Annotated in this window: 58 protein-coding genes (1 of these 58 running past the window's edge); 11 read left to right on the forward strand and 47 right to left on the reverse strand. The window is 58.1% G+C overall.

The genetic code is table 11. The features are described 5' to 3' along the window. From FN806_RS05655 to FN806_RS05800, 32 genes are all read right to left on the reverse strand, one after another. A protein-coding gene (locus FN806_RS05655) for a biotin--[acetyl-CoA-carboxylase] ligase (protein WP_142634868.1) crosses the window boundary here: on the reverse strand, window positions 1–748 show its 5' portion. It extends 2 nt beyond the left edge of the window; 748 of the gene's 750 nt are visible here — the first part of the coding sequence; the start codon lies at window positions 746–748; the stop codon is cut by the window's left edge — 1 of its three bases falls inside, at window position 1. A gap of 36 nt (window positions 749–784) precedes the next feature. Continuing rightward, window positions 785–2,227, reverse strand: a complete 1,443-nt coding sequence (nuoN, locus tag FN806_RS05660; RefSeq protein WP_142634870.1) for an NADH-quinone oxidoreductase subunit NuoN — start codon at window positions 2,225–2,227, stop codon at window positions 785–787. Window positions 2,228–2,242: 15 nt separating this feature from the next. Beyond that, window positions 2,243–3,787 (reverse strand): NADH-quinone oxidoreductase subunit M, encoded by a 1,545-nt coding sequence (locus FN806_RS05665; RefSeq protein WP_142634872.1) that lies wholly within the window; start codon window positions 3,785–3,787, stop codon window positions 2,243–2,245. Beyond that, the gene (gene nuoL / locus FN806_RS05670; protein ID WP_142634874.1) at window positions 3,787–5,937 is read right to left on the reverse strand and encodes an NADH-quinone oxidoreductase subunit L; all 2,151 of its coding nucleotides are present in this window, start codon (window positions 5,935–5,937) and stop codon (window positions 3,787–3,789) included. The genes FN806_RS05665 and nuoL overlap by 1 nt, the downstream gene beginning before the upstream one ends. Window positions 5,938–5,943: 6 nt before the next feature. Further along, entirely contained in the window at window positions 5,944–6,249 is a 306-nt protein-coding gene (gene nuoK, locus FN806_RS05675; protein ID WP_050602759.1) for an NADH-quinone oxidoreductase subunit NuoK, read from the reverse strand. Then, on the reverse strand, window positions 6,246–6,779 hold the full coding sequence (locus tag FN806_RS05680; protein ID WP_142634876.1) for a hypothetical protein: 534 nt from the start codon (window positions 6,777–6,779) through the stop codon (window positions 6,246–6,248). Before FN806_RS05680 ends, nuoK begins: the two co-directional genes overlap by 4 nt. Window positions 6,780–6,877: 98 nt before the next feature. Further along, on the reverse strand, window positions 6,878–7,480 hold the full coding sequence (locus FN806_RS05685; RefSeq protein ID WP_039534292.1) for an NADH-quinone oxidoreductase subunit J: 603 nt from the start codon (window positions 7,478–7,480) through the stop codon (window positions 6,878–6,880). After that, window positions 7,477–7,887: a carboxymuconolactone decarboxylase family protein gene (locus FN806_RS05690; RefSeq protein WP_142634878.1), complete on the reverse strand. Its 411-nt coding sequence runs from the start codon at window positions 7,885–7,887 to the stop codon at window positions 7,477–7,479. The genes FN806_RS05685 and FN806_RS05690 overlap by 4 nt, the downstream gene beginning before the upstream one ends. After that, complete coding sequence (gene nuoI, locus FN806_RS05695; RefSeq protein ID WP_037307839.1) at window positions 7,884–8,378, reverse strand: NADH-quinone oxidoreductase subunit NuoI; 495 nt, start codon at window positions 8,376–8,378, stop codon at window positions 7,884–7,886. The genes FN806_RS05690 and nuoI overlap by 4 nt, the downstream gene beginning before the upstream one ends. A gap of 1 nt (window position 8,379) precedes the next feature. Then, the gene (gene nuoH / locus FN806_RS05700) at window positions 8,380–9,417 is read right to left on the reverse strand and encodes an NADH-quinone oxidoreductase subunit NuoH (protein ID WP_142634879.1); all 1,038 of its coding nucleotides are present in this window, start codon (window positions 9,415–9,417) and stop codon (window positions 8,380–8,382) included. Between the two features lie 204 nt (window positions 9,418–9,621). Further along, window positions 9,622–11,643 carry an NADH-quinone oxidoreductase subunit NuoG gene (nuoG, locus tag FN806_RS05705; protein ID WP_142634881.1) on the reverse strand — a complete coding sequence of 674 codons (2,022 nt, stop codon included), beginning with the start codon at window positions 11,641–11,643 and terminating at the stop codon, window positions 9,622–9,624. Between the two features lie 8 nt (window positions 11,644–11,651). Then, the gene (locus FN806_RS05710) at window positions 11,652–12,077 is read right to left on the reverse strand and encodes a DUF5333 family protein (RefSeq protein WP_142634883.1); all 426 of its coding nucleotides are present in this window, start codon (window positions 12,075–12,077) and stop codon (window positions 11,652–11,654) included. Between the two features lie 20 nt (window positions 12,078–12,097). Continuing rightward, window positions 12,098–12,604, reverse strand: coding sequence for a DUF5333 domain-containing protein (locus FN806_RS05715; protein ID WP_246097151.1), 507 nt, complete (start codon window positions 12,602–12,604; stop codon window positions 12,098–12,100). Beyond that, complete coding sequence (locus FN806_RS05720; RefSeq protein WP_142634885.1) at window positions 12,601–12,984, reverse strand: hypothetical protein; 384 nt, start codon at window positions 12,982–12,984, stop codon at window positions 12,601–12,603. Before FN806_RS05720 ends, FN806_RS05715 begins: the two co-directional genes overlap by 4 nt. Beyond that, window positions 12,984–13,400: an MAPEG family protein gene (locus FN806_RS05725; RefSeq protein ID WP_142634887.1), complete on the reverse strand. Its 417-nt coding sequence runs from the start codon at window positions 13,398–13,400 to the stop codon at window positions 12,984–12,986. Before FN806_RS05725 ends, FN806_RS05720 begins: the two co-directional genes overlap by 1 nt. Window positions 13,401–13,405: 5 nt before the next feature. Further along, window positions 13,406–14,704: an NADH-quinone oxidoreductase subunit NuoF gene (gene nuoF / locus FN806_RS05730; RefSeq protein ID WP_142635179.1), complete on the reverse strand. Its 1,299-nt coding sequence runs from the start codon at window positions 14,702–14,704 to the stop codon at window positions 13,406–13,408. Between the two features lie 12 nt (window positions 14,705–14,716). Then, window positions 14,717–14,938: a DUF5337 domain-containing protein gene (locus tag FN806_RS05735; protein ID WP_142634889.1), complete on the reverse strand. Its 222-nt coding sequence runs from the start codon at window positions 14,936–14,938 to the stop codon at window positions 14,717–14,719. Window positions 14,939–14,970: 32 nt separating this feature from the next. Then, window positions 14,971–16,071 (reverse strand): NADH-quinone oxidoreductase subunit NuoE, encoded by a 1,101-nt coding sequence (gene nuoE / locus FN806_RS05740; RefSeq protein WP_142634891.1) that lies wholly within the window; start codon window positions 16,069–16,071, stop codon window positions 14,971–14,973. After that, window positions 16,061–16,513, reverse strand: coding sequence for a hypothetical protein (locus FN806_RS05745; protein ID WP_142634892.1), 453 nt, complete (start codon window positions 16,511–16,513; stop codon window positions 16,061–16,063). Before FN806_RS05745 ends, nuoE begins: the two co-directional genes overlap by 11 nt. Continuing rightward, window positions 16,510–17,733 (reverse strand): NADH-quinone oxidoreductase subunit D, encoded by a 1,224-nt coding sequence (locus FN806_RS05750; RefSeq protein WP_185956626.1) that lies wholly within the window; start codon window positions 17,731–17,733, stop codon window positions 16,510–16,512. The genes FN806_RS05745 and FN806_RS05750 overlap by 4 nt, the downstream gene beginning before the upstream one ends. Next, window positions 17,733–17,864, reverse strand: coding sequence for a hypothetical protein (locus FN806_RS20730; RefSeq protein ID WP_271950199.1), 132 nt, complete (start codon window positions 17,862–17,864; stop codon window positions 17,733–17,735). The genes FN806_RS05750 and FN806_RS20730 overlap by 1 nt, the downstream gene beginning before the upstream one ends. A 1-nt stretch (window position 17,865) precedes the next feature. Next, window positions 17,866–18,039: a hypothetical protein gene (locus tag FN806_RS20410; RefSeq protein ID WP_170433422.1), complete on the reverse strand. Its 174-nt coding sequence runs from the start codon at window positions 18,037–18,039 to the stop codon at window positions 17,866–17,868. Then, window positions 18,039–18,644: an NADH-quinone oxidoreductase subunit C gene (locus FN806_RS05755; protein ID WP_142634897.1), complete on the reverse strand. Its 606-nt coding sequence runs from the start codon at window positions 18,642–18,644 to the stop codon at window positions 18,039–18,041. Before FN806_RS05755 ends, FN806_RS20410 begins: the two co-directional genes overlap by 1 nt. A gap of 10 nt (window positions 18,645–18,654) precedes the next feature. Continuing rightward, on the reverse strand, window positions 18,655–19,188 hold the full coding sequence (locus FN806_RS05760) for a NuoB/complex I 20 kDa subunit family protein (protein ID WP_037307875.1): 534 nt from the start codon (window positions 19,186–19,188) through the stop codon (window positions 18,655–18,657). Continuing rightward, window positions 19,179–19,544: an NADH-quinone oxidoreductase subunit A gene (locus FN806_RS05765; protein WP_142634899.1), complete on the reverse strand. Its 366-nt coding sequence runs from the start codon at window positions 19,542–19,544 to the stop codon at window positions 19,179–19,181. Before FN806_RS05765 ends, FN806_RS05760 begins: the two co-directional genes overlap by 10 nt. Before the next feature lie 182 nt (window positions 19,545–19,726). Further along, window positions 19,727–20,509 (reverse strand): crotonase/enoyl-CoA hydratase family protein, encoded by a 783-nt coding sequence (locus FN806_RS05770; RefSeq protein ID WP_142634901.1) that lies wholly within the window; start codon window positions 20,507–20,509, stop codon window positions 19,727–19,729. A gap of 3 nt (window positions 20,510–20,512) precedes the next feature. Beyond that, window positions 20,513–21,367, reverse strand: coding sequence for a hydroxymethylglutaryl-CoA lyase (locus FN806_RS05775; RefSeq protein WP_142634903.1), 855 nt, complete (start codon window positions 21,365–21,367; stop codon window positions 20,513–20,515). Window positions 21,368–21,431: 64 nt separating this feature from the next. After that, window positions 21,432–23,363, reverse strand: a complete 1,932-nt coding sequence (locus FN806_RS05780; RefSeq protein ID WP_142634905.1) for an acetyl/propionyl/methylcrotonyl-CoA carboxylase subunit alpha — start codon at window positions 23,361–23,363, stop codon at window positions 21,432–21,434. 3 nt (window positions 23,364–23,366) lie between these two features. Further along, window positions 23,367–23,792: an ASCH domain-containing protein gene (locus FN806_RS05785; protein ID WP_142634907.1), complete on the reverse strand. Its 426-nt coding sequence runs from the start codon at window positions 23,790–23,792 to the stop codon at window positions 23,367–23,369. Window position 23,793: 1 nt separating this feature from the next. Then, window positions 23,794–25,398 (reverse strand): carboxyl transferase domain-containing protein, encoded by a 1,605-nt coding sequence (locus FN806_RS05790; RefSeq protein ID WP_142634909.1) that lies wholly within the window; start codon window positions 25,396–25,398, stop codon window positions 23,794–23,796. Then, window positions 25,395–25,907, reverse strand: coding sequence for a hypothetical protein (locus FN806_RS05795; protein WP_142634912.1), 513 nt, complete (start codon window positions 25,905–25,907; stop codon window positions 25,395–25,397). The genes FN806_RS05790 and FN806_RS05795 overlap by 4 nt, the downstream gene beginning before the upstream one ends. A 5-nt stretch (window positions 25,908–25,912) precedes the next feature. Beyond that, window positions 25,913–27,439, reverse strand: a complete 1,527-nt coding sequence (locus FN806_RS05800) for an AMP-binding protein (RefSeq protein WP_142634914.1) — start codon at window positions 27,437–27,439, stop codon at window positions 25,913–25,915. Between the two features lie 136 nt (window positions 27,440–27,575). On the opposite strand from FN806_RS05800, the gene FN806_RS05805 reads away from it, so the two are divergent. Then, window positions 27,576–28,181 carry an OmpW/AlkL family protein gene (locus FN806_RS05805; RefSeq protein ID WP_142635181.1) on the forward strand — a complete coding sequence of 202 codons (606 nt, stop codon included), beginning with the start codon at window positions 27,576–27,578 and terminating at the stop codon, window positions 28,179–28,181. A gap of 52 nt (window positions 28,182–28,233) precedes the next feature. Here FN806_RS05805 and FN806_RS05810 read toward each other — a convergent pair whose 3' ends face one another. Continuing rightward, the gene (locus tag FN806_RS05810) at window positions 28,234–29,397 is read right to left on the reverse strand and encodes an isovaleryl-CoA dehydrogenase (RefSeq protein WP_142634916.1); all 1,164 of its coding nucleotides are present in this window, start codon (window positions 29,395–29,397) and stop codon (window positions 28,234–28,236) included. Between the two features lie 176 nt (window positions 29,398–29,573). Between FN806_RS05810 and FN806_RS05815 the strand changes: the two genes are divergently transcribed. Next, the gene (locus tag FN806_RS05815; protein ID WP_142634917.1) at window positions 29,574–30,644 is read left to right on the forward strand and encodes a Hint domain-containing protein; all 1,071 of its coding nucleotides are present in this window, start codon (window positions 29,574–29,576) and stop codon (window positions 30,642–30,644) included. On the opposite strand, the gene FN806_RS05820 is transcribed toward FN806_RS05815, so the two are convergent. Together FN806_RS05820 and FN806_RS05825 are read right to left on the reverse strand one after the other, a co-directional pair. Beyond that, on the reverse strand, window positions 30,645–31,835 hold the full coding sequence (locus FN806_RS05820) for a DegT/DnrJ/EryC1/StrS family aminotransferase (protein ID WP_142634919.1): 1,191 nt from the start codon (window positions 31,833–31,835) through the stop codon (window positions 30,645–30,647). 40 nt (window positions 31,836–31,875) lie between these two features. Beyond that, window positions 31,876–32,547, reverse strand: a complete 672-nt coding sequence (locus FN806_RS05825; RefSeq protein ID WP_142634920.1) for an HAD-IA family hydrolase — start codon at window positions 32,545–32,547, stop codon at window positions 31,876–31,878. A gap of 134 nt (window positions 32,548–32,681) precedes the next feature. Between FN806_RS05825 and glmU the strand changes: the two genes are divergently transcribed. From glmU to FN806_RS05845, 4 genes are read left to right on the forward strand one after another with little or no spacing between them, the layout of a single operon-like run. Further along, window positions 32,682–34,034, forward strand: a complete 1,353-nt coding sequence (gene glmU, locus FN806_RS05830; RefSeq protein WP_142634922.1) for a bifunctional UDP-N-acetylglucosamine diphosphorylase/glucosamine-1-phosphate N-acetyltransferase GlmU — start codon at window positions 32,682–32,684, stop codon at window positions 34,032–34,034. A 3-nt stretch (window positions 34,035–34,037) separates the two neighbouring features. Next, complete coding sequence (gene glmS, locus FN806_RS05835; protein ID WP_142634924.1) at window positions 34,038–35,858, forward strand: glutamine--fructose-6-phosphate transaminase (isomerizing); 1,821 nt, start codon at window positions 34,038–34,040, stop codon at window positions 35,856–35,858. A 3-nt stretch (window positions 35,859–35,861) separates the two neighbouring features. Next, on the forward strand, window positions 35,862–36,407 hold the full coding sequence (locus tag FN806_RS05840; RefSeq protein WP_142634926.1) for a pyridoxamine 5'-phosphate oxidase family protein: 546 nt from the start codon (window positions 35,862–35,864) through the stop codon (window positions 36,405–36,407). Continuing rightward, window positions 36,404–37,093, forward strand: a complete 690-nt coding sequence (locus FN806_RS05845) for a DNA alkylation repair protein (protein WP_142634928.1) — start codon at window positions 36,404–36,406, stop codon at window positions 37,091–37,093. The genes FN806_RS05840 and FN806_RS05845 overlap by 4 nt, the downstream gene beginning before the upstream one ends. Here FN806_RS05845 and FN806_RS05850 read toward each other — a convergent pair. After that, entirely contained in the window at window positions 37,081–37,497 is a 417-nt protein-coding gene (locus FN806_RS05850; protein WP_142634930.1) for a hypothetical protein, read from the reverse strand. The genes FN806_RS05845 and FN806_RS05850 overlap by 13 nt on opposite strands. Before the next feature lie 90 nt (window positions 37,498–37,587). Between FN806_RS05850 and moaA the strand changes: the two genes are divergently transcribed. Together moaA and FN806_RS05860 are read left to right on the forward strand one after the other, a co-directional pair. Further along, window positions 37,588–38,595, forward strand: coding sequence for a GTP 3',8-cyclase MoaA (moaA, locus tag FN806_RS05855; RefSeq protein ID WP_142634932.1), 1,008 nt, complete (start codon window positions 37,588–37,590; stop codon window positions 38,593–38,595). Between the two features lies 1 nt (window position 38,596). Continuing rightward, entirely contained in the window at window positions 38,597–39,907 is a 1,311-nt protein-coding gene (locus FN806_RS05860) for a 3-deoxy-D-manno-octulosonic acid transferase (RefSeq protein WP_142634935.1), read from the forward strand. Window positions 39,908–39,935: 28 nt separating this feature from the next. Here FN806_RS05860 and FN806_RS05865 read toward each other — a convergent pair whose 3' ends face one another. The 7 genes from FN806_RS05865 to FN806_RS05895 all read right to left on the reverse strand — a co-directional run bounded on the left by FN806_RS05865 (window position 39,936) and on the right by FN806_RS05895 (window position 47,855). Further along, the gene (locus FN806_RS05865) at window positions 39,936–41,099 is read right to left on the reverse strand and encodes a M20 aminoacylase family protein (protein WP_142634937.1); all 1,164 of its coding nucleotides are present in this window, start codon (window positions 41,097–41,099) and stop codon (window positions 39,936–39,938) included. A 15-nt stretch (window positions 41,100–41,114) separates the two neighbouring features. After that, the gene (locus FN806_RS05870) at window positions 41,115–42,263 is read right to left on the reverse strand and encodes an MFS transporter (RefSeq protein ID WP_142634939.1); all 1,149 of its coding nucleotides are present in this window, start codon (window positions 42,261–42,263) and stop codon (window positions 41,115–41,117) included. Window positions 42,264–42,331: 68 nt separating this feature from the next. Then, entirely contained in the window at window positions 42,332–43,609 is a 1,278-nt protein-coding gene (locus FN806_RS05875) for a DUF3422 family protein (protein ID WP_142634941.1), read from the reverse strand. A 108-nt stretch (window positions 43,610–43,717) separates the two neighbouring features. Next, window positions 43,718–44,074 carry a VOC family protein gene (locus FN806_RS05880; protein ID WP_142634943.1) on the reverse strand — a complete coding sequence of 119 codons (357 nt, stop codon included), beginning with the start codon at window positions 44,072–44,074 and terminating at the stop codon, window positions 43,718–43,720. A gap of 160 nt (window positions 44,075–44,234) precedes the next feature. Continuing rightward, the gene (locus tag FN806_RS05885) at window positions 44,235–45,689 is read right to left on the reverse strand and encodes an NAD(P)(+) transhydrogenase (Re/Si-specific) subunit beta (RefSeq protein WP_142634944.1); all 1,455 of its coding nucleotides are present in this window, start codon (window positions 45,687–45,689) and stop codon (window positions 44,235–44,237) included. 13 nt (window positions 45,690–45,702) lie between these two features. Beyond that, the gene (locus FN806_RS05890) at window positions 45,703–47,274 is read right to left on the reverse strand and encodes a Re/Si-specific NAD(P)(+) transhydrogenase subunit alpha (RefSeq protein ID WP_142634946.1); all 1,572 of its coding nucleotides are present in this window, start codon (window positions 47,272–47,274) and stop codon (window positions 45,703–45,705) included. Window positions 47,275–47,402: 128 nt separating this feature from the next. After that, window positions 47,403–47,855 (reverse strand): methyltransferase family protein, encoded by a 453-nt coding sequence (locus FN806_RS05895; protein WP_142634949.1) that lies wholly within the window; start codon window positions 47,853–47,855, stop codon window positions 47,403–47,405. Between the two features lie 183 nt (window positions 47,856–48,038). On the opposite strand from FN806_RS05895, the gene kynU reads away from it, so the two are divergent. Beyond that, window positions 48,039–49,232, forward strand: coding sequence for a kynureninase (gene kynU / locus FN806_RS05900; RefSeq protein ID WP_142634951.1), 1,194 nt, complete (start codon window positions 48,039–48,041; stop codon window positions 49,230–49,232). Here the strand turns inward: kynU and FN806_RS05905 are convergent. After that, a complete protein-coding gene (locus FN806_RS05905) occupies window positions 49,225–49,791 on the reverse strand; it encodes a TetR/AcrR family transcriptional regulator (RefSeq protein WP_246097152.1) in 567 nt (188 codons plus the stop codon). The genes kynU and FN806_RS05905 overlap by 8 nt on opposite strands. Before the next feature lie 114 nt (window positions 49,792–49,905). Between FN806_RS05905 and FN806_RS05910 the strand changes: the two genes are divergently transcribed. Both FN806_RS05910 and FN806_RS05915 read left to right on the forward strand, forming a co-directional pair. After that, window positions 49,906–50,370: a (2Fe-2S)-binding protein gene (locus FN806_RS05910; protein ID WP_142634955.1), complete on the forward strand. Its 465-nt coding sequence runs from the start codon at window positions 49,906–49,908 to the stop codon at window positions 50,368–50,370. 3 nt (window positions 50,371–50,373) lie between these two features. Continuing rightward, window positions 50,374–52,614 carry a xanthine dehydrogenase family protein molybdopterin-binding subunit gene (locus FN806_RS05915; protein ID WP_142634957.1) on the forward strand — a complete coding sequence of 747 codons (2,241 nt, stop codon included), beginning with the start codon at window positions 50,374–50,376 and terminating at the stop codon, window positions 52,612–52,614. 42 nt (window positions 52,615–52,656) lie between these two features. Here FN806_RS05915 and FN806_RS05920 read toward each other — a convergent pair whose 3' ends face one another. From FN806_RS05920 to FN806_RS05930, 3 genes are all read right to left on the reverse strand, one after another. Further along, window positions 52,657–53,436 (reverse strand): gamma-glutamyl-gamma-aminobutyrate hydrolase family protein, encoded by a 780-nt coding sequence (locus tag FN806_RS05920; protein ID WP_142634959.1) that lies wholly within the window; start codon window positions 53,434–53,436, stop codon window positions 52,657–52,659. A gap of 220 nt (window positions 53,437–53,656) precedes the next feature. Further along, window positions 53,657–54,082, reverse strand: a complete 426-nt coding sequence (locus FN806_RS05925) for a GlcG/HbpS family heme-binding protein (protein ID WP_142635183.1) — start codon at window positions 54,080–54,082, stop codon at window positions 53,657–53,659. 25 nt (window positions 54,083–54,107) lie between these two features. Next, window positions 54,108–56,240, reverse strand: a complete 2,133-nt coding sequence (locus tag FN806_RS05930) for a malate synthase G (protein ID WP_142634960.1) — start codon at window positions 56,238–56,240, stop codon at window positions 54,108–54,110. Window positions 56,241–56,426: the final 186 nt, after the last annotated feature.

Below are 56,426 nucleotides of genomic sequence, written 5' to 3' on the forward strand. Positions count from 1 at the left end.
AGAAAAATACGTCTGCCGCAGGTATGCTGACGCGGCCCTTCGCGGTGTTTAGGACAAGGTTACCCCGTGCGTCCACCGTTTCGAAGGTCCCGACGGTCTCAGTGGTGACAGTACGCGCGGTGATGACCTCACCCAGCTTAGCTGCGCGGGACAACCAAGCAGAGCGGATGGGTTCGAACCCGTAGGTTACAAACTGGGCCTCGAAACGCGCATAGGCCGATGCAAGCTCGGTCAAAAAGTCTTCGGTGGTGACATCTGCCCCTGTCTCGGACAACAGCGAAACCGGCCTTAGCGCACCTGGTTCGACTTTATCTGCAGCCGGTGCCTGCGCGAGATTGACGCCGATGCCGATTGCCAAATGCGAGACGTCCCGCCCCTGCCCGGTACTTTCCAGCAGTATCCCCGCAAGCTTGCCACCGTTCAGCAACACATCATTGGGCCATTTTAGCGACAAACCCGATATGCGCCCGGTAACCGCCACACATGCATCAAACAGGGCCAAGGCGGCGACAAAACTGCGCAGAGCGGCCTGTTCCGGGCGTCCTGCGGGCCGCATCAGCAGCGTTGCGGCAAGATTTCCCTCGGGGTTTGTCCAGACCCGTCCGCGCCGACCGCGCGCCTGTGTCTGGCGGTGCGCCAGGATCCAGACCGGACCCTGAGCCATCGGCGCGATCCGGGCGGCTTCGTTCAGAGTGCTATCGACCTCTTGCAATACATGCAGGCCATATCCATCCGGCCAATCGCTCATGTCACAAGAACAATAGGCCGCGGGCAATGGTCGAAATCAGTTAACAAGCGTCGCCGCTGCAGCTGCCGCTGCGCCCTCAATCCCAAACTGATAGAATACGCCAACCAACATCAATGCAGCTGACCCCATCAGAGCAACCCATAGAACCGGAGACGAATTTGCGTCGATCGGGTCGTCATTCTCGGCACCGAAATACATATAGTATACGATCCGTAGGTAATAGAATGCACCGATCACCGAGGCGATGGCAGACATGATAACCAGACCGGTCAGGCCAGCCTCAATACCCGCTTGCCAGACGCCGAATTTCGCAAAGAACCCAAGCATCGGTGGAACACCGGCAAGGCTGAACATCAGGATCAGCACGGCCAGAGCCTTACCCGGATCGCGTTTGGAATACTGGCGCAAGGCGTCAATGTCGGTAACAGGTTTACCGTCCCGTTCCATCATCAGGATAAAGGCGAAAGTTCCGACATTCATGGTCACGTAAATCGCCAGATACATCAGCATCGCCTTGATACCCAGCTCGGTCCCAGCCGCCAGTCCGATCAGCGCATACCCCATATGGGCAATCGACGAAAACGCCATCAGCCGTTTAATGTCGCGTTGTCCGATGGCAGCCACGGCCCCCAACAGCATAGACAGAACAGACAAGAGTACGATCACCTGCTGCCAGTCCTTCACGACACCTCCAAATGCGTCGTGCAACACGCGGGCAAACAGGGCCATGGCGGCCACTTTGGGCGCCGTGGCGAAGAAGGCAGTGACTGGTGTGGGCGATCCTTCATAGACATCCGGCGTCCACATGTGGAACGGAACAGCCGAAACCTTGAACGCGAGCCCCGAGATCAGGAAGATCAACCCGAACAGCAACCCGAGGGTCACATCGCCGTGGTGAGCTGTTTGAATGATGCCCGAGAACAGCGTGGTACCCGTAAAGCCGTAGACAAGCGAAGCCCCATACAGCAGCAAGCCCGAGCTAAGCGCGCCCAGAACGAAATATTTCAGGCCAGCCTCGGTGGATTTGGCGCTGTCACGACGCAGCGCAGCCACAACGTAAAGTGCCAGCGACTGCAGCTCGAGCCCCATATACAGAGACATCAGGTCACCCGCGCTGACCATCATCATCATGCCGACAGCGGCAAGCGCCACCAGCAAAGGGTATTCGAAACGCAACAACCCGCGGCGGGTCATATAGTCCTGGCTCATCATCAAAACGGCTGCGGCAGATAGCAGGATCGCCACTTTGGCAAAGCGCGCGAATCCGTCATCAACGAACATGCCGTTAAACGCGATGTTCGTTCCGTCGCCATTGGTGGCGATCCAGAACGCCAGCAGCGCCATCAGCCCTGCTGTCACCCAGACCAATGTCGGCGCAAGCCCGTCCTTGGTGGTGTAAACAGCCGCAAGCAATGCCGCCATCGCATATAGTGCCAGAACGATCTCTGGCAGGATAATTGTCAGATCAGCCTGGATCATGTCTCCAAAGCCTCCTTAATGCGAGGCGGCTGTCTGGGTCGCGGTCTCAGCCGCGGCCAGAGCCGTATCATAGTTCGAAATCAGCGCGGCAGTCGAGTTGCCAATCACATCTGTTACCAGCGATGGATACACACCCAGCAGGATCGTCATGACGATCAGGGGGGCAAATATCAACCGCTCGCGCGAGCTCATATCAGTCATCGCCTTGAGGCTTTCTTTGATAAGATCCCCAAATACGACTCGACGATACAGCCACAAAGCATATCCCGCCGAGAAGATAACACCAGTCGCGGCCACAGCAGTCACCCAGGTATTGACCTGGAATGCGCCCATCAGGGTCAGGAACTCTCCGATGAACCCACTGGTGCCCGGCAGGCCAACATTGGCCATGGTGAACAGCATGAAGACCAGCGCGTAGGCAGGCATCCTGATTACCAGACCGCCATAGGCCTCGATATCGCGGGTGTGCATCCGGTCATAGATCACGCCGACACACAGGAAGAGCGCCGCCGAGATGAACCCGTGGCTGAGCATCTGGAAGATGGCTCCATCGACACCCTGCTGGTTTGCCGCAAAGATGCCCATGGTGACAAATCCCATATGCGCGACCGAGGAATAAGCAATCAGCTTTTTCATGTCCTCCTGCACCAGTGCAACCAGCGATGTGTAAACCACAGCGATGGCCGACATCCACAGCACCAGATCGGTCATCACCGCCGACCCCACCGGGAACATCGGCAGGCTGAACCGCAGGAAGCCATAGCCACCCATCTTCAGCAGGATCGCCGCCAGCACGACCGACCCTGCGGTCGGCGCCTGCACGTGTGCATCCGGCAGCCAGGTGTGGACCGGCCACATCGGCATCTTCACCGCAAATGAGGCAAAGAACGCCAGGAACATCAGCGTCTGCATACCGCCTACGATATGGATGCCCAGAACGGTAAAGCTGTCGGACGAGAAATGATGCGCCATCAGCGCTTCGATATCCGTCGTGCCTGCATCCGCATACATCGCAACCATAGCCACCAGCATCAGCACAGAGCCAAGGAACGTGTAGAGGAAGAACTTGAAGCTGGCATAGATGCGCTCTTTACCACCCCAGATGCCGATGATCAGGAACATCGGGATCAGACCCGCTTCGAAGAACAGGTAGAACAGCACCAGGTCCAGCGCCATGAACACGCCAAGCATCAGCGTTTCCAGCAGCAGGAAAGCAATCATGTATTCCTTGACGCGGTCTGTCACATTCCAGCTGGCCAGAATTGTCAGCGGCATAATGAAAGTGGTCAGCAACACGAACAGGACGCTGATGCCATCCACACCCATCTTGTATTTCAGACCCATCAGCCACTGGCCCTCTTCCACCATCTGGAAGCCGGTGTTTTCAGGATCAAAGCCAGTATAGATGCCAACCGAGACCAGGAAGGTCACCGTCGTCGCAACCATGGCCACCCATTTGGCATTGCGTTGCGCGGCTGCGTCGTCGCCCTGCAGAAACAGCGCCAGTATGGCGGCCGCCGCTGCGGGGATGAAGGTGACGATCGAGAGGATATTGTCCATTAGTGTGCGCCTCCGCCGATCGACATCCAGGTGACCAGGGCAGCAATTCCCAGGACCATCCAGAAGGCATAGGTAAATATGTAACCAGTCTGCGCCTTGCCTGCGAGGCGGGTGAAGAATGGCACGATGCCCATCGCTACCCCGTTCAGGAAACCGTCAATCGTGTTGCCGTCGCCGCGTTTCCACAGGAACCGCCCAAGTGCCAAGAAAGGTTTGACGAAGATCGCGTCATAGATCTCATCAAAGTACCATTTGTTCAGCAGGAACAGATAAAGCGGACGCTGGTTTGCTGCCAAGCGCGCGGGCAACGTCGTATTCACGATATAAAACCAATAGGCCACGATGAAACCAAGCAGCATCGCAACGAAGGGTGAGACCTTGACCCATTTCGGAACAGCATGCGCATCGTCCAGCACATGATTGTCCGGTGCGATGTAGAGCGCGCCTTCTCCGGGCGTCCCAACAAAGGCATAATGGTGATCGCCGCCCTGCGCGTCCTTCTCACCATGGCTGTCCTCCGCGTGACCGGCATCCGCATGCGTATCGTCGCCGTGATCATCTTCGGCATGGGTATCGTCCCCATGCGCGCCCTCTGCCGCGTGGCCATCCACCGAAGCCTCTGCAACCGGAATGCCATAGAACTGGCCGACCTTGTCGGTGTGGCCAAAAAAGTTGCCATACCAGATCATCCCGGCGAAAACCGCACCCAGCGACAGAACGCCCAGCGGAACCAGCATGACCAACGGGCTTTCATGCGCATGGTCATGCGTGTGCTTGTCCCCGCGCGGCTCGCCATAGAAGGTCAGGAAAATCAGACGCCAGCTGTAGAATGACGTAAATACCGCCGCAATCACCAGCATCCAGAACGCATAACCCGTTCCGCCGGCAAAGGCGCTTTCGATGATTGCATCTTTGGACAGGAACCCGGCAAACCCGATATGGGTCAACGGAATGCCAACACCCGTAATGGCCAGCGTCCCGATCATCATCGCCCAGAACGTATAAGGGATCTTCTTCCGCAATCCGCCATACTCGGTCATCTCTTGCTCGTGATGCATCGCGTGGATCACGGAACCAGCGCCAAGGAACAGCAGCGCCTTGAAGAACGCGTGCGTCAACAGGTGGAACATGGCAGCCGAGTACATACCAACGCCCGCGGCGACGAACATGTAACCCAGCTGCGAGCAGGTCGAATAAGCGATGACGCGTTTGATATCGGTCTGCACCAAACCCACGGTCGCGGCAAAGAACGCCGTCGACGCACCAAGGAAGGTGATGAACCCGGTCGCACCCGGCGCGAACTCCATCAGCGGAGACATGCGGCAGATCAGGAATACACCCGCAGTCACCATGGTCGCGGCGTGGATCAGGGCTGATACAGGCGTCGGACCTTCCATCGCGTCCGGCAACCAGGTGTGCAGGAACAACTGTGCCGATTTGCCCATGGCACCGATGAACAGCAGAACGCAGATCACTTCGATCGCGGTCCATTCACCCCACAGGAAGTGCAGCTTCTCTTCGGCCAATGCCGGGGCAGAGGCGAAGATGTCCGAGAAATTGATGCTGTCGGTCAGCAGGAATAGCGCAAAGATGCCAAGCGCAAAGCCAAAGTCCCCAACCCGGTTGACGATAAACGCCTTCATCGCCGCCGCATTGGCGCTTGGCTTGCGGTAATAGAACCCGATCAGCAGATAGGACGCGACGCCCACACCTTCCCAGCCAAAGAACATCTGAACCAGATTGTCCGCCGTCACTAGCATCAGCATGGCAAAGGTAAAGAAGGACAGATAGGCAAAGAAGCGTGGCTTATAGCTTTCGCCTTCGCGCCATTGCGGATCGTGATCCATGTAGCCAAAGGAATACAGGTGCACCAGCGCCGAGACGGTCGTCACCACGATCAACATAATCGCGGTCAGCCGGTCCAGACGAATGGCCCAGCTTGTCGACAATGATCCGCTCTCGATCCAGCGCATGATCTCGATCTGCTGGGTGTGGCCGTCGAACGTCAGGAAGACGATCCACGACAACAGACAGGCCAGAAACAACAGACCCGTGGCGGTCCACATGGCGGCTTTCTCGCCAATGAATTTCCAGCCGAACCCGCAGAGCAGCGCGCCCACCAGCGGGGCAAAGAGGATGGTGGTTTCCATGTGCCCTTACCCCTTCATCATATTGACATCTTCAACCGCGATCGAGCCGCGGTTGCGGAAGAAACAGACCAGAATGGCCAGCCCGATCGCGGCCTCGGCCGCCGCCACGGTCAGCACGAACAGCGTAAACACCTGCCCGACCAGATCGCCCAGGAAGCTGGAGAACGCCACAAGGTTGATATTCACCGCCAGCAGCATCAGTTCGATGCTCATCAGCAGGATGATGACGTTCTTGCGGTTCAGGAAGAGACCGAAGATGCCGATGACGAACAGCGTCGCCGCGACCGTAAGATAGTGTTCAAGTCCGATCATAGCTTCGCTCCTGGCGAGTCGGGGTAGTAAAGTTTGCAGCCGCAAAAAGCGTCTATCGAATCGTTGCCCAAACGGTATTTGTAGAATTCCTCGAATTCGCTTTCGTCGTATGAACGAAGTCCAATCTCCGACGCTTGGGCGCGCAAATCACTAACGTTGTCAATTTCAGAAAGCTCTAGCGGGCCTTCGGGCGCTAGATGGTGTCCAATTAGGCTTGGCGTATATCCCGCAATGTGAGCTTGACCTTCTTCCGGATAAGGTCCTTTCCCAAGCAGGATGGCAGCCTGCACATTCTGGCAATCGGTGATCACCAAGTTGGTTTCAGGATTACAAGCATCCAGACTGTGGACCGTTTGCACCAGCAAGCCTGATTTGATCTTGTTAACTGGTGTACCAAAATAATTATCGTATTCGCCAGCAAAGGCAAAACTGCAGTACTGCCCACGGGCAACCGGAAATATGCCCTCACCACCTTCTTGGTCGCGGATCTTTTCGAGGACATCCCAATGATACTCTGTACCCGTATCCATCAGGACTCCCGCCATAGAGGCTGACGAACAAGCGTAGGAAGCACCGCTTGACGCAACCCAAGCGAAACAGATCGCTAGGATATGCTTCGTTACTTTTTTCACAACCCCTGCCCCGGTTTCACGTCTTTCAGTTCCATCGCCTTGGCCGGGTCGCGCATCATCTGGCCGATGATGTCCTGACGCTTGATGTCCTGACGGTGGCGCAGGGTCAGCACGATGGCTCCGATCATGGCCACCAGCAGGATCAGGCCCGCAAGCTGGAACAGAAGGAAGTATTGATCGTAAAGAATAACGCCCAGCGCCTCGGTGTTGTGGCGGTCCGCCGGGACCGGCTGAGCCAGATTGGCCGCAGCACCTTGCGCGCTGTCCCAAGCCCCAAAGGCCATGACAAACTGCATCAGGATGACCAGACCGATCAGCAAGGCCAGCGGCATATAGCGTGCCATCTCGGCCTTGAGCTCAGCAAAATCCACGTCCAGCATCATCACGACGAACAGGAACAGAACCGCGACCGCGCCGACATAGACGATGATCAGCAGCATCGCCACGAACTCAGCCCCCAGCAGCACAAACAATCCTGCCGCGGACAGGAAGGACAGGATCAACCACAGCACGGAATGCACCGGCTGGCGGCTGATCACCGTGAACAGCCCGCCGGTGATGGCGCTGATGGCGAACAGATAGAAGGCAAAGACGGTCATTGATCCTCATCCTCGTTATCGCCCATGACCTCTTGCGCCAATTCCAGCGCGCGGGTCATGGCCGGGATGCCGGCAAAGACCGACATCTGACCGATCGTTTCCACGATCTCTTGTTTCTTGGCACCGGCTTCCACAGCGTGGCGCACGGTCTGACGCACCGCCGCATCCGCCTGCGCGCCCTGACAGGTCAGCCCGGCCAGTGTCAGCAACAGGCGGGTCTTGGCATCCAACCCGTCTTTGTTGACGGTGTTGCCGAACATCATCTCCATGACTTCTTTCGGCATGGTCGGCCATAGAGTTTCGAACCCTTTGGGCGAGAAGCTCTCCATCGCAGGGTTCATCGCCTTGGCCATGTCCTGCGCCTGCTTCATCATCAGCTCAAACGGATTTGTCGGGGCGTCAGTCATCGGTACGGCGCGTCCATTTCCAGATTGCGGGCGATCTCGGCTTCCCAGCGCTCGCCGTTGTCGAGCAGTTTTTCCTTGTCGTAGAACAACTCTTCGCGGGTTTCCGTGGCGAATTCGAAATTCGGACCTTCGACGATGGCATCGACCGGGCAGGCCTCTTGGCAGAAACCGCAATAGATGCACTTGGTCATGTCGATGTCATAGCGCGTGGTACGGCGGCTGCCATCTTCGCGCGGTTCGGCGTCGATTGTAATGGCCTGTGCAGGGCAGATCGCCTCGCAGAGTTTGCAGGCAATACAGCGTTCTTCACCGTTGGGGTAACGACGCAGGGCGTGTTCACCGCGAAAACGCGGAGACAGAGGACCCTTTTCATGCGGGTAGTTCAGGGTGGCCTTCGGTGCGAAGAAGTACTTCAGTCCCAGCTTCATGCCGACCCAGAAGTCCTGTAGCAGGAAGTACTTGGCGGCGCGGGTGTAGTCGATTTGGGTCATGTCAGCCTCCTACGCTCCAGCGGGCGAATGCACCCCAGAACCAGTCGAATTTCGCCGCAAAGGCCACGAAGACTACCCAAGCCAGCGAGAAGGGCAGGAAGACTTTCCAACCCAGCCGCATCAGCTGGTCATAGCGGTAGCGCGGCGTGATCGCCTTGACCATTGCGAAGAGGAAGAAGAAGAACGCCATCTTAGCGACCATCCACAACACGCCGTCGGGCAGGCCCGGGATCGGGGACAGCCAGCCGCCGAAAAACAGCAGCGTGGTCAGCGCGCACATCAGGAAAATGGCGATATATTCGCCAGCCATGAACAACAGGAAAGGCGTGGCCGAGTATTCGACCTGATAGCCCGCGACCAGTTCGGATTCCGCCTCTGGCAGGTCAAACGGTGGGCGGTTGGTTTCGGCCAGCGCCGAGATGAAAAACAGGAAGACCATTGGGAAATGCGGCAACCAGTACCAGCTGAAGAACCCAAAGCGCCCGTCTTGCGCATGCACGATGTCACCGAAGTTCATCGACCCGGTCGACAGGATCACACCGATGATGATCAGACCAATCGAGACCTCGTAGGAAATCATCTGAGCGGCAGAGCGCAATGAGCCAAGGAAAGGGTACTTTGAGTTCGACGCCCACCCCCCCATGATCACGCCATAAACCTCCAACGAGGACACGGCGAAGACATACAGGATGGCGACATTTATATCCGACAGCACCCAGCCGTCGTTGAACGGAATCACGGCCCAGGCGATCATCGCCAGAACAAATGAGGTCAACGGCGCGAGGATAAAGACGGTGCGGTCTGCACCCGCTGGGATAACCACCTCTTTAACAACATATTTCAGCGCGTCGGCCACCGATTGCAGCAGGCCATAGACGCCCACCACGTTGGGGCCACGGCGCATCTGAACCGCCGCCCAGATCTTCCGGTCTCCATAGACAAGGAACAACAGCGAGATCATCACAAAGGCCACAACGGCAAGCACTTGTGCCAGAATGATGAGGGCTATTCCGCCTGGGGTGTTAAAGAATTCAGCCATTGGTCCTCACACCGTGGGTATTCCGTTTTCCGCACGAAATGCTAAGGCCATGTGCCTGCGTAAAGTGCGTCTGGGTCGGCGCGTTGGTGTAAACAGCATCTGCAGCCTCTACGCCACCCTTTTTATTCCGTTTCATAGGCAAAACAGGGGCGAGCCCCTGTCCGACCAGCACAGGGTCGAAATGCGATATGACAGAGTTTCGGTTCATTCCGCCGCGATCTTTTCGCCTTTGCGTGCCTGCGTCTGCGCCGATAGCTCAGCCATCAACTGCGAGGCCCGTGCAATCGGGTTGCTCAGGTAGAAGTCCTTGACGGTGTGACGGAAGCTCGCCTTGCCCAGAGGGCCGAGCTTCAGCGCCTGAACCTCGTTTTCGATCACCTCGTCGATACGGGCCAGATGCGGCACCGCCTCGATCAGCGCGGTGCGTAGTTGCGCCAGCGAGTCATAAGGCAGCGTCGCACCCAGTTCGGCAGACAAAGCGCGCAGGATCGCCCAGTTTTCCTTAGCCTCACCTGGTGCAAACCCGGCACGCATCGCCAGTTGCGGGCGGCCTTCGGTGTTCACGAACAGGCCGTTTTCCTCGGTATAGGCTGCGCCCGGCAGGATCACGTCGGCGCGGTGCGCACCTCGATCGCCATGGCTGCCCTGATAGATGACAAAGGCGCCGTCGCCGATTTCAACTTCATCGGCACCGAGATTATAGATCACATCCGCCGCGCTGATTGTATCCATGCCACCTTCGTTGGTGGCATCGACATCCATAGAACCAACACGTGAGGCGGCTGTGTGCAGGACAATCAAACCGCTTTCGGTATTCGCCGCAATGGTTTGCGCAGCGCCCAAAACCGCAGCGCCATCCGCTTCCTGCAATGCACCCTGACCAATGATGACCAACGAGCGTTTGCCCTTGACCTCATCATCTCCGCCCATATCCACCACCTGCTGCAATGCCGCACGATCATCGCCGACATGGTGGTAGTCATAGGTCAGATCGACTGCCGGGCCGACCACAGCAATCTCAGCCCCATGCGCCCAGGCTTTGCGAATGCGCGCGTTCAGCACCGGCGCCTCATCGCGCGGGTTGGTTCCGATCAGCAGAATGCGCTCGGCGCAGTCGATATCTTCGATCGCGGCGGTCCCGGCATAGGCCGCGCGGTTGCCCGTTGGCAACTTGGCGCCATCGGTACGACATTCGACAACCCCGCCCTGCCCTTCAATCATCTGCTTCAGAGCAAACGTAGCCTCGACCGGGGCCAAGTCGCCCACGATACCGGCGGGCTTTTCAGCCCCTTTCAACGCCTCGGCCGCTTTGGTCAACGCCTCGGGCCACGTCGCCGGGCGCAGCTTACCGTTTTCACGCAAGTATGGCTTGTCCAGCCGCTGACGACGCAGGCCGTCCCACACAAACCGCGTCTTATCACTGATCCATTCTTCGTTCACGCCATCATGATTGCGCGGCAAAAAGCGCATGACTTCGCGCCCTTTGGTATCCACACGAATGTTCGAACCCAATGCATCCATCACGTCGATGCTTTCGGTCTTGGTCAGTTCCCAAGGGCGCGCGGTGAAAGCATAGGGTTTCGAGGTCAGCGCCCCGACGGGGCACAAGTCGATGATATTACCTTGCAGATTCGAATCTAGCGTCTGGTTCAGATATGACGTGATCTCGGCGTCTTCGCCCCGCCCGGTTTGACCCATCTGAGTGATCCCGGCCACTTCGGTTGTAAAGCGCACGCAGCGGGTGCAACTGATGCAGCGGGTCATCGCGGTACCAACCAGCGGACCCAGATCCAGATCATCGACCGCGCGCTTGGCTTCCTTAAACCGCGTGCCCGACATGCCATATGCCATCGCCTGATCCTGCAGATCGCACTCGCCACCCTGATCGCAGATCGGGCAATCCAGTGGATGGTTGATCAGCAAGAACTCCATCACTCCTTCGCGGGCCTTCTTGACCATGGGCGAGTTGGTTTTGACCACCGGTGCCTGCCCTTCCGGCCCTGGACGAAGATCGCGCACCTGCATGGCACAAGAGGCCGCAGGTTTGGGCGGCCCCCCAACAACTTCGACCAGACACATCCGGCAGTTCCCGGCAATCGACAGACGCTCGTGATAGCAAAAGCGCGGCACTTCGACCCCGGCCTGTTCGCAGGCCTGAATCAGGGTCATCGCACCATCGACTTCGATTTCCTGTCCGTCGATGTTAACTTTGCGGAGGTCAGACATGATTTAAACTACCCTTTCAGGAATGTGCCGATAGCAGATTTTTTGGCGATTTCGCTTCGCCCTGCCGAGCACATCGTATCTGGAACGCCAATCACGATGCCGTTTCCTTGGATATAACGAATAGCGTCGTCCTGTATCCGCTTCCGCGGCAAATTTCTTTCGAGATAGACAAAATCACTTTCCCGATACCCCTTGGCTTCTAGGTCGTCAGCTACCGTTTTCATGCTTTGCCTGATCTGCGAACGATTGAGCGACAAATTCGGACAACCGCCTGCAATCTGCTCTGCCATAGCGTTGGCAAAGGCCACATCATAGAGGCTCTGCGGAACCTGTGTACGAAACTGAGCGCGAGATGTGTCAGCGTCCAAAGCTTGGCTGGATGTTGACTCGCATCCAGCTAAGACCAAAAGCAAAACACCAGCAAAGCCCATCATCAAAGCTCTGAAACCCATACTCAATTCGCCCTCAAATACACGCCGATGGCGCTGTTTCTTTCAATTTCCGCACGCCCAAGCGAACAGAAAGAATTCGGCCGGCCATACGACACGCCATTTTGGGCCAGATAGGCCTCGCCCTTGGCGCGCATTCGGTCTTTTTCTGCATCCGAATCGACATAGGAGCGGATTTCACTGTCGGAATAGCCCAACTGGTTCGCCTTCGACCGCAAGCCCCACATCACACCAATCGCCTTCATACGCCGCCCGCTGATGGAGGGGCAGTATTCCGAAATTTCGTTCGCGATAGCGATGTAATAGAGTTCGTTGTCGATCTCTTTGACTTCACGCAAGGGAGGTTTAGCCAAAGCAACCGCAGGCAGTGTCAGCGCCGTTGCAACGGCAAGCATTTTGATACCAGACATGACAAATCCTTTCGTCTTGGAAAGACCAAGACGACGGAGGCCAGCATTGCTATGCAATAGCAATGGGCCTGTCACGGCGTGATATGCAAAAACCCGCTTCATGGACGGCGGCAGCTCCCGGCAAAGGTTAGTCTGTCATCGTTGATCTGAAGGTTTTGTGGTTCGGTATCCGGCCCGACCTTCCAGTCGATCCTGGAGGATCCGAAATTCGCGATGCAAAACTTGGTGCCCTCATAACGGCCGGCCTCGCGTGCACCATCCAATGAGGCAGATACTCCTTTGATCACAACGGTGAAATCCGAAGGAGACGCTTTTTTGTTGATGTGCTTTGCTTTGGCTCTGAACGACTTGCCATCGAATAGAATACGATCTTCCGAAGGCTTAATCAGCCCGCAGGCCGAAACCGCCACCAGCAGTAAAACTGCGCCGATGAGGGAAACATTCTTGGTTCTGGTCACAAGATCAACAGTTCGTTCAATCATTAAAACGCCGCCACCAATGCCATGATCCCCATCACGAACATGCAAAGCCAGGCAACCACGTAAAGAACCGAGCGCAAGCCAGAGTTCGGCTTACCCAGTCCACGCAGATGAACAAACAGCATTGCCAGACGCGAAACCAGTGCCACCGAGGCGAGCAAGTTTACCCAAAACGGGCTGACCCCCAACAAAATTGCCGCGATCGTCACCGCCGCAAAAGCAGGAAGCGTTTCAGTGCCGTTCAGATAGGCACGGTTCAACCGATAGGCCCTGTCTGAATAATCTTGCTCGGGCGTGGCGCCTGGCGCCAGCCCCTTACCCTGTTTGGCCATTGCCGAAAATGGGGCTAGGAACAGGACGACGAGGGTGAAGATCATCACCGATGCAAGTGCATGGCCATAGTCCGAGAATACTTCCATTTGAATCACTCCGCTGCCATCGCACCCGTGCGGCCCGATTTCTGGGCCTTGATGCGGTCTTCGATTTCTTCCCGGAAATTGCGGATCAGGCCCTGGATTGGCCAGGCTGCCGCATCACCGAGGGCACAGATCGTGTGGCCTTCGACCTGTTTGGTCACGTCAAACAGCATGTCGATCTCTTCCAACTCGGCCTCACCGCGCACAAGGCGGTCCATGACGCGCATCATCCATCCGGTGCCTTCGCGACACGGCGTGCACTGACCGCAGCTTTCATGTTTGTAAAACTTCGACAATCGCCAGATCGCTTTGATTATATCGGTGGATTTATCCATCACGATCACGGCAGCCGTACCCAGGCCCGAGCCCAGATCGTTGCGCAGGTGGTCAAAGTCCATGATCGCGTCGCGCATATTCTCACCGCGCACACAGGGCACCGACGAACCACCCGGAATAACCGCCAGCAAATTGTCCCAGCCGCCGCGAATGCCGCCGCAATGGGTTTCGATCAGCTGTTCAAACGGAATCGACATCGCCTCTTCAACGACGCAAGGATTGTTCACATGGCCCGAGATCGCAAACAGCTTGGTGCCCGCGTTGTTCTGACGGCCAAAGCCTGCGAACCAGTCGGCCCCGCGACGCAAGATCGTCGGCACTACCGCAATGGATTCCACATTGTTCACCGTGGTTGGGCACCCATACAAACCTGCGCCCGCCGGGAACGGCGGCTTCATCCGCGGCATGCCCTTTTTGCCCTCAAGGCTTTCGATCAGGGCAGTTTCTTCACCACAGATATAGGCGCCCGCCCCGTGATGCAGGAACAGATCGAAGTCCCAGCCTGACCCAGCGGCGTTCTTGCCCAACAAACCGGCGTCATAGGCTTCGTCAATCGCGGCCTGCAGCGCCTCACGCTCGCGGATGTATTCACCGCGCAGGTAGATATAGCAAGTATGCGCATTCATCGCGAAAGAGGCGATCAGGCAGCCTTCGATAAGCGTATGCGGATCGTGGCGCATGATTTCACGGTCTTTGCAGGTGCCAGGCTCGGATTCATCCGCATTTACCACCAGATAGGACGGGCGACCGTCACTTTCCTTGGGCATGAAGGACCACTTCAGACCGGTTGGAAAACCCGCGCCGCCCCGGCCGCGCAGCCCTGAATCCTTCATCGTCTGGATGATCCAGTCGCGCCCGTTGCCGATCAGGCCAGCGGTGCCGTCCCAATGCCCCCGGGCCTGTGCACCGCGCAATGTACGCTCATGCATCCCGTAGATGTTGGTAAAGATCCTGTCCTGATCCTTCAGCATCATGTGTTACCTTCAGCTGTCCTGACGCATGCGCCAGAGTTGAAAAATGTTGACGCCCGCATAGATGAACCCGGCCAGCGCGGCAAAATCAAACAGCAGCGCATAGCGTCCCGGCAGTTCCATCGCAGGGCCAATGAACATGGTCATGGCAAGCCAGACCAGCATGGTCACGGCGATGACCACTCCGATATGTCGACCCTTGCGGGCCATGGCCTGTTCCTTGTCCTTGTCCATCTTGTCCTAAATGCCCAGAGCGGGCACACATCCTAGTCTTCGTATGTACCGTCGTCCTTGGCCCGCTTGGCGAACTCGGTTTCTTCACCCGCCGCCAGCTTGGTGGCCTGATCAATCCAGCCGTCTCTCTCGATCCGGCCTTTGAACTTCAGCCGCGCATCAACCCAGGCAACCTGCTCAGGCGTCCATTTGGCGATCTGATCATAATGATAGAAGCCCAGCTCGTTCAGCGTCTTCTCAAGCTTAGGCCCGACACCTTTAAGCAGCTTCAGATCGTCCGACTTGCCGTCCCGCGCATCCGAAAGCGTGTCGGGCTGGTCTTCTTTGACCGCCTTCGCTTCAGCCGCTTGTTTCACCGCAGGTTTGGCAGGTGCGGGGGCCTTGGGAGGATTCGGAGCAGCCTTGGTCGCCGCCGCCTTGCCATCGTTGCCCAGCCATGGCGTCAGGATCGGAACCTCGGTCCCGTCGATGCGCTTGACGGTATCCCCCAGATCAGTCGCCAACTGAACGCTGGCGTTATACTGGGTTCGGCCGCTGTCATACTCTGTCAGGCTGGTCAGTCCCTTCAAGGGCTCTGCCGCATAGCGCCCGTTCTGAGGGCCCGGTGTCGGCACCTTGCCAGCGGCCAGATCGTCGATGATCTTGCCAAAACCCTCGGCGGTCAGGTCTTCGTAATAGTCCTTGCCGATCTGCGCCATTGGCGCGTTGGTGCAAGAGCCAAGGCATTCGACCTCTTCCCAGCTCAGCTTGCCATCGGCGGACAAAGCATGCGGCTTGGCGGCGATCTTGTCCTTGCAGACCGCAATTAAATCCTCGGCCCCGCAGATCATGCAGGACGTGGTCCCGCACACCTGAATATGCGCCACCGAGCCAACCGGCTGCAGCTGGAACATGAAATAGAACGAGGCGACTTCGAGCACGCGGATATAGGCCATGCCCAGCATGTCAGCGACGGATTCAATCGCCGGACGGCTCAGCCAGCCCTCTTGTTCTTGCGCGCGCCACAGCAGAGGGATCACCGCGCTGGCCTGACGGCCTTCGGGGTATTTGGTGATCTGCGCTTCGGCCCATTGCCGGTTGGCAGCAGTGAAGGTGAAGTTCTCGGGTTGTTCGGGGTGAAGCCTACGCAGCATTCGACGATTCCTCCGCAGGACAGGAGAGCGAGAATCCACCAGCAGTATCGATTTCCATGATACCAACTAATTCAGCTCGGTTGTTGTTCAGTGTCGAAATGAAAATTCCTTCGCAGAAATTCGCATATTCTCGGCTCATCGATGTTTCCCCCGATCGAATTTTGACGAGCAAAGTCGGTGCATCTATCGCTTCTGAATGATTAGTGGAACCTAAAGACCAGCCATACTCCCCAACGATGTAGTACCAGTTGTCCACCTGCTCTTTTATATAGCAGTCGGAATTGCCCCAACCGCTTCGGGCGTTAGGTTCGGCCAATGCGTCTTTTTTGAAGTTACAAATCATTGAACGTTCAAAGTGCTCAGTCGGACCACGAAGAACTGGCATCGCGAATGCAAGCACGACAACTAATGCTCCTGATCCAACAAGATGCGCTTTCTTCACCGGTCAATCTCCCCGAACACGACATCCATGGTCCCAATAATCGCGGCGACGTCGGCCAGTTGGTGGCCTCCGGCGATGTGATCCATGGCTTGCAGGTGCAGGAAGCCCGGCGCGCGCAGTTTGGCCCTGTAAGGCTTGTTGGTGCCATCGGCGACCAGATAGACGCCGAACTCACCCTTCGGGGCCTCGACGGCGGCATAGACCTCGCCCGCAGGCACGTGGAAGCCTTCGGTGTACAGCTTGAAGTGATGGATCAGGCTTTCCATCGAGGTCTTCATGTCCGAGCGTTTGGGCGGGGTGATCTTGCCACGGGCCAGAACGTCTCCGGGGCATTCCCGGATTTTGGCGATGGCCTGACGGATGATGTGCAAGGACTGGCGCATCTCTTCCATGCGGCAGAGATAGCGGTCATAGCAGTCGCCGTTCTTGCCGACCGGAATCTGGAACTCGAATTCGTCATAGCATTCATAGGGCTGCGCGCGGCGCAAATCCCAGGCCAGCCCCGATCCGCGTACCATGACACCCGAGAAGCCGTATTTCTGAATGTCATCCTCGGTCACCACACCAATATCGGCGTTGCGCTGTTTGAAGATGCGGTTCTCGGTCAGCAGACCGTCAATATCGTCGAGAATGGTGGGGAATTCGTGGCTCCACGCCTCGATATCGTCTAGCAGTTCCGGCGGCAGGTCCTGATGTACGCCGCCGGGGCGGAAATAGGCCGCGTGCAGACGGGCACCACAGGCGCGTTCATAGAACACCATCAGCTTTTCGCGCTCTTCAAACCCCCAGAGCGGCGGGGTCAACGCGCCCACATCCATCGCCTGGGTGGTCACGTTCAGCAAGTGGTTCAGAATGCGCCCGATCTCGGAATACAGCACCCGGATCAATGAGCCGCGGCGCGGCACCTCGACCCCGGTCAGCTTTTCGATGGCCAGACACCATGCATGTTCCTGGTTCATCGGCGCCACATAGTCCAGACGGTCGAAATACGGCAGGTTCTGCAGATACGTCCGGCTTTCCATCAGTTTTTCGGTGCCACGGTGCAACAAACCGATATGCGGGTCGCAACGCTCAACAATCTCGCCATCCAGCTCAAGCACAAGCCGCAAAACCCCATGCGCGGCAGGGTGTTGCGGGCCAAAGTTAATGTTGAAATTGCGGATCTTCTGTTCTCCGCTCAGCGCGTCCGTGCTGCCGTCATCGTATCTTGAGCCGTCCATCAACGCCCCCGCTTATTCTTTTTTGCATCAGCCCGAACCCGGACCTTTTCGGCCTCGGCCGCCTTGGCTGCAGCCCCCGCCAGAAGGACCCCCAGCGCACCCAGCACGATCAGTTCCCCCAGCATCATCATCTCAGCGGCGCTCCAGCTCTTGCAGTTTCAGCCCGACCCACCACAGCAACGCGATCGTGCCAAAGGGGATCAGACAGAGCAGGCACCAGTATTTGTTAATCCCGAAGAACGGCAAAATCTTCACCATCGGGATGATGGTCAGTGCAGATAGGATCAGCCACCAAATGCCACCCATTATTCGCTCTCCTGTTTCTCATCGCCGGGCAGGATGTAATTCGCACCCTCCCACGGAGACATGAAATCAAACTGACGGTATTCCTGCACCAGATTGACCGGCTCATAGACCACACGCTTTTGCGCCTCGTCATAACGGACTTCGGTATAACCGGTGGTCGGGAAATCCTTGCGCAGCGGATAGCCACGAAAGCCATAGTCGGTCAGGATTCGCCGCAGATCAGGATGGCCCGAGAAAAGGATGCCGAACATATCGAACACCTCGCGCTCGAACCAGTTGGCCGAAGGGTGAACGTCGACAATCGACGGTACCATGTCATCCTCACGGATCGACACGCGCAGGCGGATACGCTGGTTCTGGTACATCGACAGGAAGTGATAGACCACATCGAACCGCTTGGCCCGTTCGGGATAGTCAACGGCTGTGATGTCCACCAAGGTCGAAAACTTGCAACTGGCATCGCCCTTCAGGAATTCGATAAATTCCACAAGGTTCGACGGGGCCACGTCCACGTTCAACTCATCATGGGTGACATCCCAGAACAGAACGCAATCGGTCCGTTTGAGTTCCAGCTGCGCGCCGAGTTCTTTGAGTGCTTCGCTCATTGCCCTCTCCTCAGCGTACAATGGTGCCGGTGCGGCGGATTTTGCGCTGCAGCTGCATCAGACCATACAACAGCGCCTCAGCCGTCGGAGGGCATCCAGGCACGTAGATATCGACCGGCACAATGCGGTCACAGCCGCGCACAACGGAATATGAGTAGTGGTAGTAGCCGCCGCCGTTGGCGCAGGATCCCATCGAGATCACATAGCGCGGCTCGGGCATCTGGTCATAGACCTTACGCAGCGCAGGCGCCATTTTGTTGGTCAGCGTTCCGGCCACAATCATAACGTCTGACTGACGTGGGGACGCGCGTGGCGCGATACCGAACCGTTCTGCATCATAACGCGGCATCGAGGTGTGCATCATCTCAACTGCGCAACAGGCCAGCCCGAAGGTCATCCAGTGTAACGACCCGGTTCGGGCCCAGTTGATGATGTCCTCCGTCGAGGTCAACAGAAAGCCTTTGTCCTGCAGCTCGGCATTCAGGGCCTGGGTGGCGACTTCTTTGTCGACGCCGGCGGTGTTTGCACCCGTCATCACTCCCATTCCAGGGCCCCTTTCTTCCATTCATAGGCAAAGCCGATGGTCAGAACGCCCAGGAATACTATCATGGACCAAAAGCCCACATCGCTGATGTCCTTGAAACCGACGGCCCAGGGAAACAGGAACGCGATTTCCAGATCGAAGATGATGAAGAGAATCGAAACCAGGTAAAACCGGACGTCGAATTTCATCCGCGCATCGTCGAAGGCGTTGAAGCCGCATTCATAAGCGCTGACCTTTTCAGGGTCGGGATTGCGGACGGCCAGCACCACAGCGGCAAGAATCAGGACGATTCCAAGGCCCGCAGCGACGACCAGAAACACCAGGATCGGGAGGTACTCCCGCAGCAGGTCTTCCACGAATAGCTCCTTTCCTGCGCGTGCCCCGTAGGGGAGCGCCGTCAATTAGCGTGTTGATTGGACATTCTCTATCCGCGCGGGGTCAGAGGGTCAACCAAACACAACCGCATGGCACCCTAATATTCCGTTTCATTCCAGCCGAACTTCGATCCGTGAAACGCCCAGACCGACAGAACGTAAACCTAACTATTCCATACAGGTTTTCGCTTGTCGAAGAATGCGCTGATTCCCTCATGCGCCTCGTCGGTTTCCCAGCGCGCAACAAGCGCCCGGATCGTTTGGTCGATAACGGGATCGTCAACACGCGGCCCCAAACCATGAACCAAGGCCTTGGCCGAGGCCACCGCACCAGGCGCACATGACAAATAGGGTTCAACCTCGGCCTCGACAGCGTCCGCCATATCTTCTGCTGATACCGTTTTTGCCAATAGGCCCAAATCGACGGCCTCGGCCGCGTCAAACAATCGGGCCGACATAAAGACCCGCCGCGCACGTGCCGCCCCCATCCGAGCGACAACATAGGGGCCGATGGTAGCCGGGATCAGACCCAGTCGCGTCTCGGTCAGGCCCATTTTTAGGGTCTCGACACCTATTGCCACGTCGCAGACGGCGGCAAGGCCCACACCGCCACCAAAGGCGTTGCCCTGTAACGCTCCGATCAGCGGTTTGGGCATCACATTCAACGCCTGCAACATCTCGGCCAGTTTGCGTGCTTCGACAAAGCGTGTCTGAGGATCCGCTGCCATCTGGTCCTGCATCCAGCCCAGATCCCCACCGGCACAAAAGCTTTTGCCTGCTCCGGTCAGAACGACTACGCGCACAGTGCCATCGCTGCCCAACTGCACCGCCGCTTGTGTCAGTTCCCGGATCATCTGCGCGGACATCGCATTATGCTTCTCCGGGCGGTTCAGCGTCAGGGTTGCAACGCCACGTGGATCAACCGTGACCGAGATCGTTTCTAACATCGCCTACTCCGCCCTCATGGCCAGTGCCATTTGTGCCGCTTGTTCCACGATCCCCAGATCAAGTCCCGTTTCGTATCCAAGACGCTCTAGATGCGCGACCACGGCTTCGGTGGCCACGTTCCCTGCGGCGCCGGGTGCATAGGGGCAACCGCCCAGCCCCCCGACTGCTGAGTCAAATGTCCGCACGCCCAGCGCCAATGCAGCGTCGATATTGTCGATGGCCCGACCATTGGTGTCGTGGAAATGTCCCGCCAAGCGGGTAACAGGCACCGTCTCACGCACCGCCAGAAGCATATGGGCGATAGTGTCCGGTGTTCCCTGCCCGATCGTATCTCCCAGCGATACCTCATAGCAACCCAGCGCAAATAGTGTGTCCGCAATCTCGGCCACCTTCTCGGGTGGGGTCGGACCATCATAGGGGCAGTCGGTCACGCAGGACACGTAACCGCGCACTGGCAGGTCAATATGGCGCGCAGCCTCTAGGATCGGTTTGAACCTCTCAATGGATTCGGCGATGGTCGCGTTGAGATTGGCCTTCGAGAACCCTTCCGAGGCAGATGCGAATACGGCAATCTCATCCGCTTTGGCAGACAAGGCGTCCTCGTACCCGCGCATATTTGGCGTCAGCGCCGCATAGCGCACCTTACCAACCCGCTGGATCCCGGCCAGAACATCGGCACTGCCAGCCATCTGGGGCACCCATTTCGGAGACACAAAACTGGCAACTTCGATCCGATTGAAGCCCGCCTTGCTCAGGCAATCGATCAGAGCGACCTTCTCGGCAACAGGAATTTCCCGCTGTTCGTTCTGCAGCCCATCACGTGGCCCTACTTCAAAAATGTCGACCCGTTCACCCATAGCTTTCGCCTCCCGTTATGCCGTGTTGTCCCGACTGTGCCACGTTGCGGCGCAGCGGGACAGATCATTCCTCCTCCAGCCGGACCAGCGCCGCGCCGGCCTCGACCTGAGCGCCCGTTTCGGCCAGCACCTCGGCGATCACGCCATCACGGGCAGCCAGCAAGGAATGTTCCATTTTCATCGCTTCCAGAATGGCCAGTCGATCACCTTCTGAAACGGCTTGCCCAACGGTGGCGAACATGGCCTTGACCAGACCGGGCATCGGCGCCTCGACCACATTCGTATCGCCCAAGGCGCTTGCATCGCGATCGAGCGGATCGACATGCTCAAACACTTGCCCATAGTCATCGAATACTGTGATTGTCGCACCAGCCAGTGCCACGGGCGGCATCGGGCGGTCATCAATGTACCAGCCTCCATTGCGCCGTTGCGCCAGAACCGTTGTGTCCTTGATCTGCCAGACCTGCCGGTCAGGTCCTTCGACCTGTACGTCTAGATCAATGACCTCGCTATCGCACTTCAACTGGACGGCCCGGTGCAGCGGCGCCCACAGGCTGAAACCCGTGTCGGGCCCGGTCTCGACCAGATCAAGCGCCGTCATGGCTGCTGCAACAATCAAGCGCGCGCCCGCATCAGAAGTTCGGACCAGCCCGTCGATATCCCGACCGATCAGCCCGGTATCGACATCGCCCGCCGCAAATCCAGGGTGCCGGGTCAGCGCGCCAAGAAACGAGAGATTCGTGACCGTCCCGGCAACCTCGGTCCGCCGCAGAACCCGGTGCAGGTTTTCCAGCGCCACCGCACGCGTCGGGCCATGCACCACGACCTTGGCAATCATCGGATCGTACCAGGGGCTGATTGTATCGCCGGACCGCACTCCGCTATCGGCGCGGCATTCCGCAGGAAAGCGCAGATGTGTCAGCGTACCTGTTGCGGGCAGAAACCCTTTGGGCACGTCCTCGGCGTAAAGCCGGGCTTCGAACGCATGCCCGTTGATCGTCAGGTCATCCTGCGTTTTTGGCAACGCCTCACCCGAAGCGACTCGCAACTGCCATTCGACCAGATCAACGCCGGTAATCGCCTCGGTCACGGGGTGTTCCACCTGCAAGCGCGTGTTCATCTCCATGAACCAGAACCGATCCGGGCGCAGCCCGTCCGATGCATCAACGATGAACTCAACCGTACCTGCGCCTTTGTAGCCAATCGCCTCGGCGGCCCGCACGCCCGCCTGCCCCATGGCCTCGCGCATTTCAGTTGTCATTCCAGGAGCCGGGGCCTCTTCGATCACTTTCTGGTGCCGCCGTTGCAGCGAACAATCGCGTTCGAACAAATGTACCGCTTGGGTGCCATCGCCGAACACCTGCACCTCGATATGCCGAGGCTTGGAAACGAATTTTTCGACCAGAACGGCATCGTTGCCAAAGGCGGTTTTCGCCTCTCCCCGCGCACTGTCTAGAGCCTCAGTAAAGTCTTCGGGGTGCTCTACCAGCCGCATCCCCTTGCCGCCGCCCCCAGCAACGGCCTTGATCAGCACTGGATAGCCGATGGTCTGGGCCGCGCCCGCCAGATGATCAGGGTCTTGGTTATCGCCGTGATAACCCGGAACCACGGGCACGCCCGCCAGCTCCATCAACACTTTTGCCGCGTCTTTGAGGCCCATCTTGCGGATCGCATCCGCCGAGGGCCCGATAAAGATCAGACCCGCAGCCTCAACCGCGTCAACGAAACCGGGGTTTTCAGACAGAAACCCATAGCCCGGATGAATCGCCTGCGCGCCCGTATCCAGCGCTGCCTGAATGATCACATCACCCTTTAAATAGCTGTCCGCCGGGGCCGCGCCACCGATATGCACCGCCTCATCCGCCATTTGCACATGCTTGGCCGAGGCGTCTGCGTCCGAGTACACTGCAACACAGGACACACCCATTTTCTGAGCCGTTTCCATCACCCGACAGGCAATCTCGCCTCGGTTAGCAATCAGGATTTTATTGAACATGGCTTATCCCTCAACCCCGAGATCTTCGACAAGTCGGAACCGCTCGCAGAGCAATTCCATTTCGGGATCAAACCCGCCGTTTCGCTCGAAATACCGGCGGTGATCTTCGCGCCATCCTTCAAGCGCCTCATTCTCGCCCTCGGCCAGCGCGAAATCCTCGGTCACATCGCAATATCGGCAGGTCGTTACCTCATTCGTTTCGATCACCAGCGCGGGACGACCATCCCAGTCCAAAGCGATATCGCGCCGCCCAACGACCGGAGTATCCGCACTGCCTTCGGGATAGTCTCGCAAAGCACCGCAGGTCGCTGTTTTCCTTCCTGCACGCACTAAGGCCAAAAGTTCTGCGCTCAACGTTGCGTTGTCACCAAACTTGAAAGTCTGAGCACCCGGATAGCGGGCCATGACATCATTCAAAGAAACGTTCATCTTACATCCTGAACACGCCGAAACGTGTCTCCTCAATCGGGGCATTCAGGGCGGCACTCAGCGACAAGGCCAGAACATCGCGACTTTTGCGCGGGTCGATGATGCCATCATCCCATAGGCGCGCCGAGGCATAGAGTGGGTGAGATTGTTCCTCGAACATATCCAATGTTGGGCGCTTGAATTCGATCTCTTCCTCAGCCGACCAGCTGCCACCCTGCCGCTCGATCCCGTCTCGTTTGACGGTGGCCAGCACGCCCGCCGCTTGCTCGCCCCCCATTACGGAAATACGCGAGTTCGGCCAAGTCCACAGGAACCTGGGCTGATAGGCCCGCCCCGCCATGCCATAGTTCCCGGCCCCGAACGAGCCCCCGACAAGCATGGTGATCTTGGGTACCGAAGTCGTAGCAACGGCTGTCACCATCTTTGCCCCGTGCCGCGCAATGCCTTCGTTTTCGTATTTGCGGCCCACCATAAAGCCGGTGATATTTTGCAGGAAGACCAGCGGGATTTTGCGTTGCGAACACAGCTCAACAAAATGCGCGCCCTTTTGGGCGGCCTCGGAAAACAGCACGCCGTTGTTGGCGATGATCCCAACCGGGCAGCCTTTGACATGGGCAAACCCAGTCACAAGCGTCTCACCAAAGCGCGGTTTGAATTCATCAAATCGCGAGCCATCGACGAGCCGAGTGATCACCTCGCGGATATCATAGGGCGTGCGCAGGTCGGCGGGAACAACGCCCAGAATTTCCTCGGGGTCATAAGCCGGATCTTCGGGGCTGGCCCAATCCACGGTCTGCGGTTTGCGCAGATTCAGAGAACCCACCGCTTGCCGCGCTAAGGCCAGCGCGTGAGCGTCGTCCTCAGCCAGGTAATCGGCCACGCCGGACAGACGGGTATGGACGTCGCCACCGCCCAAATCCTCGGCGCTGACGACCTCTCCGGTTGCGGCCTTGACCAGGGGCGGCCCGGCCAGAAAGATCGTGCCCTGATCTTTGACGATGATCGTCACATCCGACATCGCGGGCACATAGGCCCCGCCCGCCGTACACGAACCCATGACCACCGCGATCTGAGGGATTCCTTTGGCACTCATTCGGGCCTGATTATAGAAGATGCGGCCAAAGTGGTCGCGGTCGGGAAAGACCTCGTCCTGGTTGGGCAGGTTCGCCCCGCCGCTGTCAACCAGATAGATACAGGGGAGTTGGCTTTCCTCGGCAATCTCCTGCGCGCGCAGGTGTTTCTTGACCGACATCGGATAATAAGTGCCGCCCTTCACGGTGGCGTCGTTGCAAACCACCATGACCTCGCGCCCCTGCACCCGGCCAATGCCCGCAATCACACCAGCGCTTGGCGCTGCATCACCATACATCCCATGCGCCGCCGTCGCGCCGATTTCCAGAAACGGGGACCCTGGGTCCAGCAGGTTCGCAACCCGGCGCCGGGGGAGCATCTTGCCACGGGATTCATGCCGCGCGCGGGATTTTTCACCCCCGCCCAGACGGGCCGCTTCCGCAGCGGCAGAGATTTGCGCCAGCGCGTCGAGATGGGCCGCGCGGTTTGCTTTGAAACCCTCGGAGGCGGGCATGGATTTGGATGTGAGTTTCATTCCTGAACCTCTCTTTGAGCGTAAATCTGGAGTCGCTGCGCCGTACGCGCGTCTGCGAGGCGCATCGCCTCGGACAGCACACTGGTCAGTTGCGGTGGAACCGTAGGGCTTGGATCAAGGCGTATTGCCGGTTCTTTTGCGCGGGCAAATGCGAATCGGTAACTTCGGGATCGAAATGTGCCAGAGATGGTCTCGGGAAGATTCGTGATCGTTTTTTGTCGAATTTCGTCGATACTCATTTCGAGTTTAGAAAAGCACTGGTCCTGACTTTCCAGAATACCAACAGAACAAACATCGATTGCGAGCCCCGCACAAAGCGCCACATCCTGAGACGCTGCACCACGAACGTCAATCAATGTGCTTTCATCGGTCACTTTTTCCAGTGTCTCAATTAGGACCTCCGAAAAGGTTTGAAGGCATGATTTCATCAACGCATCAGCAAGGCGAAAATCTCCAGCTGCAACGAAAGACGGAAATGTTGCAAAGAAAAATGCGATGCTGACTAACATTCGACTCATTGCCTTACCTCACCCACCGCACGCGCCTTCAAATCCTTCCGGATCACCTTCCCCGTCACCGTCATCGGCAATTCTTCCAGAAACGCCACTTCGCGCGGATAGGAATACTGCGCCAGACGATCCTTGACCCAATCCTGCAACTCTCGCTCCGCAACCGTGGCTCCCGGTTTCAACACGACATAGGCCTTCACAATCTCAGTCCGCAAAGGATCAGGTTTACCGACCACACCAACTGTCGCCACCGCCGGATGGGTCAACAGGCAATCCTCGATCTCAGCAGGGCCGATGCGATACCCGGCGGAAGTGATCACATCGTCATCGCGGCCAACAAAGCGTAAGTACTCACCCTCCCACATGCCGCGATCTCCGGTGATCAGCCAATCGCCGCGGAACTTCTCGGCCGTGGCCTCAGGTCGGTTCCAGTATTCCAGCAGCATCGAGGCCGAGCCTCGGCGGATGGCCACGTCGCCCTCTTGATCTGTGGGCTGGCCATCCTGGTCGATCACTGCAACTTCATGCCCAGGAACCGGTTTACCGATGCAACCCGGGCGCACCGGAAAATCCTCAGCGCAGGAAGACACGACCATGTTGCATTCGGTCTGACCGTAGAATTCGTTGATCGTCAGGCCGAACGCCTGCTTCCCCCATTCCAACATCTCGGCACCCAGCGGCTCCCCTCCGGAAGCGACCGAGCGCAGACCGGGGATCGCCTGATCCGTGGCCTTGAGCATCCGCAATGCGGTAGGCGGAAAGAACACGTTCCGTACCCCGCCACGTGCGATCACATCCGCACAGGCCTCGGGGGTGAATTTCTCGAGCCGGGCCGCGACCACCGGAATGCCCAGCGCCAGCCCTGGCATCAACACATCGAACAACCCGCCAATCCATGCCCAGTCGGCGGGCGTCCACAGAAAGTCACCTTCGCGCAGATGGTTGTGGCTGATCGAGACCCCCGGCAAATGGCCGGTCAAAACCCGATGCCCATGCAGCGCGCCTTTGGGGCTGCCCGTGGTGCCGGAAGTATAGATCAGAACTGCCGGATCCTCGGGGCCGGTATCCGCAAAGGGCACCGGATCATCAGACGGAGCTATCTGATCGACCCGAACCGGTACGGCCAAATCCCCCAGCAGCGCAGCACCCTCTGCGTCTGTCAACACCAGTTGCGCCCCTGCATCCGCGACACGCGAGGCCAGCGCGTCATGTTTGAACAATTTAAACAAAGGCACCGAAATCGCGCCGATCTTCCAGATCGCAAGATGCGCCGCCGCGCAGCCGGGTGACTGGCTGAGCAGTACTCCAACGCGATCCCCAGGCCGCACCCGATCGAGCAAGGCGAGTGCGATGTCATCGGCCAAGCGTCCGAGTTGTGCAAACGTGACGACCTTGCCCTCACCCCCGGTCAGATCGATGATCGCCGTCTGCTCTGGGGGCTGTTCCAAGCATTGCCGCGCCATGTTCAACCGGTCCGGCAGATCCCAGCCCCCACCCTGATGCAAACCAGGTATGCCTTCAGCGGGACACATTACCGAAACCCTTTGTTTTTCTATGTCTTTTCTGAATCGAGCCACCAAAGACGGTCACGGGAATTTGATGCAGATCAGAGTCGGCGGGCTCTGCTTCATGCAAAACCCGGTCATCAACAAATCCAAAGGCCGTAAAATGACCAAGAAACTCGCCGCTTTGACTCTTTCGACCGCGCTCGTCGCGTTTGCTGCGCCCGTTTTCGCCCAAAATCAGGGCGACTGGACCGTTGGTGTCGGTGTCGGCTATCTCGACCCGAAATCCGACAATGGGTCCCTCGCCGGGCTGGATGCAGATGTCGATTCCGACACACGCCCGATCTTTACTGCCGAGTATTTCGTTCGGGATAATCTGGGTATCGAGCTGCTGGCCGCCACACCGTTCAGCCATGAGGTCACACTGGGTGGCAGCCTCGACGCAGGGACCGTCAAACACCTGCCGCCCACACTGTCGCTGAACTATCACTTCCCGACCAACTCGGTCTGGAAACCCTATGTCGGCGCGGGCATCAACTATACCATCTTCTTCGACGAAAAATCGGCTCTGGGTGATCTCGAGCTCGACAACTCGGTCGGCCTCGCACTGCAGGCGGGTCTGGACTATATGGTCACCGAAAAAGGCGCTGTTCGTCTGAACGTTCGCTGGTTCGATATCGACTCGGATGTCACACTGAACGGTGCCGATATCGGCACCGCTGAAATCGATCCTTGGCTGGTCGGCGTATCCTACGTTCACCGCTTCTGATCCTTTACACAGAACGCCCTGCCGTTACCTCGTCGGCGGGGCGTTTTTTTGCTCAGAGCATTTCGTTCATCAGTTCCCGTCCGATCAGCATCCGGCGGATTTCGCTGGTGCCGGCGCCGATTTCCATCAGCTTGGCGTCGCGGAATATGCGGCTGACCGGCGAATCCGACAGGAACCCCGCGCCGCCCATAGCCTGAACTGCCTGATGGGCCTGCGTCATGGCCTGTTCCGAAGCATACAGACAGCACGCTGCCGCATCCCGCCGGGTCACATCCCCGCGGTCACAGGCCTTGGCGACCTCATAGACATAAGCCCGGGCTGAATTCATGGCCGTGTACATGTCAGCAATCTTGCCTTGCATCAGCTGAAAGCTGCCAATCGGTTTGCCGAACTGCTTGCGCTCGGCCAAATACGGCATGACTTCGTCCAGACAGGCGGCCATGATTCCGGTTCCGATCCCGGCGAGCACAACGCGTTCGTAGTCCAGCCCTGACATCAGAACCGCGACACCCTTACCCTCTTCGCCCAGAACATTTTCAAAGGGCACCTCGACGTCATCGAAAATCAATTCCGCCGTGTTTGATCCGCGCATGCCCAGCTTGTCGAAATGGGGCGACGTGGAAAAGCCCGTCATCTCTTTTTCGACCAGAAAGGCGGTGATCCCTTTGGATCCAGCATCAGGATCCGTCTTGGCGTAAACGACCAGAGTATCCGCGTCCGGCCCGTTCGTGATCCAGTACTTGCTTCCGTTCAGCCGGTAGTGGTCGTTGCGCTTTTCCGCCTTCAGCTTCATCGAAACGACGTCTGATCCGGCGGACGCCTCAGACATGGCCAGCGCGCCCACATGTTCGCCGGAAATCAACCGAGGCAGATATTTCGCCTTTTGCTCGGGGCTGCCGTTCAGCTTGATCTGATTGACGCACAGGTTTGAATGCGCCCCGTATGACAATGAGATTGAGGCAGAGGCCCGCGCCACTTCTTCGACCGCGACGGTATGGGCCAGATAGGACATGGCCGCGCCACCATATTCCTCGGGCACTGTAATTCCCAGCAGGCCCAACTCACCCATCTCGCGCCAAAGTTCATTCGGAAACGCGTTCGAGGCATCGACCTTCGCGGCCATCGGCTTCACCCGCTCTTGCGCCCAGCGATGCACCATTTCACGCAGTGCGTTCACATCTTCACCCAGATCGAATTGCATGGCCGCCGTGAACATCGAACTCTCCCAGTAAATGAACGATTGTTCAAATAATCTGCCATGACCATGAACCCGGGTCAAGCGCTGACCGAAAAAGGTTCACCCGCGAGCCGATCCGGAGCGTCACAAATTCACCATACTCGACGATTAGATCGCCAAAGCCGTTAAGGTTTTTTGCTTCAAGGATTCAGCGAATGGCCCCAACCAATGTCATCGTAAATGGTACTTTTAATAGCGGTTCCGCAAATTGGTCTGGTACGGATATCGAAGCTGACCACACTGAGGGCGCCTATCTCGGGAATGGTTCATCGAATCGTGTGGCCGAAATGGATGGCAACGCAAGCCAAGTCACGGTGATGGAGCAAACCTTTACGCTGGATGACCCCAAATCCGGCGAGCTTAGCCTGGATTCCGCACTTAGGACGGCATCTAACTCAAATGCAGGCAGCGAAGGATTTACCGTCGAGATTCTGGACAGCAACGGCGTCGTTATCGCCTCGATGACCGTTCTGCCGACCGCGAACAGCTTTTCCACATTCACCATGCAGGTCGATTTCCCTTCCGCCGGTGACTATACTCTGCGCCTTACCGAACTTGGCCTTAATGATAGCCTTGGCGCCATTGTCGATAACATCGAGTTACTGGTGTGTTTTTGTCAGGGCACCCTGATCGAGACGGAACTCGGGGAACGTCCCGTTGAAACCTTGCGTGAAGGTGATCTTGTGCTGACCCGATCGGGGCTGAAACCTGTCAGATGGATCGGACAGCGGCATCTTTCGGCAACCGATCTGGCAATCAATCCAAACCTGAATCCGGTTCGAATCGCGAAATCCGCATTGGGGGACGGTTTGCCGAAACAGGATCTATTGGTTTCCCGGCAGCACAGAATGCAAATCTCTTCGGCGGTGGCGCAGCGCATGTTCGGATCGCCGGATGTGCTGGTCGCGGCCATCAAGCTGTCGGAATTGACGGGGATCGAGATAGACAACAGCCTTGATCAGGTTGTGTATTACCACCTGCTGTTCGACAACCATGAAATCGTTTTTGCAAATGGCGCCCCGAGCGAAAGCCTGTTGCTGACCGACACGTCACTGGCATCCGTTACGGCGCAGGCTCGCGAAGAAATCCAAATGATCTTTCCAAATCTGCTGGAAGCCAAGAATACGATGCCGTCTTATCCGATCCCTGAAAATCGACTGCAAAAACGACTGGTCGAGCGGCTGCGGAAGAACCAAAAATCCCCGCTCGAATCACAGGTAATGTGATCAGGATTGGAACACCGCGCCGACTTCGGTGCGAATGATCCGTGCGATCAACCGGCAATCATCCAGTGAAAAAGTCAATGGCACCCGCATATCCATGATCCCGCTCAAAATGCGGTCACTCGCAGGCAGAGGCGCGCTTTCCACATATCGCCAACTGTCATAGCGCGAAGTAAACCCGGTGGGCTCTGCTCCGCCGAACCATTTCAGATCCACACCACGCGCCGCGCAGCGCTGCATCACAAGAGCAATCCGTTCGGGTGACCAGTCCAGCAGCAAGAACTGAATCGACGAGCCCACATAAGTTTCCGCCTCGGGTCGTTCGACAATGGTAAGTCCCGGCGTGCCGCGCAGCCCTTTTTCGATCTCGACATAGCGCTCATTCCACCGGTCAATCTGTTGTTCCAGATTGCGAAGCTGCGGCCTAAGGATCGCGGCCCTCAAATTGTCCATGCGCCCTGAGACATTGGGCGTGGTGTACTTGATCCGCTCGAACACCTCTGGGCCCGGCGCTGCAAGGTGGCGCTCATACAGCATGTAGGATCCTGAAAGGACCGTCGCCTTGGCAGCCAGTTCCTCGTCATCGGTAATCAACAACCCGCCTTCACCGGAATTTATGTGCTTGTAGGTCTGGCAGGAATAACACCCGATAACGCCCTGCCGTCCGGATTTTTGCCCGCGCCATGCGGCGCCCATCGTGTGCGCGCAATCTTCGATCACGGCCACACCGGCGGCATCGCAGATTTGCATCAACCGATCCATGTCGCACAGATGCCCGCGCATATGGCTGAGCATCAGCACATCAGACTGATCCAGTTTGCTTTCGAGATCATCCAGATCAATCGTCAGCGCTTCGGTCACTCCGACAAATACCGGCTTGGCTCCGATCGAGGCAATCGCCCCTGGCACCGGCGCCAGGGTGAAAGCGTTGGTCAGAACCGTATCTCCGGGCTGCACCCCTATCGCGCGCAATGCTGTCGCCAGTGCATAGCCGCCCGAGGAGACCGCCAGACAGTATTTTGCACCGGTCTGCGCGGCAAATTCCTGTTCTAACAGGGCGGTCTCGGCCAGTTCGCCGGGCGACACGTTATATCTGTGCAGCCGGCCATGACGCAAAACGGCCAGAGCCGCCTCGATCGCCTCATCCGGGATTGGTTCCTGCTGGGTGAAATTGCCAGTAAACTTCTCAGTCATCTTTTCGCTCTTGAGGCCGCGATGGGCCGGGGTCAAGGGGTCAGGCTGCAGCTCCGACCAAATCAAAAACAAGTTTCGGCAGGTCATCAAAATGATGTAACAGCGCTTCGGGTTTCAGCGCAGCCATGTCGTCGCCAGATGGCCCGAATGTTACAAGCACCGAAGGTACACCTGCAGCACGCGCCGTATTCCGGTCGGTGTCGGAATCCCCGATCAGAACGCACAGATCCGGGTGCCCACCTGCCCGGCGGGCAGCTTCACGCAGGGGCTCCGGATCGGGTTTGCGAACCGGCAAAGTATCCGCACCGACGAGTGAGCCGAACCGGTCGCGCACACCCATTTGGGTCAGCAACTGATGTGCCAGAGCCTCGGGTTTATTGGTGCAGATACCAACGCCATAGCCGGCCTCTTTCAACTTTCCAACCGCGTCCAGCGCGCCTGGGTAAAACCGGGTATGGGTGTCAATCGCCTCCGAGTACGCCTCTAAAAGCATAGGGTAATAAGCGTGAACAGCCTGTTCGTCATAGGCCCCAACCCGCTTCAAACCGTGGGTCAGCATCATCCGCCCACCACGCAAAGCGATACCAGCATCCTGCCCGTGGACCAGCACATCGCCGTGCCCCATATCGCGAAAACAATGGTTTGCGGCCTCCAGCAAATCCCCGGAAGTATCCGCCAGTGTCCCGTCCAGATCAAAGATGACTGTTCGCATTACGCCTCCTGCCTCGGCGGGTTTTCGCCACGTCTTGTTGCAAACGGCAATCTAGTTTGATGGCTGAACCGCTTGCGACTTTACCCTCAGCGGATAAAACGGACTGCAACAAAACACAAAGAGAAAACGATTTCATGAGTATCGCCCTTGTCATCCTTGCTGCCGGTAAAGGCACCAGGATGAATTCGGATATCCCGAAAGTCCTGCACCCGATTGCTCAGGCGCCTATGCTGGTCCATGCCATGCGTGCCGGTGCGGTGCTGTCGCCCGAGCGGACCGTCATTGTCACCGGGCACGGGTCCGAAGCTGTTGCCAAAGCAACCCTGGCCGAGGACGAGACCGCACAAATCACCATTCAGGCCGAACAGCTGGGCACCGCCCATGCTGTCGCACAGGCGCGCGAAGCGCTGCAGGGTTTCAACGGCGACGTGGTTGTTCTGTACGGGGACACGCCCTTTTTGCAACCCGATACGTTGGAACGTATGATCGAAGCACGGGCCAAGAACGATCTGGTTATTCTGGGTTTTGAGGCCGCAGATCCTGCACGCTATGGCCGGTTGGTCATGAACGGACAGACCCTTGAACGCATCGTCGAATACAAAGACGCCTCGGATAATGAGCGCGATATAACACTTTGTAATTCTGGTCTTTTGGCCTGTGACGCAGAATTGCTGTTTTCGCTGATCGACGACGTCGGCAATGACAATGCCGCCGGTGAATACTACCTGCCGGATGTCGTGGCAATCGCCCGATCCCGTGGCCTGAATGTCACCGCAGTCGCCTGTGACGAGGCACAAACGTTGGGTGTGAACTCGCGCGTTGACCTGGCCGCTGCGGATGCGGTTTTTCAGGCCCGTGCCCGCGCCGATCTGCTGGATCTGGGGGTCACGCTGATGGCGCCGGAAACCGTTTATCTGGCCGCCGACACCGTCATTGGCCGCGACACAGTGATAGAACCCAATGTGGTCTTTGGCCCCGGTGTCACGGTGGAAAGCGGCGCGACGATCCGGGCATTTTCTCATCTTGAGGGCTGCCATGTCAGCCGCGGCGCCATCGTCGGCCCCTATGCCCGCCTGCGCCCCGGCGCTGAGCTGGCAGAAAACACCCGCGTCGGCAATTTTGTCGAGATCAAGAATGCTGAGATCGCCGAAGGCGCGAAGGTCAACCATCTCAGCTATATCGGGGACGCAACGGTTGGGGCGGCGACGAATATCGGCGCGGGTACGATCACTTGCAATTACGATGGCGTAATGAAGCACCAAACAACCATCGGCCAGAACGTCTTTGTCGGATCGAACACCATGTTGGTGGCACCTGTCACCATTGGTGACGGCGCGATGACGGCCACCGGAACCGTGGTGACGCGCGATGTGGAAGCGGATGCTTTGGCCGTTGCGCGCGCCAAGCAGGACAACAAGCCCGGTTATGCGCGTAAATTGTTTGACATGTTGACGGCGAAGAAGGCTCGTCGCGACAAAGGAGCCTGACAGATGTGTGGGATTGTAGGCGTATTGGGCAAGCACGAAGCTGCCCCCATCCTGGTCGAGGCCCTAAAACGGCTGGAATACAGGGGGTATGACAGTGCAGGCATTGCTACGGTCAATGGCGGATCCCTGGGTCGGCGTCGGGCTGTAGGCAAGCTGGTAAACCTCAGCGACCTGCTGGTGCATGACCCGCTTCCGGGTAAATCCGGTATCGGCCATACCCGCTGGGCCACCCATGGCGCGCCGACAGTTTCGAATGCGCATCCCCACCGGGCCGGGCCGGTTGCCGTTGTTCACAACGGCATCGTTGAAAACTATCGAGAGCTGCGGACAGAGCTGGCGGAACACGGGATCGGGTTCGAAACCGAAACCGATACGGAAACCGTCGCCCTGATGGCTGAACATTACCTCAAATCAGGGCTGCCCCCGGTTGAAGCCGCCTATAAAACCATCGACCGGCTGGTCGGCGCATTTGCCTTGGCCTTTCTGTTTGACGGCGAAGATGACCTGATCGTGGCCGCGCGCAAAGGCTCGCCACTGGCAATCGGGCACGGGGACGGAGAGATGTTTGTCGGCTCGGACGCCATCGCGCTAGCGCCGCTGACGGATCGCATCACCTATCTGGAAGAAGGTGACCGTGCGGTTGTGACCCGCACATCGCTGGAAATCCGCAACGAAGCAGGTGAGCTTGCCAATCGCGAAACCCGCAAGATCAAAGTGGATCACAGCCGCGCCGACAAGGCCGGGCACAAGCATTTCATGGCCAAGGAAATCGCGGAACAGCCGATTGTGGTTGCCGAGGCGATCCGGTCCTACCTGCCCTCTGCCGGGGATCAGGTCGTTCTGCCGGGGGATCTGGATTTCACCAAGCTGGACCGTCTGACGATGGTCGCTTGCGGGACTGCTTTCTACGCCTGTTTGACCGCCAAATACTGGTTCGAGCAACTTGCCAGAATACCGGTCGAAGTCGATATCGCCAGCGAATTTCGCTATCGTGAACCTCCGATCCCGGAACGCACTATGGCGCTGTTTGTCAGCCAATCGGGTGAAACCGCCGACACGCTGGCCGCCCTGCGGTATTGCGACGGCAAAGCGGACAAGGTCGTCTCAGTCGTCAATGTTCCAGAAAGCTCGATCGCACGTGAAAGCGACATCGCCCTGCCGATCCATGCCGGGGTTGAGATAGGCGTCGCCTCGACCAAAGCCTTCACCTGTCAGCTGAGCGTGTTGCTGATGCTGGCGCTCAAGGCTGCCGCGGACCGTGGCACGTTGAGCGACGAGGAACTTGCCGATCACGCCGCCGCGTTGCGCGGGCTGCCTTCGGTGCTGAACACCGCGTTGGATCAGAACCGGGCCATCAGGAAATCCGCCCAGCGCTTGTCCGAGGCGCGCGATGTTCTGTTTCTGGGACGCGGCCTGATGTACCCGCTGGCGATGGAAGGGGCGCTGAAACTCAAGGAAATCAGCTATATCCATGCCGAAGGTTATGCTTCGGGTGAGCTAAAGCACGGCCCCATTGCCCTGATCGACAAACACATGCCCGTGGTGGTTCTGGCCCCGCGAGACACGGTGTTCGACAAAACCGTGTCGAATATGCAAGAGGTCATGGCACGCAAGGGTAAAGTCATCCTGGTGTCCGATGATGACGGCATCGCCGAGGCGGAAGACGGGGTCTGGAGCACGATCCGCATGCCGCATGTGCACCCCAGCCTTGCGCCGATCCTCTATTCGGTGCCCGCTCAGTTGCTGGCCTATCATACGGCGGTGGCCAAGGGCACGGATGTGGACCAGCCGCGCAATCTGGCGAAATCCGTAACGGTGGAGTGACGCATGTCCAAGCAATTTCCGGCGCTGGATGACGCCCATTGCAAGTTTATCGAGGATCAGCATCTGTTCTTCGTCGGCACCGCCGGACATGAAGGACGGGTCAATATCTCTCCCAAAGGGATGGACTCGCTGCGGGTAATGGGGCCCAATCGGATTGTCTGGATGAACCTGACCGGCAGTGGCAATGAAACCGCCGGGCATTTGCTGGAGGTCAATCGCATGACCCTCATGTGGTGTTCCTTCACCACACGCCCGCTGATCCTGCGGACCTATAGCACCGCGCGTACATTGCATGCCGGGGACGAGGGCTGGGACGCATTGGCCGGGCTGTTTCCCGACCACCGCAGCGCCCGCCAGATCTATGACCTTGCGATTGACATGGTTCAGACCTCTTGCGGGTATGCCGTACCGTTCATGGAATACCTGTCCGAACGGGACACGATGCAGAAATGGGTCGACGGTAAGTCCGATGACGATATCCGAGATTATTGGGTTGAGCGGAACCATCAGACGATCGACGGCAAGCCAACACGCGCTGCGGACCAATGACCCCCGTCACCTATCTTGACCAGATCCGGGCCCATGCCGACCCCGAGCGCGCCGTGCAGATGGCGGCTTATCACAAGGTCGAACGCCTCTATCTGGGTGTTGCAAATCCGGTTCTGAACGATCTGACCAAACTATGGCGACAGGAACTGGACGTTGCTGCGCGGGTGGATCTGGCTGACGCCCTCTGGCAGACCGATATCCACGAGGGCCGTCTTGCCGCAGCCAAGTTGCTGACCCAAGCCCGTATCCGCCCCGATGAGGCTGCTTGGGACCTGCTGCAAAGCTGGTTGCCGGATTTCGACGCCTGGGCGGTGGCAGATCACGCCTGTATGGCGATGCAGAAACGCTTGTCTGCGGACCCGGCGCGGTTGGATCAGGTCGAAAGCTGGACAGCGTCAGACCACATGTGGACACGGCGCGCCGCGCTGGTGGCCACCCTGCCCTGGACCAAGCAGAACCACCCCAAGCCAGAAGACCTGAACCGGCGCGACCGTATTCTTGGCTGGGCAGCGGGCTATGTGCCCGACCGTGACTGGTTCATCCAGAAAGCAATCGCATGGTGGCTGCGCGAGCTGTCGAAACATGACGCGGACCGAGTGGTTAACTTTCTGCGCGACCATAGTGCGGCCATGAAGCCCTTTGCCCGGCGTGAAGCTGGCAAATATCTGAAAGGTCAGTTGGAATAAACTTCCAGCTCGACAAGTTCGTCATAAGGCAAAAGCAGCGCCCGCATTGCATCCAGCGACAGCCTGCTGCCGCCGCTTTCGGGCCCACGGGCCGGGACCAGCGTGATATAGGCCTGCGCCCCTGTTCTGGGCACAACAACACGTCCTGTGAACTCTGTCTCGACCAAAGGCGTTTCCATCCAGCGTCCAGGCGTTGTCGGATCACCCAAGCTGGCAATGGTGGTCTTGGCGCCAACCCAACCAGCGGCGGTTGCGGGGACCGGAACGGATTCGGTGACGTCAGCTTCCGCGGCGACCTCTGGTTCAGCCGCAGGTTTGTCGCGACCGAAAACCCGATCAGTTGTCGAGCGGACAGTGTCACAGCCCGCAACAAGGATACAAATAGTCAGCAGAGTGTATTTCATGGCCTGAACTTAGCCCCCCTCACAGGACTGTGCCAGCACAAAGCACAGTTCAGGCTTGTCGCAGGCCAGTCGCCGCTTTACGTATGACTCATGACAGCTCCGCTTATCGACCCGTTCGCACGTGCCATCACCTATCTCCGCGTCTCCGTTACGGATCGCTGTGATTTTCGCTGTGTTTACTGCATGTCCGAAGACATGAAGTTCCTGCCGAAAAAGGACCTGCTGACGCTGGAAGAGCTGGACCGTATGTGCACGACCTTCGTGAAGATGGGCGTGGAAAAGCTGCGCATCACCGGGGGCGAGCCGCTGGTCCGCCGAAACATCATGTCATTCTTCAATGCCATGACCCGGCATCTGGACAGCGGCGCGTTGAAAGAGCTGACGCTGACAACCAATGGCTCGCAACTGCACCGCTTTGCTGACGATCTCTATGCGGCGGGCGTGCGCCGGGTGAATGTGTCGCTGGACACGTTGGATGACGAGAAATTCAGCCAGATCACCCGTTGGGGCCGGTTGAAACAGGTTCTGAACGGAATTGACACGGCCCAAAAGGCTGGCCTGCGGGTCAAGATCAACGCCGTGGCCCTGAAAGGCTTCAACGAGGCCGAGCTTCCAACAATCACCCAATGGTGCGCTGAGCGCGACATGGATCTGACCTGGATCGAGGTGATGCCGATGGGCGATATCGGGAACGAGAACCGTCTGGATCAGTACTGGTCGCTCAAGGATGTCCGCAAGGAATACGAAAGCCACTATACCGTCTCCGATCTGGCAGAACGCACCGGTGGCCCGGCGCGATATGCGCGGCTTGAAGAAACGGGCCAGAAGATCGGCTTTATCACACCGCTGTCGCATAATTTCTGCGAAAGCTGCAATCGCGTCCGCCTGACCTGTACGGGTGAATTGTACATGTGTCTGGGCCAAGAAGACATGGCCGATCTACGTGCCCCCCTGCGGGATCATCTCGATACCGAGGCGCCGCTGGAACAGGCCATCCGCGCGGCGATAAATCTTAAGCCCAAAGGCCACGATTTCGACTATTCCCGCCAGGCGGTCGACGGCAAGATGAGCCGCCATATGAGCCATACGGGCGGCTGACATGACCGCCCCCTCTGGCCAGCCGACGCTGCTTTACCGTTTGTATTGCAGCCTGACCGCCGTTGCTGCACCTTTGGCTTGGCGCACCGTGCGCAAGAAACTCCTGGCGGCAGATGTCCCGACAATTCGCCAGCATGAAAGGCTCGGCCATGCCAGCCTACCACGCCCCAAGGGCCGATTGATCTGGTTCCACGCTGCAAGTGTGGGGGAAACCCTGTCGGTCATCAGCCTGATCAAACGGCTGGGTGAACGCCTGCCGGATGCCCAGTTCCTGGTTACCTCGGGCACCCCAACTTCGGCGGCGCTGATCGAAAAACGGATGCCACCCCGTACGCGACACCAGTATCCGCCGCTGGACACCGCAGGGCCGGTCCGGCGATTTCTGGATCACTGGCGCCCCGAAGCCGGAGTATTTGTCGAAAGCGAAATCTGGCCACGCCTGATCGTTGACGCGGCTGGACGGGGAATCCCTCTGGCCCTGTTGAATGCGCGCCTTTCAGATAAATCCGTCGAAGGTTGGAAAAAACGTCCACAAACCGCACGATTCATTTTGGACAATTTCAGCCTGTTCCTGACCCAGAATGGCAAAACCGCCGCTAATCTGGTGGACATGGGGGCTGTGGCGGACCGCGTGCAACCGGGAACCAACCTCAAAGCGATGTCCGATCCGCTTCCGGTCGATAATTCTGTGTTGGAAGATATTCAGACCCAGATTGCAGGGCGTCCTGTGTGGATCGCCAGCTCGACCCATGCCGGAGAAGAAGAAATCGTTCTGGCTGCCCATGCAAAATTGCTGGAACGTTGGCCCGACCTGCTGCTGTTGTTGATCCCGCGCCACCCCGAACGCAGACAGGATGTGGCCGCGCTGTTGAAACAGGCCGGTCAATCCGCAGTTTTCCGAACATCGGAGGGGCGGATCGAAACTGAAACACAGGTCTATGTTGCCGACACACTGGGCGAGACGGGCACGTGGTATGCGCTGTGCCCAATCGTATTTCTGGGCGGTTCGCTGCACGAGATCGGCGGCCATAACCCGTTCGAACCCGCGCAGGCTGGGGCGGCGGTAATAACCGGTCCCGGATACTTCAACTTTGCCGAAACCTTCGCGCCGCTCATCGAAACCGGTGGCGCGATTGAGGTGAACTCTGCGCAAGACCTGACAAACGCGGTCACGATTTGGCTCACCGATCAGGCCGCGCTGAATGCAGCGCGCGCTGCCGCGAAATCCTGCGTCAACACGCAGAAATCCGCGCTCGATTCCATTGTCGAGACCCTGTGCGACCGGCTTGGCCTGAAGACCACCGGCGTTTAGGGGCAGAGCACCTGCCTGCCCCTTGGGATCACGCCGCTGGCATCCTTTGCTCCACGATTTCGGCCCACCAGCTGCATCCTGCAGGGATAGCCTCATCGTTGAAGTTATATTCGGGATGGTGAACTGCTGCGGTGTCCCCATTACCCACCAAAATATAGGCGCCCGGACGCTCTTCGAGCATAAAGGCGAAATCCTCGCCGCCCATGATCAGCGGTGCCTGGTCACAATCGCCTGAGACGGACCGCGCCACCCGCGCTGCGAAATCGGTTTGATCATCACTGTTCACCATCACCGGGTAGCCCCGGTAATAGGTCACCTCAACCGCTCCTCCGAATGTGGCGGCCACTCCGGTGCAGATCTCGGTCACGCGCTTTTCGGCCATATCCCGCATGTCCCGGCTCATTGTACGGACCGTACCTCGCAGCTTTACAGTCTGAGGGATCACGTTGAATGCAGTTGAAGAGGTTTCGAACGAGGTCACCGAAACAACCACCTGATCCACCGGGTCAGCGTTTCGCGCCGCGATGGTCTGGAGCGCCAGAACCGCCTGCGCCGCCATCACCGTTGTATCCACGGTTTCATGCGGCTTGGCTGCGTGGCCGCCTTTGCCTTCGAAAACGATGTCGAACTGATCAGTAGCTGCGAAAAACGCGCCAGGACGGATGGCGAAACTGCCCACCGGACGGCCGGGCCAGTTATGCATTCCGTATACTTCCTGAATGCCCCAGCGATCCATCATCCCGTCTTCACACATCTCACGACCACCGCCGCCGCCTTCTTCGGCAGGTTGGAAAATGACCACCACTGTCCCGTCAAAATTCCGCGTTTCCGAAAGGTATTTCGCCGCCCCCAACAACATCGCAGTATGACCATCATGGCCGCAGGCGTGCATCGCCCCATCGGTATTCGAGGCATAGTCCAATCCGGTCGTCTCATGGATCGGCAGCGCATCCATATCGGCGCGCAAACCGATAACCTTGCCGCCCGTGTCCGCCTTGCCCTTGATCACACCCACCACGCCCGTTCGGCCAATTCCGGTGACCACCTCATCGCAGCCGAACTCTTTCAGCTTTTCCGCCACCAGCGCACTGGTGCGATGGGTTTCAAACAGGATCTCTGGATTTTGGTGGATATCACGCCGCCATTCCGTGATTTCACTCTGCAGTTCTGCGAACCGGTTTTTGATCGGCATGTGTATCTCCCAAAATCATCGTTCGTCGCTGTCACCGGGACGCAACGCGCCGGATAACAGGACAATGAAAACAGCCAGCGGCAGCAAGGCCATGAATGCAAGACGCAATGTAAGCATCTCTGCCAGAAACCCAATAAGGGGCGGGCCAATCAACAACCCGCCATACCCTAATGTGGCCACGCTGGCGATGGCTTGACCAGGCGGGACATGCGGATCATTTGCCGCCCTGCTGAACGCAACCGGCATGATCACTGCATATCCAAGCCCCATCAGTCCAAACCCAACCAGAGCAATCCCGGGGCCATCGGCCGAGACCACAGCCAGCACCCCCAAGGCGGCGCATACCCCTCCGAAACGGGCCGTTGCGGTTGGTCCGAACCGCGCGATCACGACGCCGCCTGCAAGACGGAAGGCGACCATCGTGACCGAAAACACCGCAAATCCCAGCGCCGCGACACTTTCGGGCGCACCGGTCACATCCCGCAGGAAGATCGCGCTCCAATCTGCGACGGCCCCTTCACCCAACGCCCCGCACAGGGCAAAGAACCCGACAAGTATCAACCCACCCGACGGGAGGGCAAAAACCGCCCCGCCCGAGGGCGCAACACGGCGCGAATTCCACTGCACCCGGGACAGGGCCAATGTCAGCCCAACCACGAGGCCACCGGCCAGCAAAAAGTGCTGCATCACCGTCAGGTCCGCTTGCACCGCGCCAAATCCGCTCAACGCGCCCAAACCCGCCCCCAAGCTCCACATGGCGTGGAACGACGACATGACGGGCCTGTCATAGGCGCGCTCAACCTCGGCGGCCCAGGCGTTCATCGCCACATCCATCGAGCCGTGGAAGGCCCCGAATACGAACAGGAAAAACGCCAGCGCCCAAAAGCTTCCGGCAAAGGCCAGCAGAATAAGGGAGGCGGTATAAAGAATGGCGATGATCCGTGTGATCACCACAGCCCCGAACCGATCTGTCAGACGTCCGGTAACCGGGAACGAACACACAGCCCCAGCCGCCATGAACAGCAAGCCGTAGCCAAGCGCTTCGTGCGACAGGTCCAGGTGATCCCTGACTGCGGGAATACGCGAGGCCCAGATCCCGAACAAAGCGCCGTTCAAAATGAACATGGCCGCCACGGCCCGCCAAGCGGCCATAATCCCGATCACGTATTTTCCTTTGCTCCGCGCCCGCCCCTGTCAGTTCTACAGCCTAGGGAAGGTTTAGCAAACGCGGATTAGGCCAACCGCTTTCGTATATGCCTGATACCCAGCCAGACACACAGGACAACCGGCAAGGTTGCCGCCGCGGTCAGCATCCCCTTGCTGATCCCGGTGGCGGTCAACGGGTACAACAGATAGCTGGCCAGTGAGACCGCATAATAGCTAATCGCCACCACGGAAAGCCCCTCGACTGTGTGCTGCAACCTCAGGGCCAGATCAGCACGGCGGTCCATACTTTCCAGCAAGGCCTGATTCTGGGCGCTGCGTTCCACATCTACCCGGGTCCGCAGCAACTCACCCCCCCGGATCGCCCGGTCGGACAAGGTCTGCAGCCGACTTTCCGTGGCTTTCACTGTCCGAATTGCGGGCTCATACCTGCGCATCATGAAATCGGCAAAGGACTGACGGCCCTCGAACCTTTCCTCGCGCAATACCTCGATCCGTTGGTTCACGATGGCCTCATAGGCCCCGGTAGCCCCAAAGCGAAATGCGCATCGGGCAGAAAGCGTTTCCAATTCGATGGATGTAGACAGCAGATCCGGCAGTAGTTCGTCAGGATGCGCCGAGTTATCTGTCATCTGCCCCATTAGCCGGGTCAGCTTTCCATCCAGCTCTCCGATTTTCGGCATCAGTTGCTTGATGCGAGCAAAGCCCAACATGGACATGGCCTTGTAGGTTTCGATCTCGCACAGGCGCTGGATGATGCGCCCGGTTCGGCGCTGTCCTGTTCCCTTGGTCACGAAGAGCGCGAACCGCATATGCCCAGCCGGATCAATCCGAAAGTCACTGGCACAAATCGCAGCATCATCCAGCACGCGCGCAACCGCAAGGCTTTCGGGTTCGAACCATTCGGCCAGCGCGGCTTTTACCGCCTCATCATCTGGTCTTTCAGTCACCCGAACCATGGCCGAGGTTATCCTCTGGCCCGGGCTGGCCATCAGCCAATCAGGTGGGAAAGCCTCAAAATCAGCGGGGTTGAAGGCCCGGTCACTGACATTCCGGGTGATCGCCGTATAGGTCACAAATTCCGTGTGCTGCTCCCACTTGAGCCAGTGACGGCCGATCTGACCCGCGTAATGCGTCGCGTCCGGCTGCGGGTGCTGCGCACCGTGACGGTCCAGAAGATTGACCAGATGGGCTATGTCTTCGCTCCGGTCCCGCGCAACCGCCGCCACGGGTTTCTTGATGGCCAAAAACGCAACGGTGCATGGCGTCGAGGCCACGGGAAACGGGCGCGCATGCAGCTCGTTGGCCAGCGAATAGCGCAGTGGATGATCGTCGATCGGCGTCATTGAATGCTCCGGCGTTGTCCGGCGCACTATACGACAGTTCAAAAATACATCAATTATCTTTTTATTTCAATAGCTTACATGGATACTACGGTATACAAACCCCTTATGTCATTGATTTGGCTGCCACAGTTCGATTGGGTTGCCCTCAGGGTCGTGAATACGTGCGAATTTTCCAACCTCGCTATCCCATTCCGGATTGGTCTCGACGGCAATGCCTGCGGCTTGCAACTGGGTCGTCATGGCAGACAGATCGTCAACCCGAAAATTGATCATCCACTGCTGCTCGGCGCGGCCAAAATAATCGGTGTCCTGCGCAAACGGGGCAAAGACCGTATAGCCTTCGCGCTGTTTCCAGGGGACGGGATCGTAATGATGAACGCCAAGATGGGTCTCGTACCAATCCCGCAGCGCTTCCGGATCTCTGGCGCGAAAAAACACGCCACCTATGCCGTTGACCTTTTCCATGGGGCACCTCCTAGTCTCTCTTTAATAGCCCAAGGATACCACATTCCGTCCGCCTCATCTGGCCAGAAATTTCCTGGAGGCTTGGGGGCAAAGCCCCCAACATGACAAACAAGAAAAGGGCGCCCGAAGGCGCCCTTTGCATTTTGGTTAAGGCTTTAGATCAATCGATCATCGGCAGCAGCTTGTCCAGCGACTGTTTCGCGTCGCCATAGAACATGCGGGTGTTCTCTTTGAAGAACAGCGGATTTTCGATACCCGAATACCCCGTACCCTGACCACGTTTGGACACGAACACCTGCTTGGCCTTCCAGCATTCCAGAACCGGCATACCGGCGATCGGGCTGTTGGGGTCTTCCTGCGCTGCAGGGTTCACGATGTCGTTCGAACCGATGACGATGGCAACATCCGTTTCCGGGAAGTCCTCGTTGATCTCGTCCATTTCCAGAACGATGTCATACGGCACCTTGGCTTCGGCCAGCAGAACGTTCATGTGGCCCGGCAAACGACCGGCAACCGGGTGGATCGCAAAGCGCACATTCTTGCCCTGCGCCCGCAGCTTGCGAACCAGTTCGGACACCGATTGCTGTGCCTGCGCGACGGCCATGCCATAGCCCGGAATGATCACCACGCTGTCGGCGTCATTCAGGGCTGCGGCAACACCGTCGGCCTCGATTGCAATCTGCTCGCCTTCGACAGCCATCTGCTCACCTTGCGGACCACCAAAGCCACCCAGGATCACACTGACAAAGTGCCGGTTCATCGCCTTACACATGATGTAGGAGAGGATCGCACCGGACGAGCCCACAAGCGCACCGACCACGATCAGCAGGTCGTTGCCCAACGAAAAGCCGATGGCCGCAGCCGCCCAGCCTGAATAGCTGTTCAGCATCGACACAACCACCGGCATGTCGGCACCGCCGATGCCCATGATCAGGTGATAACCAATAAACAAGGCGGCCAGCGTCATCAGGAACAGGGGCAGGAATCCGCCCGTGGACGTGTACCAAACCAGACAGATCAGCGAGAGCCCCGCCGCAGACGCATTCAGCGCGTGACCACCGGGCAGTTTGGTTGCCGTCGATGTAACCTTGCCAGCCAGCTTGCCATAAGCCACGACCGAACCGGTAAAGGTGATTGCGCCGATGAAGATGCCCAGGAACAGTTCCACGTGCAGGATTGCCAGCTCTGCCGCTGTCTTCTTGGCGATCAGCTTGGCAAACGCGCCCAGGTCGGAAAGGTCGACGTCTTTGGCGGCATCAACAACCGCAAAAACTTCGGCGACATTCTTGATTTCAAAATGCGCGTTGAAACCCACGAACACAGCCGCCAAACCAACCAGCGAATGCATCGCAGCCACAAGCTGTGGCATCTCGGTCATCTGGACGCGCCGCGCCACATATTGACCGATCAGACCACCACCTATGATCAGCAGCAGTGACAGCAGCCACAAGCCCGAACCGGGGCCGACCAGCGTAGCGAAAACCGCCAGCGCCATACCGACGATGCCATACCAGACAGCGCGCTTGGCGCTTTCCTGGTTCGACAGGCCGCCAAGCGAGAGGATGAACAGAACAGCCGCAACAACGTAGGCGGCAGTGGTGAAGCCATAATCCATGTGCCCGGCCTCCTTAAGATTTCTGGAACATGGCAAGCATGCGCCGAGTTACGAGGAAGCCACCGAAGATGTTGATCCCGGCCATGAATACGGACAGAGCCGCCAGCAGAATAACCAGGAACGACCCGGATCCGATCTGCATCACTGCGCCAACGATGATGATGGACGAGATCGCGTTGGTAATCGCCATAAGCGGTGTGTGCAGGCTGTGCGCGACGCCCCAGATCACCTGGAATCCCACGAAGATCGCCAGCACAAAGACGATGAAGTGCTGCATGAAGCTGGCCGGAGCAATCAGACCGATCAACAGCATTAGCGCACCGCCGATACCCAGCAAGGTGAACTGCTGTTTGGTTTGCGCCTTGAAGGCCGCAACTTCCTGCGCCTTTTTCTCCTCCGGGGTCAGCTCCCTGACCTCAGGCTTTTTCTGAGCGGCAATCGCCTGAACTTTCGGCGGCGGTGGCGGGAAGGTGATTTCACCTTCATGCGTCACGGTTGCGCCGCGGATCACGTCGTCTTCCATGTCATGGTTGATCTGACCGTCCTTTTCAGGCGTCAGGTCTGTCATCATGTGACGGATGTTGGTTGCGTAAAGCGACGAAGACTGTGCCGCCATCCGGCTTGGGAAATCGGTATAGCCGATGATGGTCACGCCATTATCGGTCACGATCTTCTCGTCAGCAACGGTCAGCTTGCAGTTGCCGCCTTTTTCCGCCGCAAGGTCCACGATCACCGAACCCGGTTTCATCGCTTCGACCATGTCCTTGGTCCAAAGCTCGGGCGCTTCGCGGTTGGGGATCAACGCGGTGGTGATCACGATGTCCATTTCCGGAGCAAGCTCGCGGAACTTGGCCAGCTGTGCCTCGCGGAATTCATCGGACTGAACACTCGCGTAACCGCCGGTTGCCGCGCCGTCCTGCTGGTCTTCTTCGAAGTCCAGATAGACGAATTCGGCGCCCATGGATTCAACCTGCTCCGCCACTTCGGGGCGTACGTCGAACGCATAGGTGATCGCACCCAGAGAGGTCGAGGTGCCAATGGCGGCCAGACCGGCCACACCGGCACCTACGATCAGAACCTTGGCAGGCGGTACTTTACCAGCAGCCGTCACCTGACCGGTGAAGAACCGGCCAAAGTTGTTACCCGCTTCGATCACCGCGCGGTAGCCCGCTATGTTGGCCATCGACGACAGAGCGTCCATCTTCTGGGCACGACTGATACGCGGCACCATTTCCATGGCGATCACGTTGGCGCCCTTGGACTTGGCGGCCTCCATGCCCTTTTCATTCCCTGCGGGGTTGAAGAACGAGATCAATGTCTTGCCCTTGGCAAGACGCTTCAGCTCGGTTTCATTTGGCTGACGTACCTTGGCGACGATGTCGGCGGCTTTCCACAGCGCCGCCGCGGTTCCGATAACCTCGACACCCGCCTCTTTATATGTGGCGTCCGAGAACCCGGCCGCAGCGCCGGCCCCTTTCTCGATCAGGCACTCATACCCGAGCTTTTGCAGTTGACGGGCTGAATCCGGAGTCATCGCGACCCGGTTCTCACCGTCAAATGTTTCCTTTGGCGTTCCAATCTTCAACGGCGCGTCCCCCTAATTTTCGGTCAGTTCGCAAGGATAGTTGGCATTCTATCTGAAGAACCAGTTTTAACTGCGCAAGATTATTTCGCAAGCGCAGCATTGTTACGTCGTGTAAAATCCCGTCCACATCAGATCCAGCGGCGGGTTTGCCTTTCATATCTGGCGAAATCCGTGCGAAAGGCACGGCGCATACGGTTTTCTTCCGGCACAATAAACCTGCGTTCCAAAATCCAGACAAAAACAGGCATCAACACCAAGGACAGCACCGCGTCGAAACGCAGAATCAAGCCGGCCAGAATAAGTACATCGCCAACGTAGATCGGATTGCGGCTGCGCTTGAAGATACCTGTTTGAACCAGACTCGATGGAGTTTCATGCGGCAGGACAGTTGTTCGATGTCGACGAAACTCGGCAATCGCCAGCACGACAAGAACGACGCCGCCCCCGATCAGAAGGCCGCTGAGCAGGTCGGTAAACCCGCTGGCCAGCGACAGGCCGAAGGACGCATAGTTCGCCTGCAGCCAGGCGAGAACAGCAAAGGCCACCAACCAAGCGGGCGGAATGTCGAGTTTGCGCTTCATGCTTGTTCCTCTGATCCTGCGGTATGGATGTCGCATTTGTCGGGGTATGTACCGCTTTGCATCCACGAAAGCAAAACCACAGTTGGTCGCATCTGTGCATTTTCGGCCGAACGCGTAGACACGGCAGAACTGATCAGATAGCCCTTTAGTCAGACATTTGTCAGAATTCTGCACAGGACCTCCATGACTGATTTCGCTGCAACCAAAGCCATGTTCGATCTGCCGAATGGAACCATTTATCTGGACGGCAACTCGCTTGGCCCATTGCCACGTGCTGCCGCCGAGCGGGTGAGTGGAATGATGACACACGAATGGGGTCAAATGCTGATCACCGGTTGGAACAAGGCCGGGTGGATGGGGCTACCGACCGGGCTTGGCGACCGTATCGGACGGTTGATCGGTGCGGAACCGGGTACCATCGTGACCGGCGATACCCTGTCGATCAAGGTCTATCAGGCTGTTGCCTCGGCGCTGGAGCTTTGCCCCGACCGCAAGGTTGTGCTGTCTGATAACGGCAATTTCCCTTCGGACCTTTATATGGTCGACGGTCTGCTGCGTTCACTCGGATCGGAATACGAATTACGGGTGGTCGCACCCGAGGATGTTGCCGAAAACATCACCAAAGACGTCGCGGTTCTGATGCTGACCGAGGTCGATTACCGGTCTGGCCGGATCCATGACATGAAGGCGCTGACGGAACAGGCTCATGCGAACGGCACAATAACCGTTTGGGATTTGGCCCATTCCGCAGGGGCGATCCCGGTTGAGCTGTCCAGTTGCAAAGCGGATTTTGCCGTTGGCTGCAGCTATAAGTATCTGAACGGAGGCCCCGGCGCGCCGGCGTTCATCTATGTGGCGCCCCGCCATGCGGATCGCGTGCGCCCTGCATTATCCGGGTGGCTGGGCCATGAAGCCCCGTTCACGTTCGATCTGGATTACCGCCCCGGGCAGGGTATCGAGCGGATGCGTGTCGGCACACCTCCGATCATCCAGATGACCGCGCTGTCTGCGGCGATGGACATCTGGGACATGGCCAACATCAAAGACGTGCGCGCCAAGTCAATCGAACTGACCGAGCTGTTTATTTCGGGCGTCGAGGCCACCTGCCCTAACCTGAAACTGGCCAGCCCCCGCGACCCTGCGCAGCGTGGCAGTCAGGTTTCATTCCGTTTCGCCGATGGCTATGCCGCAATACAGGCCTTGATCGCGCGCGGCGTGATCGGTGATTTCCGCGCCCCGGATATCATGCGCTTTGGGTTCACCCCGCTTTATATCGATGAGCAGGATGTAAACGGAGCGGTGGACATTCTGGCCGACATCATGACCAACCGGTTATGGGACGCACCGGAATACAAAGTCAGACAGCGGGTTACCTGATTTCCAACGCTGCACCAATCATGGCGGCAAGGTTCGAGTTCATCCGGTCAAATTCTTGAAAATCCGTCGCGCTGATTTTGTTTCCCCGCAGCGCAGAGGCAATGGTCTCCGCAGTTTCTCTTGCGCCATCAAACAAACGGGCACGATCATTCGACGCTTCTTTCTGTAGCCACCCGGTATATAAAGATTGCAGCCGGGCCTCGCCCTGCGTGATGATATCCGAGGCCAGCGACTTTCCTGCATCTAACAGTTCCATCCCGTGTGGAGAGGACATGATCTGAGCCATACCATCGGTCTGCACGTGGATTGCCTGGCCGATGATCTGCGAAACCGAGCCGTCTGCCTGCAGGGCTTTCGCAACGGCTTCGATCTTCTCCTCATAGTGCAACTCGGTGAGTCTGCGCAGGATCGCCTCTTTGTTGTCGAAATACAGATACAATGCCGGGCGCGAGATCCCCACGCCCTTTGCGATTTCATCCATCGACGTCTTTTTAAAGCCGTAAGCCGCGAATGCCTTACGCGCCGAATCCAGTATGGCAAGGCACTTTGCGTCTAGCACGAAATCTCTCATCTGAACCTTTTGACACTTTTCACTCAATTTGTCAGTTGACACTCTGACACTCACACCCATTTATGTCAGAACGTCACTAAATGCCAAGAGGGAGACGCAGCTATGACGGCCAGCTTAAAGATAAATGGGACGTCATATAAGGTCGATCTACCCGAGGATGTCCCCCTTTTATGGGTTCTGCGCGACGAGATCGGACTGACCGGCACCAAGTTTGGCTGCGGGGTTGCGGCATGCGGCGCCTGTACCGTTCATATAGACGGAGAAGCCGTGCGCTCTTGCCAGGTTGCCTTGTCCGATGTCTGGGGTGACGTCACCACAATCGAAGGTCTGGGCAGCCCGGATGCGATGGCCAAGATACAGCAGGCCTGGGTTGACCATCAGGTTGCGCAATGCGGTTATTGCCAATCGGGTCAGGTCATGCAAGCCGCCGCGCTATTGGCCGAGAACCCCAGCCCCACGGATCAGGACATAGACGATGCGATGCAGGGCAATCTGTGCCGCTGCGGCACCTATCCCCGTATCCGTGCCGCGATCCATGACGCAGCCTCCAGACTGAAGGAGGCATAAGCGATGGCTTCCGTAGGAAAAATTCTTCGCCGCACGTTTCTTATCGGCTCAGCCGCCATTGTTGGCGGCGTCGCGTTTGGCGCCTATTATGTCAGCCGCCCGGCAGCCAACCCGCTGAAGCCTGGCGATGGGGAAACCGCGCTTAGCCCGTTCATCCTGATTGATCAGCAGGGCGTAACCCTGTTCGCGCCACGTGCCGAGATGGGACAGGGCGTAATGACCACTTGGGTAGCCCTGATTGCCGAAGAGCTGGACGTCGAATTGGACGATATCCGGGTCCTTCACGGGCCTGCGGCAGCCGCCTATTACAACTCGGCCATTTTGGGTGAGAGCCTGCCGAACAAGGGATATGACATCTCGAACTTCCAGCACAATCTAGCACAATCGCTAGGCGTTCTGGGCAAGGTTGTCAGCCTGCAGGTCACCGGCGGATCGACCTCGATGCGCGACGGGTTCGAACGTATGCGCGAGGCAGGGGCCACCGCCCGCGAAACACTGAAACAAGCCGCTGCTGATCGTCTGGGCGTGGGGCGTGACCAGTTGAAGACCGAAAACGGCGCCGTGATCGCGCCGGACGGGACGCGCATTCCCTATACCGAACTGGCTGAGGCCGCCGGACAGATCGAGCCCATGCAGGTCGAGCTGCGCGATCCCTCAGACTGGCGTTTGCTGGGACAGAATCTGCCACGAGTCGACATGGTTGGAAAATCCACGGGCACGGCCGAGTTTGGCATCGACGTGCGCCCCGAAGGTCTGAAATTCGCCTCGGTCCGGATGAACCCGAAACTAGGCGGTGCGATGAACGGCTTTGACGCCAGCGCTGCGGAATCCATGCCCGGCGTGGAAAAGGTGGTCGATCTGGGCAACGGCGTGGCGATTATTGCCAATAACACCTGGCTGGCCATTCAAGCGGTTGAGGCCATAGACGTCGATTGGGCCGACGCCCCATACCCGCCGGATACTGACGGTATATTCGCAAAAATTGCCGAGGCGTTTGACGACTCGCCAAATTCGACCATGCGTGACGATGGCGATGTTGAAACCTTGCCCGAAGGGGCCACCGAAATCACCGCTGAATATCAGGTACCCTATCTGGCGCATTCCACGATGGAGCCCATGAACGCCACCGCGCTGTTCACTGGTTCCAGGCTCGAGCTGTGGTGTGGCAACCAGGCGCCGACTTTCCTTCTGACCCGCGCTGCAAACACGGCGAATCTGGATAAAGAAGCGGTCGAGATTCACACCACCTATCTTGGGGGCGGATTTGGTCGTCGTGGAGAGCTGGATTTCATCGAAATCGCAACCAAAGTTGCCATGGCCATGCCCAATACTCCGGTCCAGACCACCTGGAGCCGCGAGGAGGACATGCGCCATGACTTCTACCGACCCGGTGCACTGGCGCGGATGCGTGGCGCAGTCAAAGACGGCAAGGCGGTTTTGATCGACGCCAGAGTTGCATCGCAATCCTGCACGCAACAGGCCGTGGAACGCATATCGGGCCTGCCCGGCGCTGGCCCCGACAAGGTCCTGGTCGAAGGTCTTTTTAACCAGCCCTATGCCGTGCCGAACTACCGCGTCAGCGGCCACATCGCCGATCTGGATGTACCTGTGGGGTTCTGGCGCTCTGTCGGCAACAGCCATAACGGGTTCTTCCACGAGACATTCATGGACGAGCTGGCCCTGGTCGCCGGTCGCGATCCGCTGGAATTCCGACTTGAGCTGGCCCAAACCGAGCACGCGCCCTCAGCTGCGGTCCTGCAAGCCGTCAAGGAAATGTCAGGTTGGACGGGTGAAACGCCTGCCGGTGTTGGTCGTGGCGTAGCAATGACCTACAGCTTTGGCACCCCGGTAGCGCAGGTGATCGAGGTGGTCGATGAGGACGGCACCATTCGCATCGCAAAGGCGTGGATTGCCTGCGATGTGGGTCTTGCTTTGGATCCGGGAACGGTCGAAGCGCAGATGTTCGGTGGCATGATCTATGGCCTGTCAGCAGCCGTGATGGGCGAGATCACCTTCGCCGACGGTGAGGTCGAGCAATATAACTTCCCCGACTATGACGCGCTGCGGATGCATAATGCCCCGGTGACCGAGGTCCGCATTCTGGAAACCAATCGCCATCTGGGTGGTGTGGGCGAGCCGGGGACGCCTCCGTCGATGCCAGCACTTGGCAACGCCCTGTTCGACCTTACCGGCAAGCGCGCCCGCAGCTTGCCGTTGATCAACCAATTCGATCTGCTGGTTTGATAGCAAAGCGCCGGTCCCTTCAATCAGGGCCGGCGCAGGGACTCAGGCGGTTTGTTTAACCAATCCCGATCGCACTCCTGCGGACCAGTCGCGTGCCGCATCGCCAAACGCCTCAAAGAGCGGCCGCGAGACAGGGTCATTGACCGCGTCCCATTCCGGGTGCCATTGCACCGACAGCGTGAAACCGGGCGCGTCCTGCACATAAATCGCCTCGGGCGTGCCGTCTGGTGCAGCGCCGTCAATCACAATGCGATGTCCAACCGTTTTGATCCCCTGCCCGTGCAGCGTGTTGGTCATCACCTCGGCAGCGCCCATCAACCGATGAAACACGCCCCCCTCGGTCAGGTTGACCACATGGCGTAGGGCAAATTTCTCTTCCAAGGTGCCGTCGGGGGGCATCCGATGGTTCATGCGCCCCGGCAGATCGCGGATTTCTGGATAAAGCGTTCCGCCCATGGCCACGTTGACCTCCTGAAAGCCGCGGCAGATGCCGAAAAAGGGCTGTCCTCTTTCGACACAGGCCCGCACCAAGGGTAACGTGATCGCATCGCGCGCCCGGTCGAAATCGCCATGCGCGTCGGTCGCAGGTTCGCCATATTCCTCGGGGTGAACATTGGGACGCCCCCCTGTCAGCAGGAAACCATCACAGACCTCAAGCAGTTCCTCGACACAGACATACCGCGGGTCGGCAGGGATCAGCATCGGCAAGCAACCCGAGACATTGGCCACGGCGTCCGAGTTCATCGTGCCGCCGGCATGAGTCGGATATTGATCGTTCATCAAATATGAATTGCCGATGATACCGACGACAGGTCGAGCCATTATTCTTTCCTAGTTCTTTCCGCACGTTCCGGGAAAGGTATCGACAGGGTCACAGGCGCGCAATAGCACATAGCCTGTGTGTCAGCGCAAGTCTCTGTTCACCCCTGCACAACAAGGGGCCTGATCGGACCACCGCCGAATAGGCCCTATTCGCTTTGCGCGCCGCTTGTGCCTCGTAAAGATCGGAGAGCCTTTGCCGGCTCTCCGAGTTCACCAAAGGTCAAATTTCGCCAGTCAGCCCGGCCGCTTCGATCCCGGCCATGGCAGCGATGGCGTCGTTATCCGACGTGTCGCCGGTCACACCGACTGCGCCGATTACGGCACCTTTTCGGTCACGTAGCAGAACACCACCCGGAACCGGCACGACCTGACCGCCATAAACACCGTTTACGGCGGCCATGAAATAGGCCTGCGCCTCGGCGCGTTGCATCTGGGCTGTGCCCGCCATCCCCAGCATGACCGAGCCATAGGCCTTGCCCTGCGCAATCGCAAAACGACCAGGGGCAGCACCGTCTTCACGCTCAAACGCGATGACGTGGCCACCAGCATCAAGAACGATGACCGAGAGGGGTTTCAGCCCCAACTCGCGCCCTTTTTCAAGGGCTTTGCGGATAAGGGTACGGGCTTTGCGCAAAGAAATTACCATATTCGATCCAGTCATTTCTGTTGGGTTAAAGGCTGGCTTTCATCTCCAGTCGGCGGGCGTGCAGGACAGGTTCGGTATAACCCGAAGGCTGAACACGGCCTTTGAAAACCAAATCACAGGCCGCCTGGAAGGCGATGCCGTCGAAACCGGGAGCCATTGGGCGATACGCCGGATCGCTATCATTCTGCCGATCGACCACTACGGCCATTTTCCGCATCGCGGCCATGACTTGCGCCTCATCGACAGTGCCATGATGCAGCCAGTTGGCCAAGGCCTGAGATGAAATCCGGCACGTGGCACGGTCTTCCATCAGGCCAACATCATTGATGTCCGGCACTTTCGAACAGCCAACACCTTGATCGACCCAGCGAACCACATAGCCCAGGATGCCTTGCGCGTTGTTTTCGATCTCACGCGCAATTTCATCATCGCTGAGGTTGCGGCCGCCCAGCAAAGGCACAGTCAGCAGATCATCCAGCGTACCACGTGCGCCACCGGCAGCCAATTCGTCCTGGCGCTCTAGGACGTTGACCTTATGATAATGTGTTGCGTGCAGTGTCGCGGCAGTCGGCGACGGCACCCAGGCGCAAGTTGCGCCCGATTTCGGGTGACCGATCTTGGCGTCCAGCATGTCACCCATACGGTCGGGCATCGCCCACATGCCTTTGCCAATCTGTGCCTTGCCCTTCAAGCCACATGCCAGACCGATATCAACATTGCGATCTTCATAAGACGCAATCCACGGCGTGTTCTTGATGTCGCCCTTGGGCAGCATTGGTCCTGCCTCCATCGAGGTGTGGATCTCATCCCCGGTCCGGTCCAGAAAGCCGGTGTTGATGAAGGCCACGCGCGATTTGGCGGCACGGATACATTCCTTAAGGTTCGCCGAGGTGCGGCGCTCTTCATCCATAATACCGAGCTTAACGGTATTCCGCGGCAGGCCAAGGATGTCTTCAACCATATCGAAAATTTCGACGGCAAAGGCGACCTCTTCGGGGCCGTGCATCTTGGGCTTTACCACGTAGACCGAACCAGTGACCGAGTTGCCCCCATCGCGCTGCAGGTCGTGCATCGCAATCAGAGTGGTGCACAGCGCGTCCATCAGACCTTCGCCGATCTCGCGCCCTTCGGCATCCAGAACGGCGGGGTTGGTCATCAGGTGCCCCACATTGCGGACCAGCATCAGCGACCGGCCCTTAAGAACACCAGCGCCACCGTCCGCCGCGGTAAAAGTCAGGTCATCGGACAGTTTGCGTGTAAAAGTCGTGCCGCCTTTGCAGACCTCTTCGGTCAGATCACCCTTCATCAGGCCCAGCCAGTTGCCATAGGCAACCACCTTGTCCTCGGCATCCACACAGGCGACTGAATCTTCGCAGTCCATGATCGTCGACAGCGCCGATTCAAGATGCACGTCAGCAATACCGGCCGGGTCGGTGGCGCCAATGGTGCTAGAGGTGTCAATCACGACTTTGACATGCAGACCGTTGTTCTTCAGCAGAACAAAGTCCGGGTTTTCAGCGGCACCGCCAAAACCCACAAACTGCGCTGCATCTGCCAGCGCAGGCACCAGAACCCCATTTTCAACGCGCAGTTCTGACATTTCAGCCCAAGATCCGCTGGCCAGCGGGGCGGCATCGTCCAGAAACGCTTTGGCCCAAGCAATCACGCGTGCTCCGCGCGCATTATCATAACCACCACCGACGGGAAGATCGCCCATCGCATCGGTGCCATAAAGCGCGTCATACAAGCTGCCCCAGCGCGCATTCGCAGCGTTCAGTGCAAAACGCGCATTGGTAATAGGAACCACCAGCTGAGGACCGGGAATCAACGCGATCTCGGGATCGACATTGTCGGTTTCGATCTGAAAATCCCCGCCTTCAGCCACCAAATAGCCGATCTCGCGCAGGAAATCCTGATAGGCGGCAGCATTATGCGGCTGGCCATTGTTTTCCAAATGCCAGGCATCGACGCGCCCCTGGATATCGGCCCGCTTTGCCAAAAGTGTACGGTTCTTTGGACCCAACTCGTGAACCATCTGCGCAAGCCCGTTCCAGAAGGTGTCAGCCGCAACGCCTGTTCCAGACAGAGCACGCCCTTCTATGAATTCAGTCAGAATCCCGTCGACCTTGAGTCCGCTCCGCATCTGTCTGCTGCTCATGCCACATTCCCTCGTATGTACGCCGTTGTATACAGGCCCCAATTAGGGCGGATATTTCCGATAGGCAACATGTCTTGGTCAGTTTGGGTCTTTGGTCGTCAGGCCACTTCGACATCGACAGATACTTATCGCCTATTGAGCAAGCTTACTTGCACCGCTTGCAGCCCATCGCAGCAACCCATAACG

The organism is Ruegeria faecimaris (assembly GCF_900182615.1).
GTDB classification, from domain to species: domain Bacteria; phylum Pseudomonadota; class Alphaproteobacteria; order Rhodobacterales; family Rhodobacteraceae; genus Ruegeria; species Ruegeria faecimaris.

What these genes read in the sequence shown, in the direction of transcription:
- glmS (WP_142634924.1), top strand. Translation starts at nt 34,038, where the DNA reads ATGTGTGGGATTGTAGGCGTATTGGGCAAGCACGAAGCTGCCCCCATC.
- nuoL (WP_142634874.1), bottom strand. Translation starts at nt 5,937, where the DNA reads ATGGAAACCACCATCCTCTTTGCCCCGCTGGTGGGCGCGCTGCTCTGC.
- FN806_RS05840 (WP_142634926.1), top strand. Translation starts at nt 35,862, where the DNA reads ATGTCCAAGCAATTTCCGGCGCTGGATGACGCCCATTGCAAGTTTATC.
- nuoE (WP_142634891.1), bottom strand. Translation starts at nt 16,071, where the DNA reads ATGCTGCGTAGGCTTCACCCCGAACAACCCGAGAACTTCACCTTCACT.
- FN806_RS05735 (WP_142634889.1), bottom strand. Translation starts at nt 14,938, where the DNA reads ATGGACAAGGACAAGGAACAGGCCATGGCCCGCAAGGGTCGACATATC.
- FN806_RS05710 (WP_142634883.1), bottom strand. Translation starts at nt 12,077, where the DNA reads ATGATGGGCTTTGCTGGTGTTTTGCTTTTGGTCTTAGCTGGATGCGAG.
- glmU (WP_142634922.1), top strand. Translation starts at nt 32,682, where the DNA reads ATGAGTATCGCCCTTGTCATCCTTGCTGCCGGTAAAGGCACCAGGATG.
- FN806_RS05875 (WP_142634941.1), bottom strand. Translation starts at nt 43,609, where the DNA reads ATGACGCCGATCGACGATCATCCACTGCGCTATTCGCTGGCCAACGAG.
- FN806_RS05720 (WP_142634885.1), bottom strand. Translation starts at nt 12,984, where the DNA reads ATGATTGAACGAACTGTTGATCTTGTGACCAGAACCAAGAATGTTTCC.
- FN806_RS05910 (WP_142634955.1), top strand. Translation starts at nt 49,906, where the DNA reads ATGACGGCCAGCTTAAAGATAAATGGGACGTCATATAAGGTCGATCTA.
- FN806_RS05915 (WP_142634957.1), top strand. Translation starts at nt 50,374, where the DNA reads ATGGCTTCCGTAGGAAAAATTCTTCGCCGCACGTTTCTTATCGGCTCA.
- FN806_RS05790 (WP_142634909.1), bottom strand. Translation starts at nt 25,398, where the DNA reads ATGAAACTCACATCCAAATCCATGCCCGCCTCCGAGGGTTTCAAAGCA.
- nuoK (WP_050602759.1), bottom strand. Translation starts at nt 6,249, where the DNA reads ATGATCGGACTTGAACACTATCTTACGGTCGCGGCGACGCTGTTCGTC.
- FN806_RS05775 (WP_142634903.1), bottom strand. Translation starts at nt 21,367, where the DNA reads ATGGGTGAACGGGTCGACATTTTTGAAGTAGGGCCACGTGATGGGCTG.
- FN806_RS05770 (WP_142634901.1), bottom strand. Translation starts at nt 20,509, where the DNA reads ATGTTAGAAACGATCTCGGTCACGGTTGATCCACGTGGCGTTGCAACC.
- FN806_RS05715 (WP_246097151.1), bottom strand. Translation starts at nt 12,604, where the DNA reads ATGAAGCGGGTTTTTGCATATCACGCCGTGACAGGCCCATTGCTATTG.
- FN806_RS05680 (WP_142634876.1), bottom strand. Translation starts at nt 6,779, where the DNA reads ATGGATACGGGTACAGAGTATCATTGGGATGTCCTCGAAAAGATCCGC.
- FN806_RS20730 (WP_271950199.1), bottom strand. Translation starts at nt 17,864, where the DNA reads ATGATGATGCTGGGGGAACTGATCGTGCTGGGTGCGCTGGGGGTCCTT.
- FN806_RS05815 (WP_142634917.1), top strand. Translation starts at nt 29,574, where the DNA reads ATGGCCCCAACCAATGTCATCGTAAATGGTACTTTTAATAGCGGTTCC.
- FN806_RS05920 (WP_142634959.1), bottom strand. Translation starts at nt 53,436, where the DNA reads ATGGCTCGACCTGTCGTCGGTATCATCGGCAATTCATATTTGATGAAC.
- FN806_RS05885 (WP_142634944.1), bottom strand. Translation starts at nt 45,689, where the DNA reads ATGGATTATGGCTTCACCACTGCCGCCTACGTTGTTGCGGCTGTTCTG.
- FN806_RS05800 (WP_142634914.1), bottom strand. Translation starts at nt 27,439, where the DNA reads ATGTGTCCCGCTGAAGGCATACCTGGTTTGCATCAGGGTGGGGGCTGG.
- FN806_RS05785 (WP_142634907.1), bottom strand. Translation starts at nt 23,792, where the DNA reads ATGAACGTTTCTTTGAATGATGTCATGGCCCGCTATCCGGGTGCTCAG.
- FN806_RS05820 (WP_142634919.1), bottom strand. Translation starts at nt 31,835, where the DNA reads ATGACTGAGAAGTTTACTGGCAATTTCACCCAGCAGGAACCAATCCCG.
- FN806_RS05725 (WP_142634887.1), bottom strand. Translation starts at nt 13,400, where the DNA reads ATGGAAGTATTCTCGGACTATGGCCATGCACTTGCATCGGTGATGATC.
- FN806_RS05860 (WP_142634935.1), top strand. Translation starts at nt 38,597, where the DNA reads ATGACCGCCCCCTCTGGCCAGCCGACGCTGCTTTACCGTTTGTATTGC.
- FN806_RS05755 (WP_142634897.1), bottom strand. Translation starts at nt 18,644, where the DNA reads ATGAGCGAAGCACTCAAAGAACTCGGCGCGCAGCTGGAACTCAAACGG.
- moaA (WP_142634932.1), top strand. Translation starts at nt 37,588, where the DNA reads ATGACAGCTCCGCTTATCGACCCGTTCGCACGTGCCATCACCTATCTC.
- FN806_RS05795 (WP_142634912.1), bottom strand. Translation starts at nt 25,907, where the DNA reads ATGTTAGTCAGCATCGCATTTTTCTTTGCAACATTTCCGTCTTTCGTT.
- FN806_RS05850 (WP_142634930.1), bottom strand. Translation starts at nt 37,497, where the DNA reads ATGAAATACACTCTGCTGACTATTTGTATCCTTGTTGCGGGCTGTGAC.
- FN806_RS05665 (WP_142634872.1), bottom strand. Translation starts at nt 3,787, where the DNA reads ATGGACAATATCCTCTCGATCGTCACCTTCATCCCCGCAGCGGCGGCC.
- nuoF (WP_142635179.1), bottom strand. Translation starts at nt 14,704, where the DNA reads ATGCTGAAGGATCAGGACAGGATCTTTACCAACATCTACGGGATGCAT.
- kynU (WP_142634951.1), top strand. Translation starts at nt 48,039, where the DNA reads ATGACTGATTTCGCTGCAACCAAAGCCATGTTCGATCTGCCGAATGGA.
- FN806_RS05845 (WP_142634928.1), top strand. Translation starts at nt 36,404, where the DNA reads ATGACCCCCGTCACCTATCTTGACCAGATCCGGGCCCATGCCGACCCC.
- FN806_RS05750 (WP_185956626.1), bottom strand. Translation starts at nt 17,733, where the DNA reads ATGGACGGCTCAAGATACGATGACGGCAGCACGGACGCGCTGAGCGGA.
- FN806_RS05685 (WP_039534292.1), bottom strand. Translation starts at nt 7,480, where the DNA reads ATGACCGTCTTTGCCTTCTATCTGTTCGCCATCAGCGCCATCACCGGC.
- nuoI (WP_037307839.1), bottom strand. Translation starts at nt 8,378, where the DNA reads ATGACCCAAATCGACTACACCCGCGCCGCCAAGTACTTCCTGCTACAG.
- FN806_RS05930 (WP_142634960.1), bottom strand. Translation starts at nt 56,240, where the DNA reads ATGAGCAGCAGACAGATGCGGAGCGGACTCAAGGTCGACGGGATTCTG.
- FN806_RS05895 (WP_142634949.1), bottom strand. Translation starts at nt 47,855, where the DNA reads ATGAAGCGCAAACTCGACATTCCGCCCGCTTGGTTGGTGGCCTTTGCT.
- FN806_RS05810 (WP_142634916.1), bottom strand. Translation starts at nt 29,397, where the DNA reads ATGTTCACGGCGGCCATGCAATTCGATCTGGGTGAAGATGTGAACGCA.
- FN806_RS05805 (WP_142635181.1), top strand. Translation starts at nt 27,576, where the DNA reads ATGACCAAGAAACTCGCCGCTTTGACTCTTTCGACCGCGCTCGTCGCG.
- FN806_RS05880 (WP_142634943.1), bottom strand. Translation starts at nt 44,074, where the DNA reads ATGGAAAAGGTCAACGGCATAGGTGGCGTGTTTTTTCGCGCCAGAGAT.
- FN806_RS05925 (WP_142635183.1), bottom strand. Translation starts at nt 54,082, where the DNA reads ATGGTAATTTCTTTGCGCAAAGCCCGTACCCTTATCCGCAAAGCCCTT.
- FN806_RS20410 (WP_170433422.1), bottom strand. Translation starts at nt 18,039, where the DNA reads ATGGGTGGCATTTGGTGGCTGATCCTATCTGCACTGACCATCATCCCG.
- FN806_RS05780 (WP_142634905.1), bottom strand. Translation starts at nt 23,363, where the DNA reads ATGTTCAATAAAATCCTGATTGCTAACCGAGGCGAGATTGCCTGTCGG.
- nuoN (WP_142634870.1), bottom strand. Translation starts at nt 2,227, where the DNA reads ATGATCCAGGCTGATCTGACAATTATCCTGCCAGAGATCGTTCTGGCA.
- FN806_RS05690 (WP_142634878.1), bottom strand. Translation starts at nt 7,887, where the DNA reads ATGACTGACGCCCCGACAAATCCGTTTGAGCTGATGATGAAGCAGGCG.
- nuoH (WP_142634879.1), bottom strand. Translation starts at nt 9,417, where the DNA reads ATGGCTGAATTCTTTAACACCCCAGGCGGAATAGCCCTCATCATTCTG.
- FN806_RS05825 (WP_142634920.1), bottom strand. Translation starts at nt 32,547, where the DNA reads ATGCGAACAGTCATCTTTGATCTGGACGGGACACTGGCGGATACTTCC.
- FN806_RS05865 (WP_142634937.1), bottom strand. Translation starts at nt 41,099, where the DNA reads ATGCCGATCAAAAACCGGTTCGCAGAACTGCAGAGTGAAATCACGGAA.
- nuoG (WP_142634881.1), bottom strand. Translation starts at nt 11,643, where the DNA reads ATGTCTGACCTCCGCAAAGTTAACATCGACGGACAGGAAATCGAAGTC.
- FN806_RS05760 (WP_037307875.1), bottom strand. Translation starts at nt 19,188, where the DNA reads ATGGGAGTGATGACGGGTGCAAACACCGCCGGCGTCGACAAAGAAGTC.